Annotated in this window: 56 protein-coding genes, 1 pseudogene and 1 riboswitch (2 of these 58 only partly in view); of the genes and pseudogenes, 8 read left to right on the top strand and 49 right to left on the bottom strand. The window is 36.4% G+C overall.

The features are described from left to right. The 12 genes from pstA to STRMA_RS03425 form a co-directional block, all read right to left on the bottom strand. Positions 1–262: the 5' end (the start) of a phosphate ABC transporter permease PstA gene (gene pstA / locus STRMA_RS03370; RefSeq protein ID WP_003081317.1), read on the bottom strand. The gene continues 626 nt to the left of window position 1, outside the view; the window shows 262 of its 888 coding nt (coding positions 1–262); its start codon is at positions 260–262; its stop codon lies beyond the left edge, outside the window. Then, positions 252–1,187, bottom strand: coding sequence for a phosphate ABC transporter permease subunit PstC (pstC, locus tag STRMA_RS03375; protein WP_003079528.1), 936 nt, complete (start codon positions 1,185–1,187; stop codon positions 252–254). The genes pstA and pstC overlap by 11 nt, the downstream gene beginning before the upstream one ends. Before the next feature lie 79 nt (positions 1,188–1,266). Continuing rightward, the gene (locus STRMA_RS03380) at positions 1,267–2,130 is read right to left on the bottom strand and encodes a phosphate ABC transporter substrate-binding protein PstS family protein (protein ID WP_003080342.1); all 864 of its coding nucleotides are present in this window, start codon (positions 2,128–2,130) and stop codon (positions 1,267–1,269) included. A gap of 97 nt (positions 2,131–2,227) precedes the next feature. Continuing rightward, a complete protein-coding gene (locus tag STRMA_RS03385; RefSeq protein ID WP_003082121.1) occupies positions 2,228–3,535 on the bottom strand; it encodes an RsmF rRNA methyltransferase first C-terminal domain-containing protein in 1,308 nt (435 codons plus the stop codon). A gap of 66 nt (positions 3,536–3,601) precedes the next feature. Further along, positions 3,602–4,360: an inositol monophosphatase family protein gene (locus STRMA_RS03390; protein ID WP_003081177.1), complete on the bottom strand. Its 759-nt coding sequence runs from the start codon at positions 4,358–4,360 to the stop codon at positions 3,602–3,604. Next, a complete protein-coding gene (locus tag STRMA_RS03395; RefSeq protein WP_003079640.1) occupies positions 4,350–4,628 on the bottom strand; it encodes a UPF0223 family protein in 279 nt (92 codons plus the stop codon). The genes STRMA_RS03390 and STRMA_RS03395 overlap by 11 nt, the downstream gene beginning before the upstream one ends. Next, the gene (locus tag STRMA_RS03400; protein WP_040841493.1) at positions 4,621–5,037 is read right to left on the bottom strand and encodes a Spx/MgsR family RNA polymerase-binding regulatory protein; all 417 of its coding nucleotides are present in this window, start codon (positions 5,035–5,037) and stop codon (positions 4,621–4,623) included. Before STRMA_RS03400 ends, STRMA_RS03395 begins: the two co-directional genes overlap by 8 nt. 59 nt (positions 5,038–5,096) lie before the next feature. After that, positions 5,097–6,017, bottom strand: a complete 921-nt coding sequence (locus STRMA_RS03405) for a bifunctional riboflavin kinase/FAD synthetase (RefSeq protein ID WP_040841759.1) — start codon at positions 6,015–6,017, stop codon at positions 5,097–5,099. A 21-nt stretch (positions 6,018–6,038) separates the two neighbouring features. After that, entirely contained in the window at positions 6,039–6,917 is an 879-nt protein-coding gene (gene truB / locus STRMA_RS03410) for a tRNA pseudouridine(55) synthase TruB (RefSeq protein ID WP_003082270.1), read from the bottom strand. Further along, positions 6,914–7,750 carry an alpha/beta fold hydrolase gene (locus STRMA_RS03415; RefSeq protein ID WP_003080357.1) on the bottom strand — a complete coding sequence of 279 codons (837 nt, stop codon included), beginning with the start codon at positions 7,748–7,750 and terminating at the stop codon, positions 6,914–6,916. Before STRMA_RS03415 ends, truB begins: the two co-directional genes overlap by 4 nt. A gap of 132 nt (positions 7,751–7,882) precedes the next feature. Continuing rightward, on the bottom strand, positions 7,883–9,259 hold the full coding sequence (locus tag STRMA_RS03420; RefSeq protein ID WP_003078662.1) for a sensor histidine kinase: 1,377 nt from the start codon (positions 9,257–9,259) through the stop codon (positions 7,883–7,885). Further along, positions 9,260–9,949, bottom strand: a complete 690-nt coding sequence (locus STRMA_RS03425) for a response regulator transcription factor (RefSeq protein WP_003081044.1) — start codon at positions 9,947–9,949, stop codon at positions 9,260–9,262. 173 nt (positions 9,950–10,122) lie between these two features. Here STRMA_RS03425 and STRMA_RS03430 point away from each other — a divergent pair, with 173 nt between their 5' ends. Genes STRMA_RS03430 through STRMA_RS03440 form a run of 3 tightly spaced genes read left to right on the top strand, consistent with a single transcriptional unit; the run spans position 10,123 to position 12,493 of the window. Further along, positions 10,123–11,028, top strand: coding sequence for an ABC transporter ATP-binding protein (locus tag STRMA_RS03430; RefSeq protein WP_003080670.1), 906 nt, complete (start codon positions 10,123–10,125; stop codon positions 11,026–11,028). Beyond that, positions 11,028–11,768 carry an ABC transporter permease gene (locus tag STRMA_RS03435; RefSeq protein WP_003078923.1) on the top strand — a complete coding sequence of 247 codons (741 nt, stop codon included), beginning with the start codon at positions 11,028–11,030 and terminating at the stop codon, positions 11,766–11,768. The genes STRMA_RS03430 and STRMA_RS03435 overlap by 1 nt, the downstream gene beginning before the upstream one ends. Continuing rightward, entirely contained in the window at positions 11,765–12,493 is a 729-nt protein-coding gene (locus STRMA_RS03440) for an ABC transporter permease (RefSeq protein WP_003082420.1), read from the top strand. The genes STRMA_RS03435 and STRMA_RS03440 overlap by 4 nt, the downstream gene beginning before the upstream one ends. Before the next feature lie 69 nt (positions 12,494–12,562). Here STRMA_RS03440 and STRMA_RS03445 read toward each other — a convergent pair whose 3' ends face one another. From STRMA_RS03445 to STRMA_RS03470, 6 genes are all read right to left on the bottom strand, one after another. Further along, positions 12,563–13,927, bottom strand: coding sequence for a DUF438 domain-containing protein (locus tag STRMA_RS03445; RefSeq protein WP_003080619.1), 1,365 nt, complete (start codon positions 13,925–13,927; stop codon positions 12,563–12,565). Then, entirely contained in the window at positions 13,927–14,160 is a 234-nt protein-coding gene (locus STRMA_RS03450; RefSeq protein ID WP_003081959.1) for a DUF1858 domain-containing protein, read from the bottom strand. Before STRMA_RS03450 ends, STRMA_RS03445 begins: the two co-directional genes overlap by 1 nt. 85 nt (positions 14,161–14,245) lie before the next feature. Further along, a complete protein-coding gene (locus STRMA_RS03455; protein WP_003079896.1) occupies positions 14,246–15,499 on the bottom strand; it encodes a DUF2130 domain-containing protein in 1,254 nt (417 codons plus the stop codon). A gap of 99 nt (positions 15,500–15,598) precedes the next feature. Further along, a complete protein-coding gene (locus tag STRMA_RS03460) occupies positions 15,599–16,609 on the bottom strand; it encodes an alpha/beta fold hydrolase (RefSeq protein ID WP_003081726.1) in 1,011 nt (336 codons plus the stop codon). A gap of 5 nt (positions 16,610–16,614) precedes the next feature. Continuing rightward, positions 16,615–17,103 carry a GbsR/MarR family transcriptional regulator gene (locus STRMA_RS03465; protein WP_003079267.1) on the bottom strand — a complete coding sequence of 163 codons (489 nt, stop codon included), beginning with the start codon at positions 17,101–17,103 and terminating at the stop codon, positions 16,615–16,617. A gap of 218 nt (positions 17,104–17,321) precedes the next feature. Beyond that, positions 17,322–17,969 (bottom strand): nitroreductase, encoded by a 648-nt coding sequence (locus tag STRMA_RS03470; protein ID WP_003082298.1) that lies wholly within the window; start codon positions 17,967–17,969, stop codon positions 17,322–17,324. Positions 17,970–18,426: 457 nt separating this feature from the next. Here STRMA_RS03470 and STRMA_RS09860 point away from each other — a divergent pair, with 457 nt between their 5' ends. Then, positions 18,427–18,597, top strand: a complete 171-nt coding sequence (locus STRMA_RS09860; RefSeq protein WP_003081552.1) for a helix-turn-helix domain-containing protein — start codon at positions 18,427–18,429, stop codon at positions 18,595–18,597. A gap of 698 nt (positions 18,598–19,295) precedes the next feature. Beyond that, complete coding sequence (locus STRMA_RS03480; RefSeq protein ID WP_003081814.1) at positions 19,296–21,257, top strand: Dam family site-specific DNA-(adenine-N6)-methyltransferase; 1,962 nt, start codon at positions 19,296–19,298, stop codon at positions 21,255–21,257. An 88-nt stretch (positions 21,258–21,345) separates the two neighbouring features. Here STRMA_RS03480 and STRMA_RS03485 read toward each other — a convergent pair whose 3' ends face one another. The 8 genes and pseudogenes from STRMA_RS03485 to STRMA_RS09440 form a co-directional block, all read right to left on the bottom strand. Continuing rightward, positions 21,346–23,154, bottom strand: a complete 1,809-nt coding sequence (locus tag STRMA_RS03485; RefSeq protein WP_003079871.1) for a restriction endonuclease FokI C-terminal domain-containing protein — start codon at positions 23,152–23,154, stop codon at positions 21,346–21,348. A gap of 100 nt (positions 23,155–23,254) precedes the next feature. Continuing rightward, the gene (locus STRMA_RS03490) at positions 23,255–23,533 is read right to left on the bottom strand and encodes a hypothetical protein (RefSeq protein ID WP_040841495.1); all 279 of its coding nucleotides are present in this window, start codon (positions 23,531–23,533) and stop codon (positions 23,255–23,257) included. A 217-nt stretch (positions 23,534–23,750) separates the two neighbouring features. Next, positions 23,751–24,062 (bottom strand): GyrI-like domain-containing protein, encoded by a 312-nt coding sequence (locus STRMA_RS03495; RefSeq protein ID WP_142743718.1) that lies wholly within the window; start codon positions 24,060–24,062, stop codon positions 23,751–23,753. A gap of 405 nt (positions 24,063–24,467) precedes the next feature. After that, complete coding sequence (locus STRMA_RS03500; RefSeq protein ID WP_003080690.1) at positions 24,468–25,979, bottom strand: serine/threonine-protein kinase; 1,512 nt, start codon at positions 25,977–25,979, stop codon at positions 24,468–24,470. Between the two features lie 274 nt (positions 25,980–26,253). Then, a complete protein-coding gene (locus tag STRMA_RS03505) occupies positions 26,254–26,775 on the bottom strand; it encodes a hypothetical protein (protein ID WP_003079470.1) in 522 nt (173 codons plus the stop codon). Further along, positions 26,768–27,451 carry a DUF3800 domain-containing protein gene (locus STRMA_RS03510; protein ID WP_003081340.1) on the bottom strand — a complete coding sequence of 228 codons (684 nt, stop codon included), beginning with the start codon at positions 27,449–27,451 and terminating at the stop codon, positions 26,768–26,770. Before STRMA_RS03510 ends, STRMA_RS03505 begins: the two co-directional genes overlap by 8 nt. Positions 27,452–27,859: 408 nt before the next feature. After that, entirely contained in the window at positions 27,860–28,213 is a 354-nt protein-coding gene (locus tag STRMA_RS09865) for a hypothetical protein (RefSeq protein WP_003080499.1), read from the bottom strand. Between the two features lie 135 nt (positions 28,214–28,348). Beyond that, a pseudogene (locus STRMA_RS09440) lies at positions 28,349–28,585 on the bottom strand (ABC transporter ATP-binding protein); the annotation flags it as partial. Between the two features lie 123 nt (positions 28,586–28,708). Between STRMA_RS09440 and STRMA_RS03520 the strand changes: the two are divergent. After that, positions 28,709–29,572, top strand: coding sequence for an alpha/beta hydrolase (locus STRMA_RS03520; protein WP_003079942.1), 864 nt, complete (start codon positions 28,709–28,711; stop codon positions 29,570–29,572). A gap of 266 nt (positions 29,573–29,838) precedes the next feature. Here the strand turns inward: STRMA_RS03520 and STRMA_RS03525 are convergent, their stop codons facing one another. The 8 genes from STRMA_RS03525 to pcrA form a co-directional block, all read right to left on the bottom strand. Continuing rightward, complete coding sequence (locus STRMA_RS03525) at positions 29,839–30,579, bottom strand: cyclase family protein (RefSeq protein ID WP_003081765.1); 741 nt, start codon at positions 30,577–30,579, stop codon at positions 29,839–29,841. Between the two features lie 12 nt (positions 30,580–30,591). Next, complete coding sequence (locus STRMA_RS03530; protein ID WP_003080423.1) at positions 30,592–31,872, bottom strand: O-acetylhomoserine aminocarboxypropyltransferase/cysteine synthase family protein; 1,281 nt, start codon at positions 31,870–31,872, stop codon at positions 30,592–30,594. A gap of 185 nt (positions 31,873–32,057) precedes the next feature. Further along, positions 32,058–32,237 carry a twin-arginine translocase TatA/TatE family subunit gene (locus STRMA_RS03535; RefSeq protein ID WP_003082186.1) on the bottom strand — a complete coding sequence of 60 codons (180 nt, stop codon included), beginning with the start codon at positions 32,235–32,237 and terminating at the stop codon, positions 32,058–32,060. Continuing rightward, positions 32,224–32,946: a twin-arginine translocase subunit TatC gene (gene tatC, locus STRMA_RS03540; RefSeq protein WP_003078751.1), complete on the bottom strand. Its 723-nt coding sequence runs from the start codon at positions 32,944–32,946 to the stop codon at positions 32,224–32,226. Before tatC ends, STRMA_RS03535 begins: the two co-directional genes overlap by 14 nt. Beyond that, the gene (locus STRMA_RS03545; RefSeq protein ID WP_003080667.1) at positions 32,939–34,645 is read right to left on the bottom strand and encodes an FTR1 family iron permease; all 1,707 of its coding nucleotides are present in this window, start codon (positions 34,643–34,645) and stop codon (positions 32,939–32,941) included. Before STRMA_RS03545 ends, tatC begins: the two co-directional genes overlap by 8 nt. Next, positions 34,623–35,864, bottom strand: coding sequence for an iron uptake transporter deferrochelatase/peroxidase subunit (gene efeB, locus STRMA_RS03550; RefSeq protein WP_003079199.1), 1,242 nt, complete (start codon positions 35,862–35,864; stop codon positions 34,623–34,625). The genes STRMA_RS03545 and efeB overlap by 23 nt, the downstream gene beginning before the upstream one ends. A 9-nt stretch (positions 35,865–35,873) precedes the next feature. After that, on the bottom strand, positions 35,874–36,746 hold the full coding sequence (gene efeO / locus STRMA_RS03555; RefSeq protein WP_003081350.1) for an iron uptake system protein EfeO: 873 nt from the start codon (positions 36,744–36,746) through the stop codon (positions 35,874–35,876). Positions 36,747–37,190: 444 nt separating this feature from the next. Then, on the bottom strand, positions 37,191–39,458 hold the full coding sequence (gene pcrA, locus STRMA_RS03560; RefSeq protein WP_003080914.1) for a DNA helicase PcrA: 2,268 nt from the start codon (positions 39,456–39,458) through the stop codon (positions 37,191–37,193). Positions 39,459–39,631: 173 nt separating this feature from the next. Further along, a riboswitch (glycine riboswitch) is annotated at positions 39,632–39,716 on the top strand. 102 nt (positions 39,717–39,818) lie between these two features. Between pcrA and STRMA_RS03565 the strand changes: the two genes are divergently transcribed. Continuing rightward, positions 39,819–41,162: an alanine/glycine:cation symporter family protein gene (locus STRMA_RS03565; protein ID WP_003078583.1), complete on the top strand. Its 1,344-nt coding sequence runs from the start codon at positions 39,819–39,821 to the stop codon at positions 41,160–41,162. 193 nt (positions 41,163–41,355) lie between these two features. After that, positions 41,356–42,552 (top strand): cation diffusion facilitator family transporter, encoded by a 1,197-nt coding sequence (locus tag STRMA_RS03570; protein WP_003081416.1) that lies wholly within the window; start codon positions 41,356–41,358, stop codon positions 42,550–42,552. A gap of 54 nt (positions 42,553–42,606) precedes the next feature. Here STRMA_RS03570 and STRMA_RS03575 read toward each other — a convergent pair whose 3' ends face one another. The 15 genes from STRMA_RS03575 to STRMA_RS03645 form a co-directional block, all read right to left on the bottom strand. After that, positions 42,607–43,440 carry an amino acid ABC transporter substrate-binding protein gene (locus STRMA_RS03575; RefSeq protein ID WP_003079086.1) on the bottom strand — a complete coding sequence of 278 codons (834 nt, stop codon included), beginning with the start codon at positions 43,438–43,440 and terminating at the stop codon, positions 42,607–42,609. A 20-nt stretch (positions 43,441–43,460) separates the two neighbouring features. Then, positions 43,461–44,090, bottom strand: coding sequence for an amino acid ABC transporter ATP-binding protein (locus STRMA_RS03580; RefSeq protein WP_003079880.1), 630 nt, complete (start codon positions 44,088–44,090; stop codon positions 43,461–43,463). Positions 44,091–44,098: 8 nt separating this feature from the next. Beyond that, positions 44,099–44,740 carry an amino acid ABC transporter permease gene (locus STRMA_RS03585; protein ID WP_003081589.1) on the bottom strand — a complete coding sequence of 214 codons (642 nt, stop codon included), beginning with the start codon at positions 44,738–44,740 and terminating at the stop codon, positions 44,099–44,101. 152 nt (positions 44,741–44,892) lie between these two features. Then, positions 44,893–45,225 (bottom strand): zinc ribbon domain-containing protein YjdM, encoded by a 333-nt coding sequence (locus STRMA_RS03590; RefSeq protein ID WP_003080334.1) that lies wholly within the window; start codon positions 45,223–45,225, stop codon positions 44,893–44,895. Positions 45,226–45,472: 247 nt separating this feature from the next. Further along, positions 45,473–46,621 (bottom strand): mannitol-1-phosphate 5-dehydrogenase, encoded by a 1,149-nt coding sequence (locus tag STRMA_RS03595; protein WP_003082134.1) that lies wholly within the window; start codon positions 46,619–46,621, stop codon positions 45,473–45,475. A 12-nt stretch (positions 46,622–46,633) separates the two neighbouring features. After that, on the bottom strand, positions 46,634–47,071 hold the full coding sequence (locus tag STRMA_RS03600; protein WP_003080635.1) for a PTS sugar transporter subunit IIA: 438 nt from the start codon (positions 47,069–47,071) through the stop codon (positions 46,634–46,636). Between the two features lies 1 nt (position 47,072). After that, the gene (locus tag STRMA_RS03605) at positions 47,073–49,025 is read right to left on the bottom strand and encodes a BglG family transcription antiterminator (RefSeq protein WP_040841500.1); all 1,953 of its coding nucleotides are present in this window, start codon (positions 49,023–49,025) and stop codon (positions 47,073–47,075) included. A gap of 29 nt (positions 49,026–49,054) precedes the next feature. Then, positions 49,055–50,830, bottom strand: a complete 1,776-nt coding sequence (locus STRMA_RS03610; protein WP_003079174.1) for a PTS mannitol-specific transporter subunit IIBC — start codon at positions 50,828–50,830, stop codon at positions 49,055–49,057. Positions 50,831–51,015: 185 nt separating this feature from the next. Beyond that, on the bottom strand, positions 51,016–52,830 hold the full coding sequence (gene glmS, locus STRMA_RS03615) for a glutamine--fructose-6-phosphate transaminase (isomerizing) (protein ID WP_040841502.1): 1,815 nt from the start codon (positions 52,828–52,830) through the stop codon (positions 51,016–51,018). A gap of 175 nt (positions 52,831–53,005) precedes the next feature. Continuing rightward, positions 53,006–53,566 carry a signal peptidase I gene (gene lepB / locus STRMA_RS03620; RefSeq protein WP_003081628.1) on the bottom strand — a complete coding sequence of 187 codons (561 nt, stop codon included), beginning with the start codon at positions 53,564–53,566 and terminating at the stop codon, positions 53,006–53,008. Positions 53,567–53,643: 77 nt separating this feature from the next. Continuing rightward, positions 53,644–53,886 (bottom strand): GlsB/YeaQ/YmgE family stress response membrane protein, encoded by a 243-nt coding sequence (locus tag STRMA_RS03625; RefSeq protein ID WP_003080328.1) that lies wholly within the window; start codon positions 53,884–53,886, stop codon positions 53,644–53,646. 365 nt (positions 53,887–54,251) lie between these two features. Next, on the bottom strand, positions 54,252–54,944 hold the full coding sequence (locus tag STRMA_RS03630) for a 4'-phosphopantetheinyl transferase family protein (protein WP_003082171.1): 693 nt from the start codon (positions 54,942–54,944) through the stop codon (positions 54,252–54,254). A 7-nt stretch (positions 54,945–54,951) separates the two neighbouring features. Continuing rightward, positions 54,952–56,655: an FtsX-like permease family protein gene (locus STRMA_RS03635; protein WP_003078638.1), complete on the bottom strand. Its 1,704-nt coding sequence runs from the start codon at positions 56,653–56,655 to the stop codon at positions 54,952–54,954. Between the two features lies 1 nt (position 56,656). Further along, the gene (locus tag STRMA_RS03640; protein ID WP_003081155.1) at positions 56,657–57,358 is read right to left on the bottom strand and encodes an ABC transporter ATP-binding protein; all 702 of its coding nucleotides are present in this window, start codon (positions 57,356–57,358) and stop codon (positions 56,657–56,659) included. Between the two features lie 199 nt (positions 57,359–57,557). Further along, positions 57,558–57,671: the end of a DUF4386 family protein gene (locus STRMA_RS03645; protein ID WP_115277007.1), read on the bottom strand. Its footprint extends 567 nt past the window's final position; only the last 114 of its 681 coding nucleotides appear in the window; the start codon falls outside the window, past its right edge; it ends in the stop codon at positions 57,558–57,560.

Raw genomic sequence — 57,671 nt, forward strand, 5'->3', positions numbered from 1 at the left:
ACAGATAAATTCCTGCCCCCATAGACAAAGGAATAGAGATAATAAGCGTTATAATCAATAGAAAAAAAGAATTATAAAGCTGAATCCCAATGCCTCCGCCTGCTTCATAGGAAGATGAGCGGCCGGTTAAAAAATGCCAATTAACATTAGGCAGTCCTCTAAGCAAGATAAACAAAAGCAAAGAAGTAAGGATAATGATAATAATAGCTGCTATTGTATAAAGTATGCCTGTAGCTAGTTTATCAATTTTCTTAGCGCGCATAATTCTTTTTACCTTCCCTTGTTATAAACTTCATCAGTATATTGAACGCTAAACTCATAATCAACAATACTAATGCAAGAGACCAAAGAACATTATTTTGAACAGTTCCCATAACAGTATTTCCAATTCCCATCGTCAAAACAGATGTTAAAGTAGCTGCCGGAGTTGTCAAAGAAGTCGGTACAACAGCTGAATTTCCTACAACCATCTGAATAGCTAGAGCTTCTCCAAAAGCACGAGCCATTCCAAAAACAACAGCTGTAAAGATCCCTGGTTTGGCTGCTTTTAAAATAACTCGCCAAATAGTTTGCCAACGTGTTGCCCCCATAGCCAGACTTGCTTCTTTGTAATGCCTTGGGACCGCTCTTATGCTATCAACTGTCATAAAAGTGACAGTCGGTAAAATCATAACAAACAGTACAAAGACTCCAGATAAAATACCAAAACCTGTCCCTCCAAAAATAGATCTGACAAAAGGCACAACGACTTGCAGCCCAATAAACCCATATACAACTGAAGGTATCCCCACTAGGAGTTCCACAACAGGCTGTAAAATTTTAGCCCCGTATTTAGGTGAAATTTCAGTCATAAAGACTGCTGCCCCAATAGCAAAAGGTGTAGCAATAATTGCCGACAAAATCGTTACAATAAAAGATCCTAAGATCATGGGCAAAGCGCCTAGATAAGGTTTGCCAGAAGCATCTTTAACATTTGGCTGCCAATTCGTTCCAAACAAAAATTTGAAAGGATTGATTTTATTAACAAAAAAAGTTGAGAGTCCCTTTTGCGCAACAAAGATAAGAATCAGTGCTACAACAATAACAATTAAGATTAAGCATAAAAAGGTAATTCCCTTCCCGAATTTCTCTAAGCGAGAATTTTTAGAGGGGGAGGTCAATTTTTTAGCGAGCTCTTGATTTTTCATGATTCCTCCATTAGATCAAGACATAAAAAGTTTGAAAGACATGTTCTATACATAGCAGCATCTCTTAATGTTTCGACCATTATTTAGGTTTAACGGTGCCATCTGCGCTTTTAACAACTTTCATGTCCTTAACCGAGATGTAGCCCATCTTTGTCACTACACCTTTTTGAATTTTATCGCTAAGCATATAATCCAAAAATTCTTTAGTCAGCCCTGCAGCTTTGCCTTTAGTATACATATGCTCATAAGACCATAAAGGCCAATTATTGCTTGTTACATTTTCAGCTGTTGGTTTAAAGCCATTTAATTTTATAGATTTTACAGAATGATCAACATAAGCAAAAGCTAAGTAAGAAATAGCACCAGGAGTCTGTGAGACGATTGATTTAACCATTCCATTGGAATCTTGCTCCTGACTTTGCTTAGCGCTCTTTCCTTTCATAACAACAGTATCAAAGGTAGCACGAGAACCTGAACTAGCAGCTCTATTAATAATTGAAATTTCAAGATCCTGACCGCCAACTTGCTTCCAGTTGGTATACTCACCAGTAAAGATCTTTTGTAATTGATCAAGTGTCAAATTAGAAACTTTGACTTTTTTATTGGTAATGACAGAAATACCAGCAACTGCCACTTTGTGGTCTACAAGTTTTGCAGCATTAATTCCGTCTTTTTCCTCAGCAAAAAGATCACTGTTTCCGATCTGGACAGCACCTGATTGTACTTGAGAAAGTCCTGTACCAGAACCGCCTCCTTGAACGTTAACTGTCTTTCCAATATTAGCATGACTAAATTCATCTGCTGAAGCTTCCACCAGAGGCTGTAAAGCAGTCGATCCTACACTATTAATAGACTGCCCTTTGTCAATCCAGCTAGAGCATGCTGTTAAGATAATACTGGCTAAAGCTAATAGTGACAGTAAAGCTAACCTTCTCTTTCTCATTCACCTGCTTATCCTTTCTTTTTCAATTATAACAATAAAACAAATTAAAGGTGTTATTTTTCTAAGAATTTTCTCAAAATGTATTCTATAACATTTTTTATTGAAAACGGAGGCCTTTGGGAAAATGATTTTTCAATGTATTTCCTGTAACTTTTGCAAAACCTATTCCCTTACCTTTTATAAAAATTGGATACCAGCCATTGGGATAATCCTGAGAAAGGGATACACTATTTCCTGATACATATATCTTGAACTGTTCTACATCAATTTCAATAAAGCGCGTAAATTCCTCTCTTTTTAAAGCAAGGCCTAAGGCAAAAGAAGGTTCGAAACGTTTCTTTTTAAAAACTCCTAAATGCAGACCATTTCTTGCCATTTTTAGTTGAGACATATCAGGTAAACCTTGCGGCAGGAGATAAAGATGATCACCAAAAGTTTGATAAAATCCAGTTAATTTAACGTTAAGATGTTTGTGGGCGAAATCCTGCCACAATTGCTCCTGCTCTTTTTTGAGTTGATTTTTTCTAGGCTTAATAGCCACAGTTCTAGAGGGGCGTTTATCCTGCAACTTAGCGGCGAATTGCCCTTCTCCTTTAAAACAATGAGGATACATACGGGCTGCCTGAGGCATCTTGATTCCAGCTGCCATACCATTGATCTTAGGTATCTCAGCTAATTCTAAATAGCTGTATTTTGATAAGAGCCAGCTTACAACTTCTTCATTTTCCTCCGGTGCCCAAGTACAAGTAGAATATACTAGACTACCTCCTGGTGCCAGCATTTTCACGGCTTCTGTCAGGATTTCTTTTTGTATCTGCGCACACTGTAAAGGATAGTCCTCATGCCAGTATTGAATGGCAGATGGATCTTTACGAAACATACCTTCTCCAGAACAAGGGGCATCTAAAACAATAAGGTCAAAATAATGCTGGAAAACTGCAGCCAGCCTCTTGGGACTTTCATTAGTCACAAGAGCATTTCTAGCTCCAAAACGCTCTATATTTTCAACAAGTGCCTTACTGCGTTTCTTAGAAATCTCATTGCTGATCAAAATGCCGCTATTATTTAAATAAGAAAGCAAGTGTGTTGATTTGCCTCCAGGAGCAGCTGCTAAATCAAGCACCTTCATACCTGGCTTTGGAGCTGCTATTTGTCCTACCATCTGAGCAGCAGGCTCTTGGGAATAAACTAGGCCAGTAACATGCTCTATAGATTTCCCTGATATCTTGCCATAATGTCCCCAAGGAGTATCTTTAATAGGATCTGTAAAATGATCGGCTTCTCCTTTTAAAGGATTGATGCGATAGGCGGAAACAGGATTTTCTTCAAAACTTTTAAAAAAAGCTGCTGCTTCTGCCCCTAGTATAGTCTGATATTTTTCAACAAATTTTTCTGGTAACAGCATAACATCACTTTCATTTTCTTAGTTTTTTAGAAAGGCCGCTTCGCTCCTTTCAGCAGAAAAACATTTCTAATGAACATATTTTTGTATCTCTTTTAATTTTTCTTTAGGTACAAACATCACTTCCTGACGGGTCTCAAAATTAGGTTTTTTCCCATAGAAATCACAAATCTTATAGCCCAGCTTTTCTCCCATAATACTGCCGGCAGCATAATCCCAAGGTGATATTTTAGAAAAATAAGCCAATAAACGTCCCGACAGGACACGGCAGATACTTAAGCCAGCACTTCCAAAACAGCGAACACCTAAAGTTTGACAGCCCAAATTAGCAAGGCCCATAAAATTTTGAGAAGCCATACTGCTGTTAACACAGATAAGCGATCGGCTCAAAGGTTTATCAGTAAAAGGAGGAAGTTTTTGACCATTAGCTGTCACATCAAATTGACCGCCGCCACTATATAAGACATCATTCATCACATCATAAATCAGTCCAAATTGACCTTGGCCTTCTTCGTAATAAGCAATCATAACAGCAAAATCACAGCCTTGTGCTACAAAATTCACAGTTCCATCAATAGGATCAATGACCCAAACAGAACCTTTTGTAATATCAGCAGTCAGATTATTTTCTTCTGCCAGAAAGCAGTCATTGGGATAGCGTGCGTGAATGCTGTCCACTAAAAGTGTCTGTACCTCTTTATCAAGTTCTGTCACCAGGTCATCAAAACGTGTTTTTTCCTCAATAATGAGGTCTTTTGTCATATTTTTGCGGATAAATTGTCCTGCTTGACCAATAATTTCTTTGGCAAATTGAAATTTACTTTCCAAGAGATATAAATCCTTTCTCTTTTGCTTTTGCTGCCTGCACAGCACAATAGATAGAATAGCCGCTGTTTTTTTCAAATTCTCGTCCGATTTGTTTTTCTTGAGCTTTGCTTCTAACGACTTCTTTGAAAGCCTTATAGCTTTCTAAAAACTGCTTAATATCGACTTTACTCTCATATGCTTTTTCAACTTGGTTTAAAAAAGAGAGCACTGAGGCAATTTCATCAGTGCTCCAAGATACATCTAAAGGGTAGGCGTAATTTTTAGGCATCATCTTTTCCTTTAATTTCTGCTCTCATAGTTGCTTGACGCAATTCATGTTTTCGATAATCTCTTGGTAGGAAGGCACGAATTTCATCTTCATTAAAACCGATTTGCATTCTTTTATCATCTAAAATAATAGGGCGGCGTAAAAGGCTAGGATTCTTAGAAATAAGGTTGATCAATTCAGACATTGACAGGTCTTCAAAATCAACGGCTAATCTTTGGAAGATTTTTGATCGTGTTGAAATAATATCCTCAGTCCCGTTTTCAGTGAAGGCCAATATTTTTATCAGTTCATCTCTATTTAAGGGACTCGCTATAATATTGTGCTCTTGAAAGTTAACATTATGTTTTGTTAACCATGCCTTAGCTTTTCGACAGCTCGTACAGCTAGGCGATAAGAATAAAGTAACCATCAACCTACCCTCTCAATGATACATAACATCTCCATTATACTAGATTTTATACTATTTTTCTACGAATTTTCGAAATTTCTTGCGATTTCTTCATCAGATTTGAGCTGGGTCACTAAATCATCAACGCCATTAAATTTAGTCATTTCTCTGATTCTGTCTAACCAGAAAATTTCAATAGTCTCTCCGTAAATATCTCCGTCAAAATCAAAGATATTGGCTTCTATTCTTAATTCAGTACCGCCAAAGGTTATATTTTTTCCAATACTTGTCATTGAACGATAGCGCCTGCCAGAGACTAACGCATCCGTCACATAAACACCATCAGACGGCAGAAAGGTACGATCAATAAGAGCTAAATTAGCTGTTGGAAATCCAATGGTACGTCCCCTAGCATCACCATGGACTACAATACCTCGTGTTGAAAATGCATATCCTAAGAGCTGCTCAACCTGTCGGACATCCCCCTTTTGAATCAGACTGCGAATGCGCGTTGAACTGATTTTGCTTCCTTCATACTGAACTTCAGGAAGCACAATGATATCACCTTGAAAATTTCGCTTAAGATAGTCTGAATCAGCCTGATTGTAACCAAATTTATAATCAAAACCAACAACAATTTTCTTTGCTTTTAAGGCTTTGATATATGTTTCAATAAAATCATCAGAACTGAGTTTAGCAAAATGTGAAGTAAAGTCAATAAGATACAGATCATCAACACCATATTCAGCAAATTTAGCATAACGCTTTTGCGGGAAGTTGATATGATCCAATAAACTAGGGTTATAACGAGAAAAGACTAATTGCGGCGATTCTGGAAATGTAAGTACTGCAACTCTCAGCCCCTCCTTCGCCGCTGCCTTTTTCGCTTGTTCAAAAAGCTGTTGATGTCCTTTATGCAGAGCATCAAAATAACCTAATACCAAAACAGAATTTTCAGATTGTTTGATTTCTTCTGCATTCTGTATTTTATAAATATTCATTGTCATTGATACCTTCTAATGCTATATAAAGACCTTTTTAGGTTTATAGAGCTCACCGCGCTGCTCTAAGATAGCAATTAATCTGTCTTTTTTAAAAGCTGCTAATAATGGATGAGTTTGATCCAAAGAAATACGCCTGCCAAAAGAGAGTTCAGAAATTTGAGCATCCGATAGTTCTATTTGGGGCAAATCAAGCACACCATATGAAATGGGCAAAAGAAAAGAAAAATCACGTGTTTCAGCCCTTTCAGCAATTTCAGATAGGGTTAGCGCTTTGTCTAAACTTAAACCAGCTGAAGCCGTTCTCTTAAGAAAGGACATATGGCTGGCATAACCGAGCTTTTTACCCAAATCAACTGCCAAGGTCCTGATATAGGTGCCTTTGCTGCAGGCAACACGAAAATGAAAGCAACAGCAATCATTCTCAAAGCTCAAATCACTGGTTCGTTTAAAATCATAAATAACCACCTGACGCTGCGGACGTTCGACATGCTGGCCTGCGCGTGCGTATTCATAGAGTTTTTTGCCATTAACCTTGACAGCTGAATACATGGGCGGAATTTGCATAAGCGGTCCAATAAAACTTGTTATCGCTTGATCAATCATTTCTGCAGATAAGGCAGGATCAAGCGGTGTTCGCTCAATGACATTACCGCTAGCATCTTCGGTTGTTGTTGAAAAGCCAAGTGTTATTTGCCCTTCATAAACCTTACCAGCATCTGTCATATATTCAAGAACTCGCGTAGCCTTACCAACTGCAATTGGAAGAACCCCAACAACATCAGGATCCAATGTTCCTCCGTGTCCAATCTTTTTTTCCCCTAATATCTTACGAAGCTTAAAGACCGCGTCATGTGAGGTCATTCCTGCTTCTTTTTTTAAATTGATAATTCCGTTCATTGTTTTCCTTTTTCGTCTAGAATGTCTCTATTTTCTAAGAATGCTAAGGCTGTTTTTTGCAACTCTTTATTTTGTTCAAAGAGAGCGTGACCGCAATTTTTCAGAATCTTTATGCTGCTATTTTTGATATAAGCTGATAGTTCTTTAGAGGATTCAACACCGAGCACATCATCCTCCTTAGCTCCTATAATTAGAGTTTGGCACTGAAGTTCCTGCAATTTAGCTAAAGTATTATGATGTAAACAAGCTTGAGACTGAGTCATAATTCTTTGTTTATTTTTAATTTTACCAAAAGTTCCCAGAATTCTGTAAAGATACTTGAGATAGGCAAAGCTTTTTGCTGTATAGGAATGAACAGCAATATCTAGCACCAAGTCCTTATAAGAACTATTTTGGCTCAACGTTAGCCAATGTCCGATTCTTTCTTGGCTTAAGGTATTCATACGGCCTGCTGTCACTACTAGAATCAATTTTTCAATCATCTGCGGAAAATCCAAGGCAAGATACTGGGCAATCATGCCGCCCTGTGAAATCCCCATAATATTGGCTGGACTGATATTCAGCATAGCCATGGCCTCAGCAATATCATTAGCCATTTCTTTGGTGCTGTATTTTTCTGGCAATTCATTGATTCGACTGAAAACATAGACTTTATACTGCTTGGCCATCATCCGATAAGAAAGCGACAGGAATTGAGCCATCCCTTTGACCGTTGATAGGCCGTCACCCAAGCCTGGAATAATAAGCAGAGGCCTTTTTCCTTGACCGAATGTAACATAATTCATACTTTTGCCATTAAAATACAAGATTTTATTTTTTGCACCATATACCACGATGATTGTCCTTTTTATCCTTACTCTAAATTAATAATCTCTTGAAATCATAAACTCTATTATAGCATAGATTGCTAAGAAATAGTGAGGAGAAAACATTGATGCAAAAGCTGCAAACTAAAAATTGAAAGGCTAAAGAACTCGTCTGCTTTTTTCGCTTACTTTATATCGGTTCATTTTAATAATAATTTGTTCTTCTATTAAAGGTAAAGCAATTGTCACCTTTAAACCGGGATGATTGTCTGAAAAGATCGTTTCTCCTTGGTGTAATTTAATAATCTGCTTAGTGATAACTGTCCCCATGCCATGCGTCTCATAATTGGTCGATTTTTGATTCAGTTCTGTAATTTTTTCAGCTGTAATATCTCCTTGATCCGCAATGATGATGAGCACTTTGTTCTCAACTAATTGATAGGTTAAATCAATCTGGTTAGAGCTGCTATGCATAATACTATTAAGCAGGAGATTCCTGAAAGCTCTTTCTAGTAAAATAGCATCCCCCTTTATTAATACTGCCTCAGCAGGTAAATCAAAATGAAGTGTTATAGTGTCATAATTATTTAGAATATCAGCAATCACTGTTCGTAGGACAACAACCAAATCAAGATTGGAAAAGTCAGAATGATGCTTTTGGTTATCCAATAAATAGCTCAAATTGAGATTAGAAATCATTTCTTGCATGTTTTGAATCTGATTTTCAATTTGTTCAATTTTCTTTCCTCTGCCATACTGCTGTTCTAGCTGACTAGTATAGCCTGAAATTAACATAAGCGGATTGCGTAAATCATGGCTAACGCCTCTAATCCACTGCTCTTTCATCAGATAGCTTTCTTCCAAAATATGAGATGTTTCATTGAGAGCTGCCTTAATTTCAGAGAGGTTGCCTTTTTCATTAAGAGCCACATTTTGACCCTGAGATAAAGACGCAACAGCAGCAACGATCGGCTTCATCTCCTTTTTAATGCGCAGTTTTGATCGGCTCAAAAGAATAAAAATCAGTAAAAGAATAATACCTAAGAAAACAGGTACTAAAATAAGACAATTCCTGATAAATTGCGTATTAGCATAGAGGTTAAATTTTGCTAAGGAATGCTTTTTAGGCTTTTTAGGATAGCCCAAAACTAAAATCTGCTGACCGCGTACATAGGAGAAAACAGGGTAATCTTCTAAATACCAGCGTGAAAATTTCACTAGATCAGTGTTGGTATAATGTCTTTTAAGCTGTTTAGGTAAATGATAAGATTGGACAATATTGCCATCTTGATTCAGCACCATAGCCCAAGTCTTTTGTTTATTCATTTCTTTTCGGCTGCTTTTATCAAAAAGGAAATTATTCTGTTGACTTGATTGAGCAATTTTGGTGTAGAGCAGTTCCGGATTTTCATTTCCATAATGGCTAAGATAAGTTAAAAAAATCAAACCATATACAAAAACAAATCCTATGATTAAAGCAAAGATTAATAAAACATACTTGGTTAATAACTTAGTAAAAAATTTAACGCTATCCATTTAACCCACCTTTAGTTTGTAGCCTAGACCTTTAATGGTTAGTAAGCTTTCTGGCTTAGAAGGGTTGGCTTCAATTTTTTGTCGAATCTTGCGAATATGAGCCATTAGAGTATTTTCATAACCCTGATATGGCGGTCCCCAAACTTTTTCTAAGAGTTGATCAAAGGTCACAATACGATTTTTATTGTCATATAAAACCTTAAGAATACTATACTCCTTAGCTGTCAGCTGAATCTCTAATTCCCCTTTAGTAATCAGAGCTTGACTAAAATTCACCTGACAAGTCGGTAAAACAAGGACTTCGTCATTTTCAGGATAGGTTCTTTTTAAGATCGAAAGAATTCGCAGCTCCAAATCTCTTGGGCGAAAAGGTTTAACAATATAATCATCTGCTCCCAACTCAAAACCTTGATACTGTTTTTCAATATCTGAAATGGCTGATAAAAATAAAATAGGAATTGTTGATGTCTTACGGATACCTTTTAAGACTTCAAAACCTGACCCTTCAGGCAGCATAATATCTAAAATAGCTAAATCAAAGGATTTTTCTGCAAATTGCTCTAAAGCCTCCTTTTGTGACTGCACACTTGTTAGATTGCTAAAGCCAGCAATACTCAAAGATTCTTGCACCATTTTTAAAATTTCTGGATTATCGTCTAAAACTAAGATCTTTTTCTCTTTATAGTTCATAATATTACCTCAACAAAATTAGTATATCACATTGCCTCCTTGGCCAACGGATTCAAGGTAAAATTTAAGGAATAATTAAGGTAAGAAGCAGATTAAGATAAAGATGCTTTACTATCATTAAAAGTGTCAAGAAGGAAATGACCTTACCCTAAACCATTTGAAGGAGAAGTAAAATGAACAATTATATCATTGAAACTAATCAATTAAGTAAGGATTTTTCAGGTGAACTAGCCGTTAATCAGCTTTCTATTCATATTAGAAAAAATGAAATTTATGGTTTTTTAGGACCTAATGGTGCTGGCAAAAGTACCGCTATGAAAATGCTCTTAGGACTGCTGCAGCCAACGAAGGGTTCTATAAAACTCTTTGGTAAAAATTTTGACAGCAATCAACTGGCACTGCTCTCAAATGTCGGCTCTCTCATTGAAGAACCCTCTTATTATGCTAATCTGACCGGCTATGAAAATCTTGAAATCATTCAAAAATTACTGAAATTGCCAAAAAGAAATATTGATGAAGTCTTAAAAATCGTTAAGCTTTATGAACAAAAAGACAAGCTAGTAAAAAATTACTCACTGGGTATGAAACAACGCCTAGGCATTGCTCTGGCTATTGTCAAATTTCCTAAATTGCTGATTCTGGATGAGCCTACCAACGGTTTGGATCCTGCAGGAATTCAGGAAATTCGAGAACTCATCAAGTCCTTACCACAGCGCTATGATATGACGGTTATTATTTCCAGCCATATTCTTTCAGAAATTGAACAAATGGCTACGACTGTCGGTATTATCAATAAAGGAAAGCTGCTTTTTGAAGGTTATTTAGCTGACCTTGAAGAAGATGAAAAGTACCTTTTTGAGACTAGTGATGATACCATAGCTAAAAGACTGCTATTATCTAAAGGCTTTATTCTAGATAAAGAGGAAGTCATTATCAATGATCAAAATAAAGCCAATATAGCTGCCGCTATTAGACTCTTGGTTAAAAATGATATTGCTATTTACCAAGTTCGTATGATTCGTAAATCATTGGAAGATGTCTTCCTTGATATGACTGGACGTGAAGGAGGAATCTTATAATGCTCAATTTACGATTAGAATTCACCAAATTAAAAAGACGGTCCTTCCTGCTGTCCCTGATTGCTATTATCGCAGTGGAGCTGATTTGGGCTAATGTTGTGATGAACTCAGAGTTGACCAAAACACATGAAGCCTACAATGCTATCTATGACATGGCCTTTATGAATGACTTCATCCTTCCTCTTTTTATTGCAATCTTAGCTTCTAGACTGCTGGAAATGGAACATCTGGGCAAGACTTTTAAATTGTTGCAAACCAGCAATGAAAGTCCTTGGCAGCTTTTTAAGGCTAAGTTAACTGTGATGGCAATCTTTTCTCTCTTTGTCAGTTTGCTGCAGACAATTTTCTTAAAATTTACGATTCAAGCTGCACAGATCAGCGTGACATCAGTTCAACTGACTTTCTCTTTGTTAACAACTTTTTTGATCTGCCTCTTTCTATCATGTTTACATCTTTGCTTGGCTTTTATCTATCAAAAACCAAGTGTGACAGTGGTAACAGGCTTAATTGGGTCCTTTCTGTCATTTGTTGGTATCAGTGCTTTGCCTTTTGCCATTCGCCTCTTTGTCCCATGGCAATACTTTTCTATGATGGGAACCACTAAACGGCTGACGGGAACTCACACTTATCTTTTCCAATACGACAGCACCTATCCATTTAAACTGGCTGTCCTGCTGTTTATCATCCTTCTAACTATCTTTGTCAGTAAGAAACTCATCAGAAAGGCGGATTTACTATGATGACATTTGAATTTAAGAAAATTAAGAAAAGTGCTATTCCGATAATTATTGTTTTCTTCAATCTAGTTGGAACACTTTTGGGAACAATGGTTTTTGCCTTCAATCGAAAAGTCCTCTTAGATGGCACACAAGCTCTTGTTCTTTGGGGACAAACAGTCTTCTATGCATCACAGATTTTCACGCCTATTCTGATTGGAATTATCTGCTCCATCAGCTGTCAATTTGAGGAAAGCAATAAAAACTGGCAGCGCCTCTTGACCATTCCCGTCAAACCTAATCGCGTTATTTTATCGAAAATTGTTAGTTTATCAGTTATCATGGCAATCAGCCAACTGATCGTTCTTCTTTTTTATGTCCTCAGTGCCTTAGTTTTGAAGGTGTCTTTTGCAAATCATCTGCTGGACTTTTTCCTCTGGTCTATCACAGGCTGGTTAGCGGCCATTACCATTGTTAGCATCCAAATTTTTATCAGCCTTCGACTGAAAAATTTTGCAGTGCCTATTCTCATTTCAGCCATTTTGGCTATGGCAGGTCTTATGGCCCTCTTTATTGGAAGAAGCCTGTTTGCCATCTTTCCGTACGCTCAAATTGCGGTAGGGCTTCGCACTCGCGCTTTGGCGCCTTTTACTTTGCCAGAATTCATATTATTCTTGCTGCTTAACGCTAGTTATATTATTCTCTTTTATGTCTTAGCCGTTAGACAATTAAAGAAGAGATTCATCTAATTAGCATTTTCATCATAAAAAAATAAGAAGTCTGGATTCTGTTGCCTCAGACTTCTTTTCTAGCTTCATTTATATATCTCGATTAGAATCACTGTCCAATTCAAAGAAAGGTTGAATGTCTTGGACATATTCGAGGACACCTTGGAAATCACCAGCTTCATCGCGCACAGCTGCATAGGTCACATAGACAAATTTTCCTAGGCGCTCAGATTTAAACCACATATCAACCTTATGGCGCTTTCCGCTGCGCAAAAGTTCAAAAATTTTTTTGACCTTGTCCAAAACTTTTGGCGGATGGCAGAGTTCCACATTGCGCCCAAGTTGGCTTGGTGTCCGCTTGAAAATCATTTCTGCTGCTGGAACACTGTCGTTATAATATTGGAAAATATCGTCCTTATTGACAAAGGTGATTTCCAGAGGGAGATTGTTGAGAATAAGATTGGCTTGTTCTACTGACAGATAGCCGTTTCCAAAAGGCTGCAAGGCTGTACGCTCTGCCGCTGTTTCCTTTTCTTTTGGCCTAAAAGTGATGGTAAACTGACCTTCTGGTGTATCAATAATTTTTGTATTGCTTTCCTCAGACGAACTAGTATCTTGTCCTGAATGTAAAGCGACAGCTCCTTCTTCTTTAGCTTGATCTGCAGCAGCCTCTTTATCAAAGGACTCACGGTAAGGCTCCCACTTCTCAGTCGGCTTGATAATAGCATAACCGTAAGCATCACTCTCGCTGGCGATTTGCAGCCAATCATCCTGTGAGAAAGTTTCCAGAAGAATCATAAGAAGAATAGCTTCCTCCTTGAAAATCATCTCTTCAAATTCTTTAGCAAAGGCTTCAAACTTTTGAGAAAGCACTTTAAGAGAAGCATCTGGCAGTTTATCTAAAACGGTTTTAGCGTCCTTAAACAAGGCGCGGATTTCATCATCAACTCCCCACATGACCTTAGGGGGCGAATCATGCCCATAACGCTCCATAATGGGGAAAAAGAGCTTTTCCTTACGGGTGTAGTGATTGTGAAATTGCCCCAGCAAAGCAAACTGATGCTTCAGCCCTTTGAGAATCTCCTGGCCAAATTTTTCATTTTCAGGCTTAGCATAATTTTCAATAATCCGGCGGATACGCATAATAGCTGCGCGCAAAGCTAGATTTTCATCCTTGAAAACTTTAACAGGATGACCCTCCTGTTCAGCATCTGGCACATCTACATCGGCAATGGCACCCTTAAAAAGATTGGCATGAACATTGCAAAGTCCCATAACATCTTCAAAGGTAATACCAGTATCCGAATTCATGAGCTCATGCTCCATCATGGAAATCTCAATGGCGGAAACCCCTTTGAAATGCTTGTTAAAACGCTCTTGAACAGACTCTGCACTGGCACCGTGATGAAGTTCCAGAAGAAGATCTTTTAAGATTTGAATACGTTCATCAGCCATTACTCATCTCCAAGCACGTCATAGCCATTGAATTCCAGAGTTTGTTTGATCTTTTCCAAAGGAATGCCTGCTATCCTAGAACCAGCCAGTAAAGTTGTTACCTTGCCAACAGTCTTAAGCATAGCTGGATTTGCCAAGGGTTTAAAACCAAGTTCTATCAAAATATCCTTAACTTCTGGATGCTCCTTGATAGTCTGTGCAACAGGCTTGGATAAATCTATCGTATTATTCATAAGAATACCTCACATTTCTGCTTAGGTTAGTTTTATTCTATCGCAAATGACATAGAATAAACTAGGAGAAGTTCTTTAAGTTTTATTAATCTTTCAAAGCCTCAAATTTGGCCTTCATGGTTGGGTTTTTACGGGTCAGTTTTTTGACAGAAACATCATCTAGTTTATTATTAGCCAAACGCAGCTGATTTTCACTAGTGGTCAAGAAACGCTTCACCTCTTCCATACGCTTGATGGATTTATCAATCTCATCAATAGCCTTTTTAAAATTGGTGCTAGCAGAATTATAATTTTTAGCAAAAGCATTCTTGAAGGTTTCCAAATCATCTTCAAAATGTGTGATGTCAATGTTCTGTTCGCGAATGAGAGCTAATTCTTGCTTGTACTTGAGTGAGTTGAGCGCAGCATTGCGCAAGAGTCCAATCAATTGAATAAAGAACTGCGGCCGTACTACATACATTTTTTCATATTCATGGCTGACATCCACAATGCCTGTATTGTAATACTCGTTATCTGCCTCCAACATAGTCACCAAAACAGCATACTCACATTTCTTTTCACGTCGATCCTTGTCCAATTCCTTATAAAAATCACTATTCTTATGTTTAGTCTTAGTCGTGTCTGCTTCATTTTTCATTTCAAACATAATAGAAATGAACTCAACTCCGTTTTCATCTGCCTCACGAAAAATGAAGTCACCCTTGGAACTAGAAGCAGATGACAGCTCATTATCCTTGCCAAAATAGGCATTAGGAAAGGCATAAGAACGGATTTTATTAAACTCACTTTCAGCATAAGTCTCTAAACTTTCACCGATAGCCTTGGTAGATTGCTGGGCTTTAAAGTTTTTATAGAATTCCACCTGCTCATTGGCAGCTTTTAACTGCACTTCATAGTCGCTGCGCACTGCAGAAAGCTGGATCTCAGATTCTTTTTCCTGCACTACCAGCTGATTCTGTGCTTCATCGCGTTCTTTTTCAACCTGAGCCATCGTTTTTTGCAATTGGTTTTCGTGCTCCAAACGCAACTTATCCATTTGATTTTGCAAACTTTGCAGCTCTTTATCCTTTTTAGACAAGGCCCGCTCAACATCAAGTTCATTTTGACTGATTAATTTCTCCAATTGGGTTCTTAAATCAGCAATCTCTTTATCCTTATCTTTGAGACTGGCCTGCAGTTCATTCTTAGATTTTTCCTCTAAAAGCTGAGTTTCCCGCTCTAAACGCTCATGAATCTCCTTTTCAAACTCTGCCCCTCGCACCTGAGCCAAAAGCTGACTGTACTGCGTTTCATTAACAGTAAAAACTTCCCCGCAGTTGGGGCATTTGATTTCGTTCATAATGACCTCATCTTTTCTATTCTCGCTCAATTTTCACATTTTTCATTATACCACTCTCTGACCCAAATGAAAAACAGCAGGCTGTCGGAGTCTGCTGTTTCAACTTTTAATAGTCTTTTTAAAGTCCAATAAGGCTTGAATATAAGCATGGGGTTTAAAGGCGTGAATCACATGGTTGGCTGGAATTTTTTTATAGATAGTTTGGGGCGCTAATTCCATGATATGCTTGACATCCTGATCATCCAAAGCACCGACAAGACCGTATTTCTCATAGCGTTTCCAGCTGGCATGCAGCAGCAGAATGGGACAGGTGATTGCTCTTAGAGCCTGCGCATGATCCAGACCCTGATAAAATCGGCCGTCCACAAAAGCTCTGGCAAAGTCAGGATCAAACATGGATAGAGACTTTAAGAGCAGCCTCAAAGCCGCTGGAAAGCCAACTTCCAGCGGCTGATTGGAATGGGCAGCTTGAAATTTTTTAATTTGCCTTGACAAGAGCTGAATCATCCAAGCCGGCATCTTCTTGATCCGATTTTCTGAAACCGGCATTTCCAGACCTGAAAAATAATCAGCTAAATCACGATGATTTACATCTCCGATATTGTCCACTAGATGTTTCAAACCATTGTAGACAAAGCGGTCCCTATCCCTAAAGCGCGGCAACTCAGCAGAAAAAACCGGGGCATCTTCAACGACAATTCCTGTCACATATTGGCTGAGATTGGCTGCGCACCAAATAGCAACCAGTCCTCCAGAAGAATTTCCAGAAATGAGGACTTTATTTTGGATAACCCCTTCCATAAAAGACCGCATGTCCTCCCCAATCGCAGCCCAGGAATAATCTCCCGGTGTCCAGCTAGACTTACCATGACCCCGGATGTCAATAGCATAGACCTTAAACTGCTGAGAGAGCGGAATAAGCACCTTACTATAGGACTCCCAAGTCCCCATCTGAGCAGGAATAAGCAAGAGATTAGGTCCCTTATCTGGTCCCACAATATAGTTTAGTTTTACCTGGCCAGTGTCATAAAGACATTCCTTAAAACCTGCTTTTTGCAGTTTTCTGTCTTCAATTCTTCCTGATAAATATTGATAGGGATTTGTATACATTTTCTTCACCTTCTTTGAGTATCATCTAAATACCTTCTCCAAGCTTTAAGCATTTCCTCCTGATAATGCTGCTGAATAGCCAACCAAACCTTCATATCCTCTAGCTGCCCATATTCAATTGATCCAGCAGTCAGCTCCTCTTGCCCCCTTTCTACAATCTCTTTAAGCGGCTGCAGCTCTTTTAGCCTGTGCTCCAGCACACTTTCCCAAGCTTTGGGAGAAAAACGAAAATAATCCACTCGGTCTCCTGGAAAGGTCACTTTGTCGATCCAGCCGTTTACTATCAAGCTGCGGATATTTGTAGAAATGCTGCTCCGACTCGCCTGTAAGAGACCAGATAGCTCCTCAGCTGACAGCGGAACGCCCATTATCAGACTCAAGCCAAAAATCCGTCCGCCAATCCGCGGAATACTGTAATTTTCATACACAGCTGCAATGCCTTCAATAAAATCCTGCTGACTCGCTTTTAAGATCATCATCTTCTTCTGCGCCATATTGACATCCTCCTAAGTTTAGTATAGTTCTTTCAGTTATTTCAGTCAATACTGAAATAACTGAAATGCTAGTTGATTCCATAAATATAAAGAGAAACCGCTGATGAACAGCGGTTTTTCTCTTGTCGTTATCAGTCATCCCACTACAGTTGACATTGAGCCTATTTTCTTTACAATCTTAAATCACCGCTCAGTTTAAAATCAGAGTCTAGTATTTCCTAGTCTTTAATAATTAAAATATCTTCAACTGGCAGACGTTTGGAAGTATAATTCCCCAGCAGAGTGTCCCGGCTGTAGCCTAAAGCGATGGCAATAGGAATAATTTGATCATGAGGAATATCTAAAATTTTTCTGACGTCATCTGGAAATAATACCAGAGCAAAGGCATTGATGGAACCAATACCTTTATCAGCTGCACTGAGCATAAGAGTTTGTGAGAAGGCTCCTAGATCATGAATAGACCAATTAGGAGAGTCTTTAGGAATGGTAAGATAGGCGATAGCTTGAGCATTGAAGAGATTGACTTGTGCTTCGTTAAAAGTTGTTATGTTTTCTCCAAAGGCTTGCCCGATACTTGCTGAAGTAGCTGCCATATTCTTTTGAGGAAAAGCAGCCCATTGTTCTCTTGGGAGAGGTGAAAAATCAGGATGGCGAGGTTTATCAGCTGCAATATTTTCTTTGTAAGCTGTTTTGATTGCCCTTAATGATTCTCCCGTAGCTATATAGACTTTCCAAGGTTGTGAATTAACCCAAGACGGAGCTGTTTGTGCTTCCTTGATAATTTCGATTAATAGGTCTTTGGCAATTGGCTTTTCTGAAAAATCTCTGACAGAATGACGTTTTTTAAGAACTTGTTGAAATTCCATAAGTCGTGACCCCCTAAGTGATTAAAATTGTGATTAGTATAAAACTTTTTTGTGTGAAAAGCAAGAACACGAATTAAAGTATTTGCAGCAAAAATGGACAGGCAGTCCTGACACTTGACCAATTAGTAGCTTGCCTTCCTACCCACTGCAAAGTCTGCTATTAGAATTTATAGGGTTGGTGTCCGAAATAGCTGCCGTTATATTAAATCAGAATGTTAATCAAAGTCAAAGTCCATTTTTTAGCCATCTTCTTGTGGAATTTTTTATATAACTATAGTTAATGATTAAAAGAATAAGCATATAAGGCAATATGATATAAAATGGTGAAAAATCTTGAATCTTTCCTTTTACCAACATTATGCCACAAACTATCCTTTTAAGGATAGTCAATTAAAGCTTTTAGTGGCTGTAAACTATCCTCAAAAATCTATATCTCTAAATAAAGGGAAGACAGATTATGACTTTAGATCAATTTATTGCTAAAAAGATTCAAATTTTGAGTAAAGAATTTCAATTAACTCAAGAACAATTGACTAATGCAGCTCAGATAGATGTCTCCTCAATAGCAAAAATAGAGCATGGAGAACATTCTAACATAAAAGTAAATACTTTAAAAAATTATAGATAGTTTTAGACTATCTATACAAAGTTTCTTTCAAGACTACAAAGACGATAACGGAGTTAGGGATCCATCAGTAGAAAGATTTCAAAAATATATGATGACAGTTAGTGCTGAAAAACGTAAAAAATACTTAGAGATATTTGAGGAGATTGTTAAGGTGGAGAATTAAAGATTACTATTACTGTAGATAGAATCTCCTTGGTCAAATTATATCTAAGCCCTTCTCGTCGAATAAGAATAAAACAATGGATTATATCAAATAAAAGTACTATCCTGATAGTTAAGAGGGGGTATTTTGTTCAAATATCTTCTAATGAAATTTATAAAAAAAACAGGAAACCCAAAATTACTTGGTTTCCTGTTTTTCTATTCCAAATTCTAAATAATAACAGTTAAATTATGAGTACTTAATTCTTTTTGTACCTACTATTTTTTATATATTACCATGAACTGTAGGTTAATTAGTAATATATTGCATTGTAATTCAGAATCAACACAATGAACAATTTCATCTATAAGTTTTTTATTTCTAAACTTAGTATCTAGTTTCTCAAATAAGTCATTTCTCTTTTTGAAATTACCTATTTTGGGCAATCTGACAGTGGACATATCATCTAGAAAAATTCACTTTATAAAAAAATTATCTTCATAGTTGGAATATTATTTCTATTATGCTAAAATAAGGATGATAAAGGATGTAAAAAATGAGATATATTGGTTCAAAAAAATTACTTTTGCCTGAAATTAAAAAAATGATAGATAAACATACCGATGGCTCTGAAGAAGTATTCTTAGATTTATTTGCTGGTACAAATGCAGTAGCGAATTATTTCAAACAATTCTACACAGTTTATTCAAATGATTTACTATTTTTTAGTTATGCTAATGCAAAAGCTATAATTGAAAATAATTCCAAACCTTTATTTGATAAGCTTATTCAAATTGGTATCACTTCTCCTATGATTTATTTGCAAAATTTAGAAGTAAATAATAAAAAGGTAGAGTATTATGAATCTGCCTACTCTCCTACAGGGGAAGCGAATTATCTTTCAGTAAAAAATGCAAAAAAACTAGACGTTATCCGTAATCAGATTGAAAGTTGGAAAAATCAAAATTTGCTAACAGAGCATGAATACTACTACCTACTTTCTTCTCTTGTAGAAGCTTTACCATTTGTTAGCAATACTACTGGAACTTATGGAGCTTTCCTAAAGCACTGGGACAAGAGGGCTTTGAATGATTTAGAATTACAAGATTTTACTATATTTGATAACTCAAAAGAAAATAGAGCATTTAACGAAGATGCAAATAAACTAGTTCAAAAAGTGAAAGCTGATATTGTTTATATTGATACTCCTTACAATTCAAGACAATATGCTTCTAATTATCATTTATTAGAAAATGTAGCTAGAAATGATCAACCTGTTTTAAAAGGAGTCACAAAGATTTTCGATTGGAAAAATCTTAAAAGTGATTACGCTACAAAAAGTAAAGCTTTATCAGCAATGAGAGATTTAATTCAAAATATAGATTCAACTCATATTATTTTGAGCTATAATAACGAGGGAATTATCTCTGAGGAAGACTTGACTAACATTCTGAAAAAATTCTCGGTTGACGGTATGGTTGATATAAAAAAAATTCCATATCGAAAGTATCAATCAAAGAAGTCTTCTAAGATCAAAGAAATTTATGAATTATTATTTTATATCCAAAGAAAGCCACTTCCTAAAAATAAAACTATTAAGAAAACCAATAACAGCATAAAAGTGAGTTCAACAAGGAAATACATTAAGAGTCCACTTAATTATATTGGAGGGAAATATAAACTTTTAAATCAAATATTGCCTTTCTTCCCAAACAATATTGATACATTTGTAGATATATTCAGTGGAGGAGCTAATGTTGGTATTAATGTGAAAGCGAACAAATATATTTTTAACGATATGAATAACCGTATTAATGAAATGTTTCGGTATTTTCAAACTCAGCCACCTGTAAATTTAGCCCAACAAATTGAACAAAGGATCAATGAGTGGGAACTAAGTAAGACTAACGAAGAGGCATTTCTAGCTTTTAGAAAACATTATAACACTAACCCTAATCCTTTGGATTTATATGTTCTATCCTCTTTTAGTTACAACTATCAATTTAGATTTAATAATTCTATGGAGTTCAATAATCCTTTTGGTAGAAATCGTAGTCATTTTAGTGAAAATATGAGAAATAATTTATTTAATTTCGTTACTAAGCTTCAAACATTAGATGCAACGTTCACAGATAACTATTTTAATGAATTTAATTTTTCAAATTTGACGTCTAAGGATTTTATTTATCTTGATCCTCCATATTTAATTACAACTGGAAGTTATAATGATGGGAAACGAGGTTTCTCAAATTGGAATAAAACCTCCGAAGTAGAATTATTAAATTTTATGGATCATCTAAATCATCATGGAATTCGGTTTGCTCTCAGCAATGTAATTGAGCACAAAGGTAAAACTAACCAATTATTAAAAGATTGGGCTTATTCAAGAAACTTAAATATTAATTATCTCAATTATAATTATAATAATTCGTCTCATAATTCGAAAAGCAAAGGAAGTCAAGAAGTCCTGATAACTAATTATGATAATGAGACATTTAAAATACTTACTGGAAAATAATAATATAATAAGAAGCAGCATAGATATTGTGTTGCTTCTTATTATATTTGTTCTTCTATTATTAGATATTTTCTAATTTAAACTTTTCTTACTCTATTTCTGTGAGTAATGGAGCATATTCTTCGTATGAGATATTATAATCAAGAATACTTTCTTTAACTTCATTTATGCTCATTTTATGAGCTTTATAATTATTTGCTAGTAATAATAATTTAACAAATTCCAATGCTCCACCCATATGATTTGTGTCCTGTCTAAATTTTTGTAGCTGAGCTTTATAATTACCTGAAAAGCTTCCTGAAACATAAGCAAAATATGTATTAGCTAAATTATCTGGAGCAATATCCCACCATGTTGGTTTTATTTCTTCTTTCCGCTCTTTAAACTGTCTCAAGTATCTTCCCATAGCATCTGTATGAGATGCGGTAAGTGGAAAACCTTCTGAATAGGCTTTGGAATCAAGAATAATTGCGCAATCATTATCCCAAATAAGTCCATCTGGCTTATTACTTCCTCCAAGATGTTCACCAAAGAAACCTAGCTCATCCGTAAAAACCTTAGTTGATATTGCCTCAAATTCCGTATTTTCGACATTAGTAGTTGTCTTTTTACTAGCTATGTCAATTCCTTTAAGATAAGAGTGATCGATATTTGTTAGTTCTGTTCGTAATTGGTTCTTAAATTTTTCAATATCACTTTTTTGTAATGTTATGTTTTTCTGTATAGGAATTTCAAAGTCAAATAATTTATCTTTTAATGTTAGTTGGTTTCCATTAATTATAATTTCAATTCCGATTCTGTTAAGTCCGATACAGTCATCTATTACTTCTTCAGGTGTTATTTCAAGACTTGGATAGTCTGTATTAATAAGAGTAGCAATCACTTCTGCTTGAATTGGGTTCTTCTTTTCTGTAAGATGTTTTAACATTAGAGATCGTGATGTTTTTTTGGAGATTGCTTTTTTATCCTTAGTAGCTAAAAATTCCCACATAACTCTTTTCCTGCTTCGGGCATAGCGGGATTTCCCATCAACTTGTTTTAAAGCAGTCAATCCTTTTGTTGTTATCTGATACACTGTACCAAGAGTAAGAGCAAACTTACGACCATTATAATTATGGTTGACTTTCTTAGTGACAGAAGTTGCTAATCCTGCAGTAACCAGAACACCAGCTAGCCATCTCATATATTTATCAGAAGTACTTTCAAAATTTGATTTGATTTTTTTCTTAGCCATCTTGTCATTATCAATCTCAGCTTGAGCTAATCCATTTAAATAAATTTCAACAGGGGCTGTTTCAAAACCTAATTCATCTATAAAGCCAAAATTTTCTCCTAAGTCAAATTTTGAAAACTGTTTAGTTGGATTTTTCCCTAATAATCTTAACAACCAAGCAGCATAAGGGTATTCAAGTAGTCTTTCATACAAAAATTTGTCAAGTTCTGTCAAATCTTCTGATTCATATAATTTTACTGCCCTAATTCCTAACTCTGAAATTGTGAAAGTTTTATCTGCCCGATGGAATTCTAATAATCCAAAAGCTACTGCAACACTCACATAATTTTGAGCAGCCCAATCTACAATTGCAAGCCTTGCGCCTTGTCCCGGAAAAACTGCTTGGACTAAACTATTAGCCTCTTTTTTTGTCCTTGTTCCAGTAAGTTGTTTCCAAGTGACTGAAATAGGCTTATTTGTAATTACAGCTTTTAATTCGTTTTGAAGATTTAAACCTGTAACTACTTCTTCCAATCTTGTATTTACTAACCATTTATGAATTTTTGATCCAGAAACAAAAATTGAAGCAACTTTTACTAATTCTTTTAAATCCTGACTAACATCCTGTCCTAAACCAAATGCTAAGTTATTCAAATCACTATATTCATTTATATTTATTGACATATTTCCTCCTGAATTTTACATACTCCATTATTATATCACTCTGTTTTTCTTAGTTTTATTTACCATTTCTCTGATTTTTAATAAAAACTATTAGAAAACATTAAAAATCTAAGTCATTTTCCTCTCTGAAGCGCATCTTATCTTCATCAGTTCCTCCACGTATATACCTAGTATCCTCTCGACGTGTTATATGTACAATTGGTGACTTTCTATCATCAGGATAATTTCTACTAGAAAAATTTTCAATAGAGTCTGCTGAACAATCGATTGTATCGAATGCCTCATCATTCTTATAGTCAAATCTTTGTCCATTGTTATCATTATTAGATAAGAGAAGAGTGAGGCCTGCTGCAGCAAGAACTACACCATCAATTATCAATTGTCCTGTATCTGTTTAAGAGAAGTCAACAATTTTCTCGACTGTCGGACTGTCGAACCAATCTTTCGTTTTAGCTTTCTCCAAAGGGCAGTATTTACTTTGAAAGATGGCAATATACCAGTAATAGGAATCCATAAATCCATGTGGTATTTTTCACTTGAACGATCCCCCTACAGAGTATACTTCGATACTAAGAGAATCTGCAATCACAAGATTCTCATGCACAAACTTCCAAGCCAGTAGGATAGTCTTCTCGACTGAACCAGTAAGTTCGAATATAGTATAATTTTTTAGGCAATTCAATTTCAAGAAACCTGTTACGATTTTTGAGCATATGGCTAATACCTGTGAAATATATAAAATTACCATTCTTATCAGGCACCGTTGAAACTCCCACTGGTGATGAATAATTTTGCGAGACATATTTATAATAATGATTCCAACACGATTTAAAATCATCATGTATATTAGCATGATGTGAAATTCCATAAAGTTTTAATGGTCTCTTTTCAGTAATATTAATTTTCATCTTATTCCCTTTTCTATAATATGAGATTTATTTTCATAAAAAAATAATAATTATTTCCTCAACAATGTAATTAATTCTAGTCAATTTTCATTTAACGCAATTGGTTAATACTTTTCCACTTAAAAATTTTTCTCTTTCTTGAAAATTTTGGTTAACTTCAACTTGAAATTTGCCAAATGCACAAATTAGAATATATTCACTTTCATGGATCTTAATTTCAAAATCAAAATGACCACGAACTTTAGAATCTACAGCAATTAAGAGTTCATAGTTGTTATCATCAAGACTGTTGAATTCATATACTATTTCTTTATATAAATTTGTCTTTTTTTTGTAATGAAGTAAGCTCTGTCTCTTAAATGAAAATCAATATATAAATGCTTTCCCATATTCTTACTCCTCCCACTATTCTTTAATTAGTAGTTCTTCTATCATAGGTTCTAGACCATATTCAATTAAACTATCAATTTTACGTTGGGCATCGAAACGTCCGACATTATAGGCAACATAGTTAAGAATTTTAGCTGCCACTTCATTAACTATGTAGGAGAAATTCTCTTTTAAAATCATATAAGCTAATGTTGCAAAAGGATCTACATCTTCATATCTCTTTAATTGCTCCTCGAAATTTGAATCAATTAACTGGATGACATTATTTGCATGTGAATCATCAATTAACATGAATTGAATTAAACAATTCAGGAAAAAATGGCCTTTCTTAATACAATTCTTACATAATTCATCTCCAGACATTTCATAAATATAGTTCTCGACATCCGAATCAAAAATTTCTTGCGATATTTTACTCCACATAACATTTTTAAAATCTTTATTATTTCGGACAGTCACCCACTTATTTAATGCATTTAACATTTCTGTAGCATCTTGATATCGGTATTCTGGATTCAAATTTGTGGCTTTTTCGCTAATGGAACGAAAAGAATGTGAATAAGTGTTAAGATCTTTTGTCATAATAAAATTAATAATCCGCCCAAGTGAATAGACATCACTTCTTTTATCAGCATCTTTTAAAAGAGTTAATTGTTCAGGGGCACAATAAAAAAGTTGCCCAAAAGACGCAGTATCCATAGTTTGATGAGAGGTTAAAACGTTTAAGCTTTTTCCTAAACCAAAATCAGCAATCTTGATAACTCCACCCACAAAGAAAATATTTGTCGGACTTAAATCTCTATGTAAAATATCTTTTTGATGAACAATAGATACGGTGTGTAATATCTGTCTGATAATATTTATTTTCGAGTCTTCAGGCAGATCGCTTTCTTCAATAAAATTAGTTAAAGTAAAATCAGCCTTTTCCATTGTATATGAACAGTTACTATCATCAAAGTCATATACTTTTATGATACTCTCAATTTCTGAACAAGATTTTGTTATTTCAAATTCTCGTTTTAAACGACTTCTAAGAGAACTTCTTTTAATAGCATCGTCGTTTAGCTTTTTCATCACTAAACCAGTGGATTTTTGAAGATAGATAACTGCAAAGCCTCCTTTACCAATTTCAACTAGGTCTTCGTCGATTTTAAGCAAGAAAAACCTGTTATCTCTTTTAGAAATTATTAAACCATAGACAGAACATATTTTATTAAGTGCTCCCAATATTTTCTGCTGATATTTCAATGCATCTACTTCACTAATTTTTCTTTCTGTCAAGATATAATTTTTACTAAGTATAATATTTAAAAATTCATCTATCCTACCAGTAGAAGAAAAGTCTAATAATTTTTGGTTAACATATCTCCATCTAGTATCAAAAACTTGACCATAAGTATCATTGTAACAAAAATATGTATTAAAAAATGATACTAGTTGAGGGCCAGATTTATACTCAAAAAAATCTTCCTCATCACCGCAAAATATTTTTGATAATTTTCCATAGAACTCTAAGCTCGCAGACATCCTTTTCTCCTATGACACTTGTAATATTTACTAAAATTTAGCAAGAGTATAATAATACTAGCTTATATGATTAATTTTAGCATGAAAATTAGAAGATTAATATAACAACCTTCTTAGATTATCCAATCAACAGATCTGTACTGCTTCAGATTATCGAAGAAATTTTAAAATGAATTGTATTTTTGTCAAACTCTTGGTATAATATAGGTAACTCATCGACCTAGTAGTTGAAGGAGATCGCGGAAACGTCCTTAATTATAAGGGCGTTTTCTGTTTAGTTATCTTTATATTTATTATATTCTTTTAATTTCTTCTGTAGAACATTATCGTAGTCTATATAAAAGGCAGTTATTAATAAATAATAATTTTTTCTTTCTTCTAAAACTATAAAATACCTGTCAACAGGGTTTAGCAAACAAATTCTAATGTTACTTCTATAGGGACGTTCATAAGTCAAAAAACAGTTTTGATGGCACAATTGAGCATGATCGTTTTCTAAAGATGGCCTTAGCCAACATAATCTCTCACTTCTCCTAAAATCAGGAAGTCTTTCTTGAAAATCTTTATCATAGTTCTTACAAGTCAAATGAAAATAACTATCTTCTCTATTATTAAATAGAGGGTACTTTTTAAATGCTACCAATTTCCCTCTGAAATGAATTTTATTATTATATAACTCTTTTAAAAATATTTCGTTGTATAAATAGTTATCATATTTTTTAAAATCACCATAAAAATTATCCAACGTAATAATGGGAGGAAGAGCATGACACTGATTATTTCTATTGCTATTCATTGCTCAACTCCATTTTAAAAATATTGAATTTATGAGTACTATAGTTAGTATTAGATATTAAATCATGTGCTGCTCTTTTAGAAACTAGATCACAAAGTTTAATCCTAGCATTGCTAGTTATAAAACCTCGATTTGTATATGCAACAGCTCCAATTAATAAATCAGTTAATTGCATTATTGAATTTTCATGTGATCGGATTTGTTGAATATTTTTAATACTTTTTTCTGTTTGATTCCATACATTAAGTATTTTTTTTAATTTGTTAACTTTAAAAATACTATTAGTATCTTTTATATCAATGAAAACATTGACATCGTCCTCAAAAAGAAATTTTCTTACTAAGTAAAAATATTGTTTATAATAAAAATCATCATGTGTTTGATTATATTTTTGATGATTTAACTTGTCTTTATCTATTATCACTACTCTAAAGTTAAGATTCTCATTATCAAAAAAATAATCAACTAATTCTTCATAGTATTCTATCTTTGATTCGGAGACCTTCCTCCATTTAATTTCAGTATGGGAAGATATCCCATATTTTTTCTTGATCTTTTTAATTTCCTTATAAACGATATTTCTCGCATAATCTGGACAAGAAATTCCACCTATAAGCATTACTTTTTCTTTATCATTTTCTAAATGGCACGATTCATCACAGTATAAATTTAACATGTTTTGTATGACTCCTAAAAATGTATTTCGTTTTACTTATAATTTTATTGGCTAAATTCTTTTTATTAGCAATCCCAAACCAGATATCTTGAAAGAAGATTATACTTTCTTTTGCTTTCTTTTTCTTCAATAAATAAATCTGATAAGTATTCTTTTAAATCCTTCCAACAGCATTTTCTTTAAAACCTCGATTCCCATCTGATGAAACAGTTAAAGAAAATGTTGCAAATACAGTTTCACAAGTTCTTCTTAGAATTTTGCTAAGTAAGAATCAAAAAATGAATTTGAATATCTATAATGATGAGAATGAATAACATCTTTCCAAACACTTAACACAGACTCTTCATCAACAATGTTGTCTATCACTGACACTTCCTTAAGTTGTCTTTTCTCAATTAAACAAAGAATCTATGGTAAGCTCTGAGTAATTGTTGAACAACGGACATATTTTTTGGTTAAACTTAATATTAAAAAGTCATAGATAATTGGTTCATCTGGCAATTCTAGAGACACAAAATAACTATAAAGCCTGTTTCCCAACTCTTTAACTATCTCAGAGCATTCTTCTCTCTTGTACAACTCTGAATAAATATCGTCCAAGTTCTCACTTTTTATTTGTAATTCTACACTCGAAAGAAGTTCTCCTAGATTTAATTTTTTCAATAACCCATTCATCACAGAGGAACTTTTTCCGTTTTTATCACCCTTTGGAATTGCAACAATAGTAGCACCAGCTCCAAGTATTACTGTATGTGACTTCATAAAATCCTCCTAAGAATCTTTTACCTATATTATATCACTAGGTTAATCATTTTCTCTACTTTGATGGCGAGGTAATTGCTATTGTATTTTTTTAGGAATATTTTATATCATGCAAAATATCACTTCCTCTAACAACTAAGCTTCTGTTGCCAGCTTCCATGAAAGAGCTTCTTTTCTTGTTGTGATAAAATCACGGTAAATACCTGCTTGCTGTGCTAAGTCGTCATGCTTGCCTTACTGTACAATACGTCCCTGATCAAGAATGATGATTTGGTCATCATTTTCAACTGTTTTCAGACGATGGGCGATCATGATAATGGTTTTATTCTCAATCAATTCATCAATAGCTGTCATGAGTTCTGCTTCATTTTCAGAATAGGATCTTCCTATTCTAAAACCTAAAAATTGAGATCTGCCTGTTGCTTCATGAAAGTCTTTTCGATAAGATAGATTTGTAAGCCTTGCAACCTTATTTAGAAAAGGGAGAGAAATTTTGTGAAGAAAAAAATTACTGTAATCGGTCTGGCTCTTCTTGTCATAGGTTTGGGGATTTTTGGCTGGCGGGTTTGGCAGAGACAGAAAGCCAGCAAGAAGCTAGTTCATAAACCCATTCCTACCCTCTTTTTCCACGGGGGCTTTAGTTCCTATCATGCAGAAGAACATATGGTCAATGCCGCCAAGAATGCTGGTGTGACCAATAACGTTGCCATTGCTTTTGTTGACGAAAAAGGAAAGGTAACGCTCAAAGGAAGGCTCAAAAAGGATGTTAAAAATCCTATTGTCATGGTCAACTTTGAAAAACATTTCAGCACTATGTTTGAGATGCGAGGGCAGTATGCGACCAATGTCGTTAAAAAGCTGCAGAAGGTCTATAAGTTTAAACAAGTCAATATGGTTGGCCATTCTTTTGGCAATATCGCTATTCTCCACTATATGTTGCAAAATGGTCAAAACAAGGCCCTGCCTCGGGTCCATAAATATGTTGGAATTGCCGGTCATTATGCTGGACTCAGCTTTGATAATCGTCAGCTCCCGGATGCTATCATGCTCCCCAAAGGGTTAAAGATTGATGCTCAAGGTAAGCCTAATAAAATGAATGCTAGCTACCAAGAACTAACCAAATTAAGAGAGACTTATCCCAAGAATCAGGTACAAATCCTTAATTTAATGGGAGATATCGGTGACCATTCAGACGGACGGGTCCCAAATGCAGCGACCCAATCGCTCAGGTATCTAGTTTCGCCCTTTGCCAAATCCTATGAGGAAAAAATCTTTACAGGTCCAAATGCCAGCCATTCTAAACTCCACAGCAATCCAGAAGTTGATGAGGACTTAATTGCTTTTCTCTGGGGCAGGTAAAGCTAGCCAAGTTTGTTAGGTTGCTAATAGCCAAAGCTACGAAAAAGGGAGTGGGAAAGAACCCAAAAATTGAAAATTTTGGTTCATATTCCCACCCCCGCACAGTTATCTGAGTTTTCCGCTTTGGCCTTGCGGCAAAAAGAAAATCAGTCAACCGCTGCGCCAAGCGTTTACTTCAAAACAGGAATACCGGACGAGTTTTTGCCTACTCTCTTATAAAGCTGCTAAATTCTTGGAGATTAGCAGCCAATATTTTCAAAGAAAAGCTAATCTTGAGGGACATAGGCAATTGCCCTGACTGGTGAACCTGTCGCTTTTTCCCAATGCGGATAAGCAATCGCAATCAGACTCCCTGTCGCTGGTACTTGATCAAGGTTAGCTAAGACCTCTAATTGGTAAATACCTTGTTCTAGCAAATAATATTCTTCAGCTAATTTTCCATTTTTAGCAGCTGCCTGACCGCTATCTGTATCAAAAGTTTCATGTCCTACTGCTTTTACTTGGCGCTCATGGATTAAGAATTCTAAAGCCTCATGGCTCCAGCCGGGCGTTTGCTGAACGCCTAAGTCGTCAAGATTTCTAAATTGATCCTGATTGGGCCAGCGCTTTGACCAGTCACTGCGAAAAGCTACAAAACTGCCTGCTGCAATCTGACCGTTTTCTTTCTCAAAGGCAAGAATATCAGCTTTAGTGAGTTCAATATTTGGATTTTCAGCTACTTCTTGTGATTTATCGATGACATAAAGCGGTAAAAGCAGATCCTCCAGAGGGAGCTCGTCTAACCAAGCACCTCCCTCAACAAAATGGACGGGCGCATCAATATGGGTTCCATACTGTCCAACAACAGTGAATTGCTGAACATGAAAACCGTCTTTTAAAGTGAAAATATCCTTTTTCTCCAAAGGAGGCAGTAAAGGAAAACGGGGGCTGTCTTCTGTTATTTGATGAGTCAAATCAACTATTTTTGCAGATTTTAAGGCGAGGTAAGCTTCATTAAGATTTGTCATAGCTAGTCTCCTTTAGATTTTATGAAGTGCTAAGTTTAGGTCTTCTATTAAATCATCGGCATTTTCAAGCCCAATGGAAAGGCGAATTTGTTCGGGTTCAATACCGCAGGCTCGCAAATCCTTTTCATCCATCTGGCCATGGGTTGTCGTTGCCGGATGAATAACTAAGGACTTAGCATCAGCAACATTAGCTAGATCAGAGAAAATCTCAAGGCTGTCAATGACCTTACGGGCTGCATCTGAGCCGCCTGACACATTGAAAGTAAAGATAGAGCCGGCGCCTTTTGGTAAATACTTTTGCGCTAGTCCATAATAAGGACTTGATGGCAAACTAGCATAGTTTACTTTTGTCACTTTAGAATGATTTCCCAAATAGTGAGCAATCTTTTTTGCATTTTCAACATGACGTTCAACGCGAAGGGACAAGGTTTCCAAACCTTGCAGCAAAAGGAAAGCATTAAACGGGGAAAGGCAGGCACCTGTATCACGCAGCAGCTGTGTACGTACGGCAGTCACAAAAGCTGCTTTGCCAATATCGCGTGTGTAACTAATATCATGATAAGATGGGTCTGGTTCGACAAATTGTGGGAATTTTCCAGATCTTTCCCAATCAAAATTGCCAGAATCCACAATGACACCGCCGATAGAAGTTCCGTGTCCGCCGATAAATTTAGTCGCAGAATGAACAGCAATATCAACACCATAAGAGAAAACGTTAATTAAATAAGGTGTGCCAAAAGTATTGTCAATAACTAAAGGAATAGCATGACGATGGGCAATGTCAGCTAGTTTTTCAAGATCAGCAACATTTCCCAAAGGATTTCCCAATGTTTCAGCAAGAAGAAATTTCGTATTAGCTTGAATAGCTGCTTCAATTTGAGAAAAATCAGCTACATCAACAAAACTCGTCGTAATCCCATAGCGAGGCAGCGTTTCTTTAAGGAGATTAAAAGTTCCGCCATAAACCGTTGTCGCTGACACAATGTGATCTCCAGCATGCGCCAATGCCAAAGCTGTATAAGTCACCGCTGCCATACCAGAAGCTGTCGCCAGTGCACCGACACCTCCTTCCAAAGCAGCCATTCGCTCTTCAAAGACTGCTGTGGTTGGATTGGTAATCCGTGTGTAAATATTGCCAGGTGTGCGAAGAGCAAAAGAGTCTTCAGCATCTTGGGCATCATTAAAGACATAGGATGTGGTTTGATAAATAGGTACAGCACGCGATTTTGTCGTAGGATCAGCAGTCTGTCCAGCATGTAATTGCAAAGTTTCAAAAGAAAATTCTCGAGTCATAGGCCTTCTCCTTCTTTAAATAGTTTTATTCTACTCCATTAGCCAGCAAATGGCTATTTTCTTTTTATTATCTTAAGCTATAGTTATCGCTTATATCAAACATGCAAAGGCTGGATGTCCCTTAGAGGATAAGAAAAATAAAGAGACTGAAACATTTCCATTGTCGTTTCAATCTCTTCAAAATATTATTTTTTATTCTCTTCATCCTTTTTTTCTTCATCTGACGATAAGGACTTTTTAAATTCTGTAATCATTTTTCCGATTGATGCGCCTACTTCTGGAAGTTTTTGGGGACCAAAAATAAGAAGCGCTGCAATTAAAATAACAATAATGCCTGGTAAACCGATATCTCTAAGAATTCCCATTTTTTCTACCTCTCTTTCTTTCAATCAAACTACTTAAGAATATACTCATTTCATAAATCAATAGCAAAGGCACAGACATCAGCAAATCACTGACTAAATCTGCAGGCGTTAAAATGACAGCTAAAACAATCAAAATAAAATAAGCGTATCTGCGATACTTTTTTAAAAATCCCGAGGACAAAAGACCTAAAGACGTTAAAAAAGCGACAAGGACCGGCAACTCAAATACAAAAGCTAAAGGTAAACTTGTATATAAAACAAAAGAGATATAATTCTGTGCTGTTATCTGGGTCTTAAAAAGATTGTCCCCTAAAGACAGCAAAACCTTTAAGAGCGATGGAGTCACCAGAAAAAAGCCAAAGGCTAAACCTGCCATAAAACACAGAAAAACAGCAGGAACGTACAGTAAAAGCAGATTTGCTTCCTTCTTTTTTAGGGCCGGCTTTATATAAAGCCAAATCTGATAAGATGCAAAAGGAATAGTGAAGCTGATAGCAGATAGATTTGCTAAAGAAATGTATATCCACAAAATATCATTGGGCCCAAGCACCAACAGTTTTTGATGAAATTGGCTGGTTAAAAAACGATAAATAATAGGTGCCCAAACAAAACTAAGGCAAAAACTCAGCAAGAAGAAAGCAAGAAGATAGATTAATCTTTTGCGCAGCTCCTGCAAATGTTCAATAACCGTTTCCTCTTTTTTATCCATTATTTTCTTGCCTCTTTTGATAAAAATGAATAGCAATAATAATGACTACAAAAATTACCTGAGCAGTTAAGGTCTCTATAGTTGGATAAATACCTAGCCAATCAACAGTCGCTATAGCAGGACTGACATGGGTTGGCAGAGCATTAGTTAATTGGAGAGCATGGATGCTGACCCCTAGCATCTTGAAAGCCAAAATGTAAATCGTCCAAGTCAGTAACTGAAAAACACGGTGAATAGGAATTTTTTCAGATGATTTAATAAATACAAAAGCTAACATCATTAAAATCAGAACTGCCGCTAAAATCCCTAACAACAAATTTTGAAGACTGATATTGGGTAAAATTCCGACGTAAAAAAGAATGGTTTCTGCCCCTTCTCGGAAAACAGCCAAAAAACTAAGAGCAAACATGGAGACAAAACTTCCAGTAGACATCACAAGGTTCAGTTGTTTTTCCATATAATTCTGCCAGGCAGATATATTGGCTTTACTGTGAAGCCAGACGCCAACCCCTATCATCATAAAGACTGCGAAAATACCGACAGCCCCTTCTAGCATTTCGCGATTATTACCCGAAGTTAAAGCTGGGAAAAGAAACTGCAGCATGATAGCTGTAACCACACTGGCCAATACACCAAGAGCAGCTCCCAAATAAACCCATTTGAGTCCTCTCTTTTGCTTAGAGGCCTTAAGCGTTCCAATTAAGGCTAAAACTATCAGCAAAGCTTCAACACCTTCACGTAAAAGAATGAGCATGGCATCTATAAAACTGTAAGATCCCGAATTGAGAACAGCTTTTAATTCACTGATAAGATTTTTAAGTTCTTTTTGATATTTTTTATCATGACCACGCGCCATGATAATCGGTGTTTGGCTTTCAACTTTAGTATAAAGAGCTGAACTGCGTGTGCTGACTTCTCCTTCAAAGGTTGTCCAATTGGTGATGAAAAGTTTCATTTTTTGCTCACCTTTAGCTGTATCGCCATCTGAAAAAGCATCATAAGCTTCTTCCAGCACTTTAATGCCTTGATTTAAACTCTTTATCTCACTTGTTTGATTGGCTTTTTTACCTGTCATAAACTGATCTAAAGCCACTCGTACCTCTTTTAAATGAGACAGTATCGTTTTTTGCTTAACAGGCTGTACTTCCATAGAAGCTCTCAAAAAGCTCATAGCTGTTTCAATAGTACCGTAATGTCCGCCTTCAGTATTTCGCACGATAGCTTCGTTGCGCGTCCAAACAGAATTATATTTTAAATACTCACGCTTCATAGCCTCGACATTCCCAGTCCTAATGACCCTTTCCAATTTAGCAAGAGCGGGATAAACCTTTTCTTTAAATTTTTTCTTCTCTGCCTTGGTATCCACTGGATTTTGTTCTTTTTCAAATGCCACTAATTTTTCTGACAGACCCTTTAGCGCTTTTGAAGTCACTTTATGAGAGGCGGCTAATTCTTTGAGTTCTTTGGTTACTTTCTTACCTGCCTTGGAATCGGCATTTTTTTGTACTGAAAATTCCTGCTCTGCTTCTTTTAAAATCTTATGCGCCTTGGTCTGATCATTTTGTTCAACTGCTGTTTGAGCATCTGTAATTTTAATAAAAAGCTGGCTGTAAGTATCCGCTTTAACAGGATTAGCGATAAAAAGACCCAGAAAAAGAAAGAGAAGAAAGAGACTTTTATTCAAATAATTTTTGACCAATGTAGCCTCCTTTTTCTATGCCTCCAAAACAGGCAAAGAGCCCGCTTCCGATATGAGTGATATATTCATTTAGCTTATCTACTGATCCTAACGATTTTTGAACCGTTACAAAATTTTCAGGATCCTTTTGAAAAGAGATAAAAAGCAGACCTGCTTCAAACTGTCCTGTCTTATCATTGATACCGTCTGCATATGAATAAGAACGCCTAAAGAGCTTAACACCTGTGCGGTTGGCTAGGCTGACATGGGAATCAATAGGCATGATATAGTCTCCGTTTTCATCTTTTTCATCCCATTTAAAATCATCAAATTCATTCTTTTTACCAAAGGGAGCACCGCTTTCCTTATAACGGCCAAAAGTCTTTTCCTGTTCATTAAGATTGGTACGATCCCATGTTTCCAAATGCATACGAATGCGGCGAACAGCCATAAAAGTTCCTCCTTGCAGCCAGTCTTTGTGGTTATACCAGATGACATCATCAAACTCTTCTTCCTTAGTTGCATTTGCTGTACCATCTTTAAAACCAAAGAGATTGCGCGGTGTTTCTTTGCGATCACCAATAGCTGCAAAGCCAGACTGGCTCCATTTCATAGTGACCACACCCCGGCCAACACGAATCAGATTTCTAGCTGCATGAAAAGCTACCTGTTCATCATCAGCACAGGCCTGAATAACGATATCTCCTCCTGTATACTGTTCCTCTAGCTGCTGGCCTGAAAAAGCTGGAAAGTCCTTGAAAAGAGCCATTTCTTTATCTTTTAATTTCAGTTTTTTGAGAAAAGAACGGCTGATACCAAAAGTCACTGTTAAGCGATAAGGATTTAAACCCAAGGCCTCACCAGTATCTTTGGGCGGCAGGTAAGCATTGGAAGATTCTTTGGTAACTTTTTGCCCCTGCATCAACTGCTCAGTATAAGCTGTCCAATCCTTAAACAGTTTAATCACTTCTTCTCTTTTCGTAGAAGCTAGATCAAGAACGACAAAATAAATATTCTTTTGCATATAAGTCGTTATGCCGGCCTGATGTTTTCCATAAAACGAAATTTCTTCCTTGCCAACAGCCTCATTGCTTTCTTTTTGAAACTGCGGATAAAGAAAGCTCCCTAAAAGCGAGCCGCCAACAAGAGCTCCTGCCCCCGTCATCCCTGCTTTCTTCAAAAATTCACGGCGGGAAATCTTTTTTTGAAGGGGACTTTTATTTTTTTCTTCTTCAACCATTGGTCCCTCCTATTCTAGAACAACTCCCATTTGTGACAAAGGTTCTCCTAATTTTGTCACAGCTTCTGATAATTCTTTAGTATTTGCCTTGCTTAATTTTGTGTAAGGTAGATAATTTTTATCATCTGTCATGTATTTATCTAACAGGCCATTTACCGTTTTGAAATGCTGTGTCAGATTGCTGACAAGTTTGGCATTTTTCTTTTGTAAAACAGGTTTAAAGAGTTCAAATATCTTTTCAGCACCCTCAATATTAGCGCGGAAATCATACAAGTCCGTATGAGAGAAAACTTCTTCTTCACCAGTAATTTTACTGGTGGCTACTTCGTTAAGCAAGTCAACAGCACCAGTTGTCATTAAATCCGGAGTTACTTTAACGGTCTGAACTTTTGCCTTTAGTTCTTTAATGTCATTGACTAATTGGCTGGCATATTTTTCAGTTCCTTTAGTTGTATTATCCTTCCAAAGGAAACGTTCAATACGGTGAAAACCGGTCCAACCATTTTCCGAACCTTTTTCATCAACATAGTCAACTAGACGATAGTCAATTTTGACATCTAATTCCCCAAAACTTTCTGCGATAGGCTCTGAACGTTCATAAGTCATACGAATCAGTGGATAACGCTTTTTAGCTTCTGCTATATTTCCTTCATTTAACAGCTTGGCAAAAGCTTCCGTATCCGTCAGCAGCTTTTCAATCTGTCCTTCTACAAAACGGCGGTATTTTTCTGTAATAGCTTTCAGCTCTTTCTTTTCTCCAGAACTTAAGCTTGTCTTTCCTCCTGATGACGTTGACGTCTGCTTGCTTTTTGAAGCAGAACAGGCTGTTAGCAATAAAAAGCTTAGAGCTAACAATGTATATAGTTTTGTATATTTTTTCATTATACAAAGATCTCCTTTTTAAGTATTGATTATAAAATAATCTCCTACATTATAAGCAAGATAAAGGCATTTGTAAATCATTTCTAAAGGAATTATTAAATCTTTAGACAAATTATAATCATTACAAAAATCATTCTAAATAAGCTTCTTTCCCCTTTTTACTTCTAAAAAATGATGATTTAATATAAATCACTCAGATTGAAGATAAAGTCTTCTTTTGAGACGATACGGACGGCAGCTGCCTCCTCTGGAATTCCATGTCTAAGGTCTCAAATCTTCCGAAGTTGCACAAAAAGAGCTTGAGGAGCTCTTTTGGACATAAGAAAACTCCCCTTATCGCTTCTAGTGAATTTTGTTTTTTCACTGTCTACTATAAGGGGAGTATATCACTATTTTTTGGTCTCACGCTCTTTCTAGAAACTGTATTATAGATAAAAGGCAAGCTTATTTTTTTTCAATCGGTGCAACACTGGCCAAAAGCTTCTTAAGGCCAACCTGAGGAAAGGTAATTTTTAATTCCTGGGCTTTACCGCTGCCAGAAACTTCCAGAACTGTTCCATCTCCCCATTTTTTATGATGAGCAGTATCACCAACCTGCCAATCTATCATATTTTGTGCTTCAGCAGCAGATGCTAGTGGTTTATCATGAGGCTGTGATTTTGCTTTCCGGCTTTGAATAGCTTGTGAAAGGCTCAACCCTTGATCAAACTGACTTTTCGTCTCTTTGCTGTACTTGACAGCAAAAGAAGCATTAGCAGGACGCGCCAAGCCTTGATAATGGAGTAAGTCTTCTGAAACCTCATGGATAAATCGAGAAGGACGATTATAACTGGTCTTACCAAAAAGTGTTCGAGTATTAGCATTGGTGATAAAAAGAAACTCCTCAGCACGAGTAATACCAACATAAGCAAGACGGCGCTCTTCTTCCAATTCATCTGGGTCTTCCGCCGCACGCGCTAAGGGGAAAACACCTTCTTCCAGACCTATCAAAAAGACAACAGGAAATTCCAATCCTTTAGCAGCATGGAGGGTCATTAAGGTCACCTCTGCACTTTCACTGCTGTCTTCATCTGTATCAGCAATCAGGGCAAGATCGTTCAAAAAGCGGCTGAGTCTGTCACTGCCAGTTTCATCTGCTGGAATGTCTTCTTTATTATCATCAAAATTCTTAGTGACTGTTAAAAATTCTTCAATATTTTCAATTCTTGCCTGACTCTCAAGTGTATTTTGAACCTGAAGCGCTTCAAGATAGCCTGTCTTGTCAAGAACTGTCTCAACCAGTTCAGTCACTGTCATACCATCAAGATCTTGACGCCATTTTAAGAGTAAGTGGGCTAAATCCCAAGCAGCTTGTGCCGCTTTGCCTTTGATAGCAGACAAGACAATATTAGCTGATGCATCCAGCATCGACATCCCTTTTTCTTGTGCAAAGGCCCGCAGTTTCTCTACACTGCCTGGCCCTAAGCCGCGTTTTGGTTCATTAATAATGCGTTCATAGGAAATATTATCTGCTGTATTTGCAATAACATTCAAATAAGCAATCAAATCACGAATTTCTTTTCGACTGTAAAATTTTGTTCCCCCAACCATGGTATAGGGAATATTAGATTTTAGCAGAGCTTCTTCAATCGTACGAGACTGGGCATTGGTTCGATAAAGAACTGCAAAGTCTTTAAAGCTCTTACCATTTTCACGGACAATATTATCAATTGTAGCAGCAACAAAGACTGCTTCATCGCGTTCATCATTAGCGCGGTAGTAAGCAATCTGCTCACCATCAGCATTTTGTGTCCAGAGCTTCTTATCCCGCCTGTTTCGGTTGTTTTTGATAACATCATTAGCTGCCTGTAAGATTTTTTTAGTTGAACGATAGTTTTCTTCCAGTAAAACAACCTGTGCTTCTGGATAATCTTTCTCAAAATCCAGAATATTTTGCATATCAGCTCCGCGCCATCCATAGATAGACTGATCGGCATCGCCGACAACACAAATATTTTTAAAACGGGAAGCTAAGAGCTTAATTAATTGATACTGGGCATGATTCGTATCCTGATATTCATCAACATGAATGTATTGATAGCGTTGCTGATAGTAAGCTAAAACATCAGGATGCTTATCAAAAAGCCGTAAAGTCAGCATGATGAGATCATCAAAATCCATAGCTTCTGATTGACGAAGCTCCTTTTGGTAGGCTTGATAGCATTTGGCTACAATCTGCCTATACATATCACTAGCCTGCTCCTCATAAGCAAGTTCATCTATAAGGTCATTTTTAGCATTAGAAATGGTTGCTAAAATGGCACGTTCATTCCATTTCTTAGGATCAAGATTAAGCTGTTTAAGGATACGCTTCATGAGTGTGCGCTGCTCACCTGGATCAAGGATGGTAAAATGGCGGCTGTAGCCAATATGATCGCCATCGCGGCGTAAAATACGCACACACATAGAATGAAAGGTCGCAATCAAAGTGTCCTCAGTCGCAGGATTAAGCGCAAAAGCACGTTCTTTCATTTCTCTTGCAGCCTTATTGGTAAAGGTAATAGCCAAAATATTCCAGGGGTTCACAAATTTTTCATCGATAAGATAAGCAATACGGTGCGTTAGTACACGCGTCTTACCCGAACCAGCGCCTGCCATGATTAAAAGCGGGCCTTCTGTTGTCTTAACTGCTTCTGCTTGTTTAGCATTCATACCATCTAGTAAAGGATTCATTTTTTTCTCCAAACTCTCAATCTGATTTTCAATTATACCATTTTTTAGACATCAAAAAAAGCTTGCTCCTTCCTTTAAATTTTCAGAAAGGATTGACAGTTTCTGACAAATTCTATACAATAAAGGAGTCAAAATTTATAAGACCGGCTGACATTATTAGGATAACTGATAATTGACGGACTTCTGGAGAGACCTATCAGGCGCCGAAGGGGCAAGGCATATGCTTAAACTCTCAGGCAAAAGGACAGAAGAAAAATAGAGAATGTTAAGCATTTCTTATCTTTTCGTCTTCAGAGGTATCGTTTAGCGATAACCTCTTTTCTTTTATCTTATATCCGGTTTATGAGGAGAAAAGTTTTCATGTTAGCGTTTTTCAAAGCCTTAGACAGTCTGGTTTGGGGAATCCCCTTGCTAGTACTTTTAGTTGGAACAGGCATTTATTTAAGTTTTCGTTTAGGCTTAGTGCAAGTCCTAAAACTGCCTTTAGCCTTCAAACTGATCTTTACGGAGGATAAAGGTGAAGGCGATATTTCCAGTTTTGCCGCTTTATCAACAGCTCTTGCTGCAACTGTTGGAACGGGCAATATTGTTGGTGTTGCTACAGCCATTAAAGCTGGCGGTCCTGGAGCTCTTTTTTGGATGTGGGTAGCTGCCTTCTTTGGTATGGCCACTAAATATGCCGAAGGTCTTCTTGCCATCAAATATCGGACTAAAGATGCTAATGGAGATGTCTCTGGGGGACCCATGTATTACATTTTGAATGGGATGGGACAAAAATGGAAACCCTTGGCTGTTTTCTTTGCTCTGGCAGGTATTTTAGTAGCCTTTTTGGGAATCGGAACCTTTTCACAGGTTAATTCAATTACGGCTTCTTTGAAAAACAGTTTTAACTGGCCGCCGCAGATTGTCAGTCTTCTTATTGCTGTCATTGTTGCTGTGATTATTTTTGGCGGGATTCAATCCATCTCCAAGGTTTCTGAAAAAATTGTTCCTTTTATGGCTGTTGCTTATATTCTAGCAACCTTGACTGTTATTTTTATCAATTACGATCATATCATTCCTGCTCTTCAGCAAATTTTTTCTGGTGCTTTTACTGGCACAGCAGCTGTCGGAGGCTTTGCTGGAGCACTCGTTAAAGACGCTATTCAAAACGGAATTGCCCGCGGCGTTTTCTCAAATGAATCAGGTCTAGGATCTGCTCCCATTGCTGCTGCTGCCGCTAAAACAAATGAACCAGCAGAACAAGGGCTCATTTCCATGACAGGTACCTTTATTGATACCATCATTATCTGTACTCTGACTGGACTCGCCATTATAGTCACAGGAAAATGGACCGTCAAAGGGTTAGAAGGAGCTCCGCTGACACAGTCAGCCTTTGCCACCGTTTTTGGAAATCTAGGAGTTTTGGTCCTAACACTTTGTTTGGTGCTTTTTGCTTTTACAACCATTTTAGGTTGGTCTTATTATGGCGAACGCTGCTTTGAATTTTTATTTGGAACCAAACACATTAGCGTCTACCGCTTTATCTTTATCATCATGGTTGCTCTAGGTGGTTTCTTAGAACTGGATCTTATTTGGACAGTTGCAGACATTGTCAACGGCTTGATGGCTATTCCAAATCTAATTGCCCTTTTGGTCTTATCTCCTATTATCATTGCAGAAACAAAACATTACTTCAAAAATAAGAAGCATCTATTGTCTTAAGCATGAACACTAAACCATGCCCTGCTGTTCCCATAACATAAAAAATGAAAGTTTCTTTTATTTACTTTCATTTTTTATTATAGCCTAGCTTCTTTCAGCCACAAGGTGAACAGCTTCTGACTTTGTTCACACGCTTTTGTATTTGATAGAAACATGCTATAATAAGCCTACTATAAAGATGAGGGAGGTTTTCATGTCAACACCTGAGGATAATCTTAAACTGGCACGCCGAGGCCCTATTCTATCTATTTCTGTTTATCTGATCTTATCACTGGCTAAACTGCTATCAGGTTATTTTTTGCATTCTGCTTCTTTGACTGCTGATGGCTTTAATAATGTCTCAGATATTGTTGCCAATGTGACCTTGCTTATTGGACTTTACCTAGCTAGCAAACCTGCTGACAGCGATCATAAATTTGGCCATTGGAAAATAGAGGATCTAGCCAGCTTAATAACGTCGTTTATTATGTTCACAGTAGGCTTCCAAGTTCTTTTAGAAACAGTAAACGGCATTATCCATGATACACGCTCACAAATTGATCCTTTAGGGGCTTTTGTCGGACTTATATCTGCTCTTATCATGTTCAGCCTCTACCTTTACAATAAAAATCTTTCTAAAAAACTCAATTCCAGTGCTTTGATGGCTGCTGCCAAAGACAATCTTTCAGATGCCTTAACTTCCTTAGGAACAACGGTTGCTATTGTCGCCAGCAGTTTTAACTTAGTCATTATCGATAAGATTACGGCTGTCATTATTACTGTCTTAATTCTCAAAACAGCCTATGATATTTTTATGGCCAGTGCTTTCAGCCTATCTGATGGTTTTGATGATAAACAACTGCAAGAGTATGAAAAAGCTATTTTAGAGATTCCTAAAATTTCTGCTGTAAAATCTCAGCGCGGCCGCACTTATGGCAGCAATGTCTATCTTGATCTTGTCCTTGAGATGAATCCTGACCTATCAGTATACGAAAGCCATACCATTACAGAAAGAGTTGAAAACTTGCTCCACGACCGCTTCAACATCTATGATATTGATATTCACGTCGAACCAGCTGCTATTCCAGAAGATGAAAAGATTGAAAATGTCCATCATAAACTTTATAAATATGAAAAAACTATTTTATCTAAAATTCCAGACTATGACTCACTTTTAGCAGATAACTTTATTTTAATTGATGAAGCCGGACAGGTCAGCACAAAAAAAGAATTTTTAAATTCCCGTCCTAGCATGGTGAACAGCTTTAATGACTTCAAAATGATTTCTGTCAGCCAAAAAACAAAGCTCATCACCTATGAACTAAACGAACAAAGACATACCAGCCTCTGGCGCAGGCACGAAAGATGGCAGGTCATTTACCACCAAATCTCTCCTATTATTAATCGATAAACAAAACCACCAGTGTGAACTGGTGGTTTCAGACTGAAGTAAGTCTCTTAAGACTTACTTTTTTATTTCATTGGTGGCGACATCTTGGCCAAACCATTTTTTAGAAATTTCTTGGAATTTTCCGGTTTGATAAAGTTTCTTAAAGGCTTGGTTGACTTTTTTAACTAAGGTTTTATCAGATTTGCGGATACCTACAGAAAAGTTTTCACTGGCATACTTACCTTTGATAATATTGTAATTATTCAGTTCATTTTCCTGTTTAAGGTAATAATTGGCATAAACCCGATCAATGAGAAGGCCATCAATACGGTCATTTTTCAAATCAATAAAAGCCTGTGTAAAGGTCTCATATTGAGTGGCGTCTTTGTCTTTTACAATATCTTTTAAAACTTTCGGATTGGCTGTAAAAGCATCATAACCTGATGATCCTGACTGAGCTCCTAAAGCTTTTCCTTTCATATCAGAAAAACTTTTAATTCCAGATGTCTTTTTAGTCACAAGGACTTGATCATTTTTCATATAAGGCTTTGTAAAGGCAACTTTACGAGCACGCTCCTTGGTTTTTGAATAGCCGTTCCAAATGAGGTCAATTTTCCCATTTCGTAATTCAGTCTCTTTTAAATCCCAGTTAATCGGCTGCCACTTAACCTTGATGCCATATTCAGCAAAAACAGCATTGGCTAAATCAATGTCAAAACCAGTGTTCTTACCATTTTTATCTTTGAATCCCATAGGGACAAAGGTATTGTCAAAGCCAATGGTAACAGTCTTTTTAGACTCAAATTTCTTCCAATTATCTTGGGAGCTGGCTCCTTTTTTACCGCAGGCTGCCAGTACAACTGCCGCCAGAAATACCAAAAAAACTGCTGTTATTTTTTTTAATGTCATTATATTACCTAAACTTTCTTTTATTTTGGATTGATTTTAATAATTTCATCAGAAATATTTTGTGCAAACTGCATATCATGTGTGACCACAATCTGTGTGATACCCATCTCTTGATTTTGCAAAATCAGTTTTTCAACTTCCTGACGCAGCTCTGGATCTAGTGCACTGGTCGGCTCATCATAACCGATAATCTTAGGATTGATCATCATGGCACGCGCCAAGGCAACACGCTGCTTTTGGCCACCTGATAAAGAATAAGGATAAACATTTTCATGCTCTTCTAAACCAAGACGCTTCAGCAGTTCCCGTGCTCTTTCAACAGCCTTTTCCCTAGGCATATTCATCGTTTTTATTGGGGATAAAGTCAGATTATCCAAGACACTCAAATGCGGGAATAGTTGAAAATCTTGAAAGACAAATCCTAGTAAATTTCGATGTTCCAAATGATCAATAGAAACAGTCTCATCATTATAGACAACCTGACCTGAATCAATTTTTTCAAGACCTGCTAACATGCGCAAAAGAGTCGTTTTCCCACCACCAGAAGGTCCTACGAGAGATAAGACTTTTCCTTCAGAAATAGTTAAGTTAAAGTGATCAAAGATAACTTTCTGACCAAATTTTTTTGATATATTTTGTAATTCTAACATAGCATACCTTATTTATAATAATTAAATTTCTTCTCTACGTACTTAGACAAAAGAGTAACAAGGCCAATTAAGATTAGGTAAATAGCTCCTGCAATAAACATAGGGGCAAGGGTAGCATCACGATTTGCTGCTGTCTTGCTGGCTAAAAGCAAATCACCAACACCAAGCACATAAACAAGTGAAGAGTCTTTCACTAAATTAATAATTTCGTTAAATACACTCGGTAAAACAATCTTAATCACCTGCGGCAGGATGATATAACGAATCGTTTGCAGCTGATTCAGCTTTAAAACCTGAGCAGCTTCATATTGTCCTCTAGGAATCGCTTCAATCCCTCCGCGAAATATTTCAGCAAAGTAGGCTGCATAATTTAGCGTAAAAGCAAGAACCGCTGCTGGCATACGATCAAAAGTAACACCGACGCTTGGTAAAACATAATAAATAAAAATAAGCTGCAAAAGCAAAGGAGTTCCGCGCATAACCCAAACATAAAGATTTAAGAGCCAACGTAAAGGCTTAAAAGGAACTTGCATAATAAAGGCTAATATAGCTCCCAACGGAATAGACAATAAGATAACAATAAAAAACACTTGTAAAGTGATAAAAGCTCCGTCTAAGAGACTGGGTAACACTTCTGATAGGTAAGACATAACTACTCCTATTTCAATAATTAGCTCTATTATATCAAATTTTCAGAAAGTTTTATAGAGAGATTTTTACGATTTTAGTAAGAGAAAATAAAAGGACTTTATTCTTTCTGGAAATACAGAAAATAAAGTCCTTTTTAATGTTTTTATGGTAATCATAGCTTTTTCACAAATTCAGATTTTAGTTTCATAGCACCAAAACCGTCAATCTTGCAGTCAATATTGTGATCACCATCAACAAGACGAATATTTTTCACACGTGTCCCTTGTTTTAAATCTTTAGGTGCCCCCTTGACTTTAAGGTTCTTAATAAGGGTGACTGTGTCACCATCAGCTAATTGTTGGCCATTAGCATCGTAAACAACAAGCCCTTCTTCCTGCTCAGCTTCTGCAGGATTCCATTCGTAGGCACATTCTGGACAAACTAATAAAATCCCATCTTCATAAACGTATTTCGATCCGCATTTCGGACAAGTCGGTAAAACCATAGAAACTCCTTTTGTTTTGATTAGCACTAACTAAGTTTACCTAAGTTTTTGCTAGTTGGCAAGTCTTATACTCAATAGCAAATGTAAAAGCTAGCCGCAGGCAGTACTTAGCGGTACGGCAAGGTGGCGCTGAGCTAGTTTGAAGAAATTTTTAAAGAGTATTATTTGCAACAAAAAAGAACCAGCGGCTTGTATCCTAGTTTATAAGAAGGCAGGTCAAGAGCTCGTTCTTTTTAAATATGATTATTTAGCTTAAGGATTTAACACTGGCAACAATTTCTGCGATTAGGGCATCATCTGTTAAACCTGTTACTTCTTTCACAACTGTTTCTATCGGTTTTTCTTTTAAAAGAATCTGCAGCTGAGTACTTTGTTCGTCATTTAAATCACGGTAATGAAAGACATAAGCAACTGTCCTTAAAAGATGATCATAAGATAAATGGCGCTCTTTAAGTTCACGAATCGGGCGAATAAAGCGCTCATCATAGCCTAATTTTCGAAGCGGTGTCCGCGCCACACGTACCACATCATCTATAATGTAGGGATTTTCAAAACGACTGATAATAATATCATGGTATTGTTCAAGATCCGACTCTTTAAAGCCCCACTTAGTGATTAAGAGCTGACGGATTTCTCCTAAAACAGCTTGAACCTGCTCCTTCACTTGTCTGTCCCTCAAAGCCTCTAAAACAGTAGTCGCGCCATAATGCGCTCCAGTATAAGCCGCGGTAGCATGACCAGAGTTCACTGAAAACAGTTTTCTTTCGATGAAGGGCTGCAGATCGTCTTCATAATGAACACCAGACAGTTTAAGGCCAGGATTTTTCATGGCTGCTCTTTCGACTACCCACTCTGAAAAAGGTTCGACTACAACAAACAAGGGATCGTCATGTGTCTGTGTCGGTACAATACGATCAACAGCAGCATTGGGAAAACCAACTTTTTCTTTAGCAAAAGAAAGGCCGTCTGCACTTAAATATTTTTGAACCTCTTCCCATAAAAAGGCTGACCCGCCAATCATATTTTCACAGGCAATAACATCAAGTGCTTGTTCATTGCCAATTTCACGGCGCTTCTCAATCCCTTTAGCGATTAATTCTGCAATATAGGGTAAGACATTAGGGCCGATAGCTGTTGTGACCAAATCTGCTTCAGCAACAGCTTTGACCACTTCTTGAGGATTGTCTTTATTATTAATCCCAGAAACATTTGAAACAAATATACGGCTCTTACCATCTTCTGCAATTTCAATTTCATAGGAATGACGCTCATTAAGGGCATCAATAATGCTAGCATTCACATCTACAAAACAAATAGCGAAATCATTTTCAGATAATAGCTGGCCGATAAAGCCGCGTCCGATATTGCCGGCTCCAAAGTGTACTGCTTTTTTCATATTTAACTCCTTTTAATTGACATTGCTTAAAAGTCTGATGACTTCTTCTTCAGTCTGGGCATCCGCTAATTTAACGACATTATCAACATCTGCACAGAAAATAGAAATATTTTGAATCATCTGCAAGTGCTCATCACCAATACCTGCGATACCAAATAAAACAGTAGCCACCTGCGGATTATCTGCCTTTCCAAAATTAACGCCATCTGGCACCTGAACCACTGTAATCCCAGATCTGAGGACATCTTTTTTGGCTTCATCTGTTCCATGAGGAATCGCTATAAAATTCCCCATATAAACAGATAAATCTTTATCACGCTGAAGCATAGCTTCGATATAATCGGGCTTTACGTAGCCTTTATCTGCTAATAACTGACCACAATACCGGATAGCTGCCTTTTTATCGGTAAAACTTTGATTTAATTTGATTAAGTCTTTTTGAAGTTCCATGTTAAGCCCCCAATTTTTTAATTTTTTCTGTAAATATCTGATTCAGTAATTGATAAAGAATATCCTTATTACCTGTTTTATAAATTTCAGTATAAAGATGATTTTCAATAATAGACTGACTAATAGCAGTCATCAGTTCTCTTATTTCCTTGGATTCATCCAGCCGTGTCAGCATAACCAAAATTCTGTGGACCTCTTCTTCTTTATGATTCATTGATAAAGCTGTGACAGGACTTTTTAATTGATAAATTTTAAAACAGGACTTTTCAACTTTGCTTGACTGCGTGTGCAAAAGGGCAAGTTTGGTATCAGGAATAGCCAAAGGACTGGTTTCAAAACGTTTTAATAATTTATCCGTTAAGTATACCTTATCTGTCACCACATCCATTTGGCCTATAATTTCCGCAACACTAGCCGTAAAGGACTTGCTGTTACTTACTTCTTGATACGAAAATTCCTGAAGCAGCTGCTGAGCAGCCCTTAGATAATTTTGCAGATCATAACCCTTACTGTCTGCTCTTTCTTTTTTTAGGATAACAGTTTGGTTAGCTTGGATCTTCTGCAGATAATTCTGCAGCTGCAGAATTTCTTTAGCATCAGGATAGATCGAAATGACATGCAGATCACTATCAGCTGTAGGTCTTGTGGTCAAAACACAATGATAAGCATTTTTATCATCTTTTTTAAACTGTGCCATTCGTTTCACCTCTATTTTATCAACAAATGGTGCTATAGACCTTATTCTAGTGGCTAATAGTTCTTTAGCTAAAGGGCGTTCATCTGTCAGCAGCAAGATATCAATCGGATAAATATCTGGACTGCGCCTCAAACTAGAGGCAAAATGCAAGGTGATCAGTTCATATTCAGATTCACGCTGTAAGTATCTTGGAAAAATATCCTGAACCAATAAACGGATAACTCTGTGAAGGTATTCATTGCCTTTCACCGCATCTTGAGCAATTGTCACTTTTGATTTATCGTCAAACAAGGTTGGCACCGCTAAGCTTAAGCGGATATGGTGGAATAAGAAATGAAAAAGCGTTTTATCCTTAGCAAAATTAATTTTAGTATAAAGAGATACTTTATCTATCAAATTGGAAATATTATAGAAAAACTCACTGTCAAATTTTTCATGAAACAAAGGTGTCTCCTGCCTTTTAATAAGGAGCTCATCTAAGATACTGGCATAGTAAAGGATTTCCTGAATACTGTAAAATTGACCGCTCTTCTTGGAAAATTCAGTATAAATTTTCTGAGAAAAATCAAGAGCTTCTTTACTAATATTTTGCGTAAGGGCTTCAACTTCCTTCCAGCCTGATAAGGCTAAAAGAATAATGAAAAATTCACTTAGTTTAGCATCCATCTCAGGCAGGTCCGCTTGTAAATGGCTAAAAATCTCTTTGGCTAAAGCTAACTTTTTCTTGTCCAATTTGTCAAAAATACCATAATTTTGCTGCCAAAAATCTGACACAGAAATAGTATTGGTTAGTAAAACAGCTAACAGCCGACGGGCCGTGTGGCTGCTGTCAACCAAATGATAGCCTTTTTTACGCTCCACATACAAATCAAAATCAAGGAGCCGTTTTTCCACTTCTGCCATATCTTGAATAACAGTCACATTTGAGACATCCAAGAGCTTTTGCAGCTGATCATTAGTCAGGTCTTCTGAAGCCGACAGCATATAATAGGTTATTAAGTTGAGGCGTTCCTTTTGTTCAAAGTTTTTTAATGTTTTAACAGCAGCTAAATTGCTCAGCTCTCCAACCAAAATGTATTTATTATCCTCTTTAACCATGCTAACCTGAATAGCATTAAGGCTTTTTGTTAGATCAGAAATTGTCCGATAAACTGTCCGCTGCGATACTTTTAAAATATCAGATATTTGCTTAATAGAAAGTTTCCCATAGTTTTGAAAAGCTTTCAATAATTGTTCTTCTCTCTTTGTTAGTAGCATACGTTCATTATACAACTTTCTCGTCCACTTTACTTATGCAGACGCGAAACAAGCCGATCATATTCTGGACTTGTTACAAGACTGTCTACAACTAATAATTGGGCATTAGGGGCTGCTTGTTGAACTTCGCTTTGCTGAGCAATTGTTGTTACGACCAAAATATTTTTAGCATTAAATTGGTCCAAATCTTGATAAAAAACAGTGGAAACTGGAATTCTAATATTATTTTGTCTGAAAATTGCTCTTAAAGTTTCCTGCCCCATTGTAGCTGAACCCCTAGCTGTTCCATGTGCAAAGGCAACTGCATCAATATGATTCAAATCAATAGCTGTACTGCTATTATCTGACATTTCCATAGGCTCTGGTTCTTTTATGTCTGATGATTGCTCATTACTTGCTAATTGTACTACTATGTCATCGTATTTAGATGTTGCCAAAAAATTATCAACGGTTACATGAACAGCACGAGGTGTTTTCTGTAAAGCTCTGTCAGCCAGTTCTTCTTGCGTAATAATCAAGGTATTAGTCGTATCCTGAAGATTAGCAATAGCTTGATTTGTTACGGGGATCTCTAAATTCGCTTTTTTCACCTTATCACGCAAGATGGATGCTCCCATAGCTGAGCTGCCCATACCAGCATCACAGGCAAAAATAATCTGGTGGATATTATCAACTGTAATATCTGAATCTCCTAGCCCATCATCAACTGCCTGCTGTCCTTTAGACTCAGCTTTAGCAGCTTGATTTGCAGCTTGAGCTGCTTCAAGAGAATCATCTTCCATTGATTTGTCAGATTTTAAAATAAGCGCTGCCACTAAAAAGGAAACAAGCGCTGCCATCGCAACACCTATAAAGGTTCCAAAATAAGCTCCTTTGGCAGTCATTAAGCTAATAGCAATAATAGATCCCGGAGAAGCTGCGGCTTTTAAACCACCGCCTAAAATTTGAAAGGTGAAAGTCCCTGAAACACCGCCGGCAATAGCTGCTAAAATCAAAGCAGGCTTCATTAAAATATAAGGAAAATAGATTTCATGAATACCTCCGAAAAAGTGAATAATAGCAGCCCCAGGCGCCGAAGATTTTGCAGAACCTTTTCCAAAAAACATATAAGCCAGTAAAATTCCTAGACCAGGTCCTGGATTTGATTCTAGAAGAAAAAGCACAGACTTGCCCGCTGATGCTGCTTGCTGAACACCTATTGGAACTAAGATCCCATTGCCAATAGCATTATTTAAAAATAAGACTTTAGCTGGTTCAATAAAGATATTTGCCAAAGGCAGCAAATGAACAGAAATAATCCAATCAACACCAGCAGCCATTATATTGCTGCCGCCAACAACCAAAGGGTTAACAATATAGGTCCCTAAAACCGCTAAAATAATGCCAATAATCCCTGCCGAAAAATTATTGTAGATCATCTCAAAACCTGACCGAACCTTCTCTTGAAAAACCTGGTCAAATTTTTTCATGCACCAGCCACCTAAAGGACCCATAATCATAGCTCCCAAAAACATAGGGATATCCGCTCCAACAATAACCCCCATAACAGCTATGGCACCGACAACAGCACCGCGTTCCTGATAAACCATTTTACCGCCGCAGTAGGCAATTAAAATAGGCAGGAGATAATGAAGGGTTGGCTGAATTAATTCAGCAATTTTAGGGTTAGGAAACCATCCTCCTTTCATAAATAAAGCTGTGATAAATCCCCAGGCAATAATGGCTGCTATATTAGGCATTACCATATTTGACAGGGAAGTCCCGAGTTGCTGCACTCGGACTTTTAGTGAAGTTCTTTTAGCCATTGAAAACGCCTCCTTTTTATTCTAGCCTTACTATATCATTTCTTTGCTATTGAAAAAACTCAAATTTTGGCAGTCTATTTTTGCCATTTGAAATGCTTTTTAAAAGAAAAAAACCTTAAACAGAATAACATGATCTGATTTAAGGTTTCGATTTGATGTGATGATAAACTAATTGGTCAAAAATATTATTCAACTGTAACAGCTTTTGCTAAATTGCGCGGTTTATCCACATCAAGCCCCCGCTGGAGTGAGGCATAGTAAGCGATTAATTGAGTCGGAATAACCATTGAAATACTAGCTAAATAAGGATGAACCTGATTAACGACAATATCATCATCTGCTTTTGCCAAACCTTCTTCTACTACCGTTAACACATTAGCACCACGCGCAGCCACCTCTTGAATATTGCCGCGTGTATGAGCAGCCACTTTTTCACTAGAGGAAATCAAAGCAATAACAGGCGTTCTCTCTTCAATTAATGAAATAGTCCCATGCTTTAATTCCCCAGCAGCAAATCCCTCACATTGAATATAAGAAATTTCTTTAAGTTTAAGAGAGGCTTCCATAGCGACATAATAATCATTGCCGCGGCCGATATAAAAGGCATTGCGTGTTTCATTCAAAAGATGAGCAACCTTATCTGAAATGAGCTCTTTTTCAGTTAAGGTGGCTTCAATAGACTGTGCTACAATTGACAATTCATGTACTAAATCAAACTCCAATGCTTCCTTTTTACCATTAGCTTCTCCAACAGCCTTTGAAAGAAAAGCCAGAGCAGCAATTTGTGCGGTGTAGGCCTTAGTTGAAGCTACAGCAATTTCTGGCCCTGCATGCAGTAACATCGTATAAGTAGCTTCACGGGATAAGGTGGAACCAGGCACATTGGTAATCGTTAAGCTAGGAACTCCCATAGCATTGGCTTTAACCAGCACTTGACGGCTATCTGCAGTTTCGCCAGACTGGCTCAAAAGGATGAACATAGGCTTTTGGCTTAAAAGCGGCATATTATAGCCCCATTCAGAAGCAATTCCAAGCTCAACCGGTGTGTCCGTCAAGGTTTCAATCATTGATTTAGCAGCAAAACCTGCATTATAAGACGTTCCTGCAGCTAAAATATAAATACGGTCAGATTCTTGAACAGATTTGACAATAGCTGGATCAACCGTCATCTGCGCATTGTCATCTGCATAAGTTGAAATTAATTTACGCATAACCGTTGGCTGTTCATCAATTTCTTTTAGCATATAGTAAGGGTAGGTCCCTTTACCAATATCAGATAAATCAAGCTCAGCTGTATAAGGAGAACGCTCAACAGGGTTGCCGTCATAATCAGTTATCTCAACAGTATCTTTTGTTAAAACAACCAATTCTTGGTCATGAATTTCCATAAACTGATTTGTTTCACGGATCATAGCCATAGCATCTGAACACACCATATTATAACCTTGACCAAGCCCAATCAAGAGCGGTGATTTGTTTTTAGCCACATAAATGGTATCTGGATTTTCTGAATCAATTAGGGCAAAAGCATAGGAACCTTCAATAATATGCAGTGCCTTTTTGAAAGCTTCCAGAACAGATAGGCCCTCTTCTGCAAACTGACCAATTAAATGAACAGCAATTTCAGTATCAGTTTGTCCCTTTAAAGTATGGCCTGCCAAGTAGTCTTCCTTGATTTGCAGATAGTTTTCAATAACACCGTTATGAACTAAAATAAAACGTCCTGTTGCCGATGTATGAGGATGAGCATTTTCTTCAGTAGCATGGCCATGCGTTGCCCAGCGTGTATGGCCAATCCCCGTTGAGCCAGCAACATCAATGCCGATTTTAGCACGTAAATCTGAGATTCTTCCAACAGACTTGATTAAGCGTCCATCTGAAGCTTTATCAATAACATAAATTCCTGCTGAGTCATAACCGCGATATTCTAATTTTTCCAAACCTTGCATTAAAATATCTGTTGCATTACGATTTCCTACTACACCTACAATTCCACACATATGATTTACTGACAGCAAATCCAGTTTGCTGCTTCCTCCTTACAGTTAAAATTGGTCTAGTCTTTTTTGCTAGATTTTTAGATAACAAAGACAGTATATAACTTTATTTATCCAAAGTCAACAGCAAAATTGGTCTAGTCTTATAAGAGCAAAAATAAAAGAGCAATCCCTTGAACTACTCTGTTTTAACAAAACCAAAATGACCAAGCGGTAAAACTCTAAAGGTAACAACTCCTTTAATCTGAGATCTTTTAATCAAACCAAAAGTTCGGCTGTCCTGCTTATTGGATCGCTGATCGTTTAAAATTAAATAGCTTCCTTTAGGAATTTTATTTGATTTGCTTTTACGAATACTTGATACCGTAAAATCTGCTGTAAAAGGATTTTGATTTTTATGATTTTTGATGTGAAATTTCTTTTTCAGTGGATTAATATAAGATTGACTGGCAATCTTTTTATTGCGATAAAAAATATCATCCATATAGGTAATACTGTCATGAGGATCTCCGATGATTCTTCCGATGTGAGTATGGCCTTTTGCCTCATAGACCACAAACTCTTTATAATCAGGCTTACTGGTTCTTGTAAAGGTAATCAGATCTCCTTTTTTGAGATAGCTATTAGCATCTGCCTGAGTAACACGGTAAGTTGAAAAAACAAATATCCTTAACAAAAGCAAGACCAAAATGACTAAAATAACTAAAAGGATATCCCTAATAAAATCACGCTTAACCATTAATATCTCCTTAATTTATTCAACTTATTATAGCACTTTTTAAGAGATAAACAAAGCGAGATAACTTGCAAAAAAGCCTAATTGTCTCCAAAAATGACAGACAAAACGGCAATGACAATAATAGCTCCCAGTATTGAGGAGAAAAAGGACATCCCAGCTATCGTCGGCCCCCAAAAGCCAAATAATCTATGACCAATCCAGGCGCCTAATAGACCTGCAAAAATTTTAGTCAAACAGCCCATAGACCGCCCTCGATTAGTAATTGAAACAGCTATAGAACCAATTAAAGCACTCACAATTATAGTCCAAATAAGTGTCATCTGGTCTTCCTTTCTGATCTAATACTCTTCGAAAATCTCTTCAAACTAGATCAGCTTCGCCTTGCTCTGCCTTAGCACTGCCTGCAGCTAGCTTTCTAATTTGATTTTTGATTTTCATTGAGTCTAAAAATTCTATACTTATAGTTTAACAGGAAATTGGGAAAATACAAAAAGAAAACTAAAGGATTTCACACTGTGCAGGACAGAAATAAGATCCTTTAGTTCAATAAAATAGAACTAAATCTATGTAAAATATTATTCTTGAGCTTCTTAAAATAATAAGGGAACAATCCCACAACAGCTTTGTTTTATCATAAACTATAAATCACAGCCCCTGCCCTTAGCCATAGACATAAATGCCATTATTAGGATTTTTGAAATAGCAATTTTAGATCATCAATAGTTAGCTCTTCTAAGCCAGGGCAAAAATTTTGTTCCTGTGAACAAACAGCAAGGCTATAGTTTTTTTCAAGCTGATATTGCTTAAAAAAATAAGTCTCTTCTTCGTTCTTACGTATCGCTTGCCGAAATCCACCTTCTTCTTTGACAACAGAAAACTCATCTAAAGGCTGGAAAAGCCCTTTTCCTATGGCTTTAATATAAGCTTCCTTCAAACTCCACATATCATAAAAAGTTGTTTTTTGAGCATCTTTTTGCAAAGAGAATAAGAATTCTTTTTCCTGCGGGGAGAAAAAATGACTGGCAAGTTCCGATTTTGCTCCCTTGTGCTCTTGAACATCTATTCCAATATTAAAAGGACTAACAGCACAGACTACCCATACTCCTGAATGAGAAATATTATACTGAATATTGTCATAGCCTTTAAGATAAGGTTTTCCATACCGATTTTGAAGAATCTTTATAGCGTTATTATCTACAGACAATGCTTGCATAATAGCATAACGTGCTAAAAGCTGTCCTAAAAGCGATCGCTTTCGGTCTTCCCAAAAGCGATAAGCTTGTATCTTTTTTTGATAGTCTTCTTCAACGACATTTAAGAATTCTAAAAATTGTTCATCATTTAAGCTATTTTGACTCCTAATTGTAAAAATTTTCATTATGATTTCACCATTCTACTAGAAATTCTGCTTGTCGTTCATTATGGATGATTTTTCTGACATTTAAAACAAATAAAAATCGAATAGCTAAGCACAGCACATTCATAATGGCCAACATATAGATAAAAGTTAACAGGCTAAATTGGAAAGGCATATAATCTCCAGTTTGTAAGGAAGTCATCCTTTGTATATATTGAGCAGCATATATTCCCAAAGGTAAGGTTAACAGAAATAAAATATTGCTCAAAATAATATAAGGATTTAACAATATTTTATTTATTTCTTGTCTGTCATAGCCTAATAGATCAAATACTAAGATATTATTGATATTATTATTTAGTCCAATAAAGATGGCTAAATAGATTAATAAACAGCCTGTAATGATCCCAATACTTTGATTGATAATGGCACTGACTTTATTAGAGGTCTGACTTCTTTTGACGGCTGCAATTTTCTTTTTAAAAGAAGTGACTTTTCCATCGGTAGATGGTATTTTATTCGTTAAAAGGCCATTAAAAACCTTGCCCTTTTCTTTTATCATATTTTGCGCCTGCTTTTCTGGCACATATATCGTTTTTAAATCTGCATTTTCCGCAAATCCTGAGACGACGACTTTATATTTTTTTCCTTTAACTTTTAAATCAATAGAATCCCCAGCTTTTATGCCATAGTTTTCCTTAAGTTCCGGATTAAGAAATACACCTTTTGCAGCATTTAATTGCTTCCCTTTATGATCAAACAATTGAAATAGGCGGCTCGACCCTTTTAAGGAGACGACGTGATAGTTTACTTTATTATTTTTATATTCCATTTCAGTATCATACTTAAGATAAGGCAGAGCAGCTGAGGACTTTTTAAGATCATCATTTTGATAGTGTTTATAGCTAATATCATAAGTAAAATGGCGGCCATCTTTTTGGGATTCAATCACTTTAGAGCTGCTCAATATAAGAGAAACACTCAAAACAAACATGATACTGAATGTTACAATCGCTACAATCAGTAAACCAAGTGAATTGAAACTGCTAAGAGTTAGCTCAAATCTAAATTTACGGCGGACAGGTAGCTTTTGCAGAATTTTTTCTATGATACCAGGACGCGTCATGTTTAAATTTGTCTGCTTCAGCATAAGAGCAATATCTTTGTTTCCGATGGTTAAGCCTGCTAAATAAGTAATAATACCTAAAAATAAGCTGAGCCATAAAATTCCAGTAACAAAGGACTGTACAGAAAGTCCCTTTTCAAGGCCATTTACCAGATAGGTCTGAGCATTTGCAGATATAAGGATACTAGAGCCCCAAAAACCAAGTCCAAAACCAAGCAAAGAAGAAACAAAGGAAAGACTAAAGATCAATAAAACATAACTCCTTATGATATGGCCAAAAGAAAATCCCATAGATAAAAATTGAGCAATTTTAATTTGATTCTTGCGAAGTGTACCTCTCATAAACAGAAAAAGAATGAGAGAAAGAATGCCCACCATGGAAATAGTAATATTTCTAATCAAGATTTGGTTGCTTTTTAAAGCCACCATATATTTCACTTCGTGGTTTGACAAAGACTGTACACTTAAACGTCTTAAATTTTCATCAATTGCAAAATGGACAAAGAAATACATAAAGGAGGTAAACACCAAAATAAGAGATAAAATGGTTACCATGGTCTTCTTTGAAAAAAAGTCTTTTGCTAAATGTTTAAATAGTAAGCTCATTTTAAATCTCCCAACTCATCCGATCTGGTGATAAAATATTGGTATTTTTATCATTTTTTATAATATGCCCATCTTCTAATAGAACGATTCTATCAGCGGTTTTTGCAATTTCACGATTATGTGTTGTAAAAATAATACTTGTTCCATATCTTTTCTTTATATCATGCAGTAAAACAATGATATTTTTACTGTTCTCACTATCTAGTGCCCCTGTTGCCTCATCACAAAATAAAATAGCTGGATTCTTAATAACAGCTCTTGCGATACACATTCTTTGCTGTTCACCGCCAGATAGCTGATAAGGATATTTCTTTAACAAATGCTGTATCCCCAAAAGCTGGCAGAGTTCTTCTAATTTGCCAGCATCACTCATTTTATTATTTCCAAGCTGAATATTTTCTTCCACAGTCAAGTTAGGTATAATGATATAATGCTGAAAAACCATGCCAATATCTTCTCTTCGAATTCTTGAAATTTCTTTTTTACTCAATTGTGTTATATCACGGCCTTTATAAAAGACTTGTCCTGAAGTCGGCTTTAATAGTGTCGATAGTATATTAAGCATGGTGGACTTTCCCGAACCGCTATGGCCTAATACGCTTATAAATTGACATGCTTCTATAGATAAATCAACATTTTGCAGAACATATCCACTCTCATATTTTTTACTAATGGATTTAGCTTCTAATAATGCTTCTGTCATCAGGTTCTCCTTTTCTTTCCTTTATCGATATATTTAACAATACATCTTCTTCCCATTCTAACATGATATCGGTTAAATTTTAAAAGTTTCAAATATGAAATTTATGATAAACAAAAAAGATGGAAGCAAGTTTCGAAAAAGACTTTCGGTCTGCTCACCATCTTCTGCTATTAAACATAAAATAATTAATGAACCCTAATCAAATGGATATTCTGTTTATCTTTTTTAACATGTAGAGGCCTAACAAACCAAACCACAAGAATGCTAAAACACCTTTTGCAATATTACAAACAGCAACAATTGGCAAAGGTAA

The sequence above is a fragment of the Streptococcus macacae NCTC 11558 genome, from assembly GCF_000187995.2.
Taxonomy (GTDB): domain Bacteria; phylum Bacillota; class Bacilli; order Lactobacillales; family Streptococcaceae; genus Streptococcus; species Streptococcus macacae.

What these genes read in the sequence shown, in the direction of transcription:
- STRMA_RS03450 (WP_003081959.1), bottom strand. Translation starts at nt 14,160, where the DNA reads ATGAATAATACGATAGATTTATCCAAGCCTGTTGCACAGACTATCAAG.
- STRMA_RS03500 (WP_003080690.1), bottom strand. Translation starts at nt 25,979, where the DNA reads ATGTCTGCGAGCTTAGAGTTCTATGGAAAATTATCAAAAATATTTTGC.
- STRMA_RS03565 (WP_003078583.1), top strand. Translation starts at nt 39,819, where the DNA reads ATGTTAGCGTTTTTCAAAGCCTTAGACAGTCTGGTTTGGGGAATCCCC.
- STRMA_RS03525 (WP_003081765.1), bottom strand. Translation starts at nt 30,579, where the DNA reads ATGACAAATCTTAATGAAGCTTACCTCGCCTTAAAATCTGCAAAAATA.
- tatC (WP_003078751.1), bottom strand. Translation starts at nt 32,946, where the DNA reads ATGGATAAAAAAGAGGAAACGGTTATTGAACATTTGCAGGAGCTGCGC.
- STRMA_RS03380 (WP_003080342.1), bottom strand. Translation starts at nt 2,130, where the DNA reads ATGAGAAAGAGAAGGTTAGCTTTACTGTCACTATTAGCTTTAGCCAGT.
- STRMA_RS03535 (WP_003082186.1), bottom strand. Translation starts at nt 32,237, where the DNA reads ATGGGAATTCTTAGAGATATCGGTTTACCAGGCATTATTGTTATTTTA.
- STRMA_RS03395 (WP_003079640.1), bottom strand. Translation starts at nt 4,628, where the DNA reads ATGCCTAAAAATTACGCCTACCCTTTAGATGTATCTTGGAGCACTGAT.
- pcrA (WP_003080914.1), bottom strand. Translation starts at nt 39,458, where the DNA reads ATGAATCCTTTACTAGATGGTATGAATGCTAAACAAGCAGAAGCAGTT.
- STRMA_RS03640 (WP_003081155.1), bottom strand. Translation starts at nt 57,358, where the DNA reads ATGACAGAAGCATTATTAGAAGCTAAATCCATTAGTAAAAAATATGAG.
- STRMA_RS03480 (WP_003081814.1), top strand. Translation starts at nt 19,296, where the DNA reads ATGAGATATATTGGTTCAAAAAAATTACTTTTGCCTGAAATTAAAAAA.
- STRMA_RS03495 (WP_142743718.1), bottom strand. Translation starts at nt 24,062, where the DNA reads ATGAAAATTAATATTACTGAAAAGAGACCATTAAAACTTTATGGAATT.
- STRMA_RS03625 (WP_003080328.1), bottom strand. Translation starts at nt 53,886, where the DNA reads ATGACACTTATTTGGACTATAATTGTGAGTGCTTTAATTGGTTCTATA.
- STRMA_RS03435 (WP_003078923.1), top strand. Translation starts at nt 11,028, where the DNA reads ATGCTCAATTTACGATTAGAATTCACCAAATTAAAAAGACGGTCCTTC.
- STRMA_RS03445 (WP_003080619.1), bottom strand. Translation starts at nt 13,927, where the DNA reads ATGGCTGATGAACGTATTCAAATCTTAAAAGATCTTCTTCTGGAACTT.
- STRMA_RS03595 (WP_003082134.1), bottom strand. Translation starts at nt 46,621, where the DNA reads ATGAAAAAAGCAGTACACTTTGGAGCCGGCAATATCGGACGCGGCTTT.
- STRMA_RS03485 (WP_003079871.1), bottom strand. Translation starts at nt 23,154, where the DNA reads ATGTCAATAAATATAAATGAATATAGTGATTTGAATAACTTAGCATTT.
- STRMA_RS03585 (WP_003081589.1), bottom strand. Translation starts at nt 44,740, where the DNA reads ATGTCTTACCTATCAGAAGTGTTACCCAGTCTCTTAGACGGAGCTTTT.
- lepB (WP_003081628.1), bottom strand. Translation starts at nt 53,566, where the DNA reads ATGGTTAAGCGTGATTTTATTAGGGATATCCTTTTAGTTATTTTAGTC.
- STRMA_RS03470 (WP_003082298.1), bottom strand. Translation starts at nt 17,969, where the DNA reads ATGGAATTTCAACAAGTTCTTAAAAAACGTCATTCTGTCAGAGATTTT.
- STRMA_RS03425 (WP_003081044.1), bottom strand. Translation starts at nt 9,949, where the DNA reads ATGAACTATAAAGAGAAAAAGATCTTAGTTTTAGACGATAATCCAGAA.
- STRMA_RS03575 (WP_003079086.1), bottom strand. Translation starts at nt 43,440, where the DNA reads ATGACATTAAAAAAAATAACAGCAGTTTTTTTGGTATTTCTGGCGGCA.
- STRMA_RS03505 (WP_003079470.1), bottom strand. Translation starts at nt 26,775, where the DNA reads ATGAATAGCAATAGAAATAATCAGTGTCATGCTCTTCCTCCCATTATT.
- STRMA_RS03385 (WP_003082121.1), bottom strand. Translation starts at nt 3,535, where the DNA reads ATGCTGTTACCAGAAAAATTTGTTGAAAAATATCAGACTATACTAGGG.
- pstC (WP_003079528.1), bottom strand. Translation starts at nt 1,187, where the DNA reads ATGAAAAATCAAGAGCTCGCTAAAAAATTGACCTCCCCCTCTAAAAAT.
- truB (WP_003082270.1), bottom strand. Translation starts at nt 6,917, where the DNA reads ATGAACGGAATTATCAATTTAAAAAAAGAAGCAGGAATGACCTCACAT.
- STRMA_RS03580 (WP_003079880.1), bottom strand. Translation starts at nt 44,090, where the DNA reads ATGTTAGAATTACAAAATATATCAAAAAAATTTGGTCAGAAAGTTATC.
- STRMA_RS03510 (WP_003081340.1), bottom strand. Translation starts at nt 27,451, where the DNA reads ATGTTAAATTTATACTGTGATGAATCGTGCCATTTAGAAAATGATAAA.
- STRMA_RS03420 (WP_003078662.1), bottom strand. Translation starts at nt 9,259, where the DNA reads ATGGATAGCGTTAAATTTTTTACTAAGTTATTAACCAAGTATGTTTTA.
- STRMA_RS03400 (WP_040841493.1), bottom strand. Translation starts at nt 5,037, where the DNA reads ATGGTTACTTTATTCTTATCGCCTAGCTGTACGAGCTGTCGAAAAGCT.
- STRMA_RS03455 (WP_003079896.1), bottom strand. Translation starts at nt 15,499, where the DNA reads ATGAACGAAATCAAATGCCCCAACTGCGGGGAAGTTTTTACTGTTAAT.
- STRMA_RS03440 (WP_003082420.1), top strand. Translation starts at nt 11,765, where the DNA reads ATGATGACATTTGAATTTAAGAAAATTAAGAAAAGTGCTATTCCGATA.
- STRMA_RS03600 (WP_003080635.1), bottom strand. Translation starts at nt 47,071, where the DNA reads ATGGAACTTCAAAAAGACTTAATCAAATTAAATCAAAGTTTTACCGAT.
- STRMA_RS03460 (WP_003081726.1), bottom strand. Translation starts at nt 16,609, where the DNA reads ATGTATACAAATCCCTATCAATATTTATCAGGAAGAATTGAAGACAGA.
- STRMA_RS03590 (WP_003080334.1), bottom strand. Translation starts at nt 45,225, where the DNA reads ATGGTTTTACCGACTTGTCCGAAATGCGGATCGAAATACGTTTATGAA.
- STRMA_RS03430 (WP_003080670.1), top strand. Translation starts at nt 10,123, where the DNA reads ATGAACAATTATATCATTGAAACTAATCAATTAAGTAAGGATTTTTCA.
- STRMA_RS03465 (WP_003079267.1), bottom strand. Translation starts at nt 17,103, where the DNA reads ATGGCGCAGAAGAAGATGATGATCTTAAAAGCGAGTCAGCAGGATTTT.
- STRMA_RS03405 (WP_040841759.1), bottom strand. Translation starts at nt 6,017, where the DNA reads ATGAATATTTATAAAATACAGAATGCAGAAGAAATCAAACAATCTGAA.
- STRMA_RS03570 (WP_003081416.1), top strand. Translation starts at nt 41,356, where the DNA reads ATGTCAACACCTGAGGATAATCTTAAACTGGCACGCCGAGGCCCTATT.
- efeO (WP_003081350.1), bottom strand. Translation starts at nt 36,746, where the DNA reads ATGAAAAAATATACAAAACTATATACATTGTTAGCTCTAAGCTTTTTA.
- STRMA_RS09865 (WP_003080499.1), bottom strand. Translation starts at nt 28,213, where the DNA reads ATGAAGTCACATACAGTAATACTTGGAGCTGGTGCTACTATTGTTGCA.
- STRMA_RS09860 (WP_003081552.1), top strand. Translation starts at nt 18,427, where the DNA reads ATGACTTTAGATCAATTTATTGCTAAAAAGATTCAAATTTTGAGTAAA.
- glmS (WP_040841502.1), bottom strand. Translation starts at nt 52,830, where the DNA reads ATGTGTGGAATTGTAGGTGTAGTAGGAAATCGTAATGCAACAGATATT.
- STRMA_RS03630 (WP_003082171.1), bottom strand. Translation starts at nt 54,944, where the DNA reads ATGAAAATTTTTACAATTAGGAGTCAAAATAGCTTAAATGATGAACAA.
- STRMA_RS03605 (WP_040841500.1), bottom strand. Translation starts at nt 49,025, where the DNA reads ATGCTACTAACAAAGAGAGAAGAACAATTATTGAAAGCTTTTCAAAAC.
- STRMA_RS03610 (WP_003079174.1), bottom strand. Translation starts at nt 50,830, where the DNA reads ATGGCTAAAAGAACTTCACTAAAAGTCCGAGTGCAGCAACTCGGGACT.
- STRMA_RS03635 (WP_003078638.1), bottom strand. Translation starts at nt 56,655, where the DNA reads ATGAGCTTACTATTTAAACATTTAGCAAAAGACTTTTTTTCAAAGAAG.
- STRMA_RS03530 (WP_003080423.1), bottom strand. Translation starts at nt 31,872, where the DNA reads ATGACTCGAGAATTTTCTTTTGAAACTTTGCAATTACATGCTGGACAG.
- efeB (WP_003079199.1), bottom strand. Translation starts at nt 35,864, where the DNA reads ATGGTTGAAGAAGAAAAAAATAAAAGTCCCCTTCAAAAAAAGATTTCC.